The sequence below is a fragment of the Streptomyces sp. STR69 genome (assembly GCF_024519455.1).
GTDB lineage: Bacteria > Actinomycetota > Actinomycetes > Streptomycetales > Streptomycetaceae > Streptomyces.
This window is the reverse complement of record NZ_JALJRY010000039.1, coordinates 1-55880: the sequence shown is the minus strand read 5'-3', so window position 1 is coordinate 55880 and position 55880 is coordinate 1. Positions and strand designations below refer to the sequence as shown.

53 protein-coding genes and 2 pseudogenes (1 of these 55 running past the window's edge) are annotated in these 55880 nt (G+C 70.1%); 26 read left to right on the top strand and 29 right to left on the bottom strand.

All coding sequences use genetic code 11. The features are described from left to right. From OC490_RS43915 to OC490_RS43905, 3 genes are all read left to right on the top strand, one after another. On the top strand, positions 1–972 hold the 3' portion of the coding sequence (locus OC490_RS43915; protein ID WP_262063663.1) for an MGH1-like glycoside hydrolase domain-containing protein. 534 nt of this gene lie to the left of the window's left edge; the window shows 972 of its 1506 coding nt (coding positions 535–1506); its start codon lies beyond the left edge, outside the window; its stop codon occupies positions 970–972. Then, the gene (locus OC490_RS43910; RefSeq protein WP_262063662.1) at positions 969–2906 is read left to right on the top strand and encodes a glycogen debranching N-terminal domain-containing protein; all 1938 of its coding nucleotides are present in this window, start codon (positions 969–971) and stop codon (positions 2904–2906) included. Before OC490_RS43915 ends, OC490_RS43910 begins: the two co-directional genes overlap by 4 nt. A 793-nt stretch (positions 2907–3699) precedes the next feature. After that, a complete protein-coding gene (locus tag OC490_RS43905) occupies positions 3700–5268 on the top strand; it encodes a sulfatase-like hydrolase/transferase (protein ID WP_410099255.1) in 1569 nt (522 codons plus the stop codon). Here the strand turns inward: OC490_RS43905 and dusB are convergent. Then, positions 5265–6455 carry a tRNA dihydrouridine synthase DusB gene (gene dusB / locus OC490_RS43900; RefSeq protein ID WP_262063661.1) on the bottom strand — a complete coding sequence of 397 codons (1191 nt, stop codon included), beginning with the start codon at positions 6453–6455 and terminating at the stop codon, positions 5265–5267. The two genes, OC490_RS43905 and dusB, sit on opposite strands and share 4 nt — an antisense overlap. Positions 6456–6553: 98 nt before the next feature. Here dusB and OC490_RS43895 point away from each other — a divergent pair, with 98 nt between their 5' ends. Beyond that, a complete protein-coding gene (locus OC490_RS43895; protein WP_262063660.1) occupies positions 6554–7999 on the top strand; it encodes an MFS transporter in 1446 nt (481 codons plus the stop codon). Between the two features lie 27 nt (positions 8000–8026). Here OC490_RS43895 and OC490_RS43890 read toward each other — a convergent pair whose 3' ends face one another. Beyond that, positions 8027–8923 carry a helix-turn-helix transcriptional regulator gene (locus tag OC490_RS43890; RefSeq protein ID WP_262063659.1) on the bottom strand — a complete coding sequence of 299 codons (897 nt, stop codon included), beginning with the start codon at positions 8921–8923 and terminating at the stop codon, positions 8027–8029. Positions 8924–9024: 101 nt separating this feature from the next. On the opposite strand from OC490_RS43890, the gene OC490_RS43885 reads away from it, so the two are divergent. The 4 genes from OC490_RS43885 to OC490_RS43870 all read left to right on the top strand — a co-directional run bounded on the left by OC490_RS43885 (position 9025) and on the right by OC490_RS43870 (position 12353). Continuing rightward, complete coding sequence (locus OC490_RS43885) at positions 9025–10452, top strand: MFS transporter (RefSeq protein ID WP_262063658.1); 1428 nt, start codon at positions 9025–9027, stop codon at positions 10450–10452. A gap of 122 nt (positions 10453–10574) precedes the next feature. Beyond that, on the top strand, positions 10575–10781 hold the full coding sequence (locus OC490_RS43880; protein WP_262063657.1) for a hypothetical protein: 207 nt from the start codon (positions 10575–10577) through the stop codon (positions 10779–10781). An 81-nt stretch (positions 10782–10862) separates the two neighbouring features. Continuing rightward, positions 10863–11996, top strand: a complete 1134-nt coding sequence (locus OC490_RS43875) for a serine hydrolase domain-containing protein (protein ID WP_262063656.1) — start codon at positions 10863–10865, stop codon at positions 11994–11996. A gap of 75 nt (positions 11997–12071) precedes the next feature. After that, positions 12072–12353: a hypothetical protein gene (locus OC490_RS43870; protein WP_262063655.1), complete on the top strand. Its 282-nt coding sequence runs from the start codon at positions 12072–12074 to the stop codon at positions 12351–12353. A gap of 13 nt (positions 12354–12366) precedes the next feature. On the opposite strand, the gene OC490_RS43865 is transcribed toward OC490_RS43870, so the two are convergent. Continuing rightward, positions 12367–12951: a TetR family transcriptional regulator gene (locus tag OC490_RS43865; RefSeq protein WP_262063654.1), complete on the bottom strand. Its 585-nt coding sequence runs from the start codon at positions 12949–12951 to the stop codon at positions 12367–12369. 26 nt (positions 12952–12977) lie between these two features. Then, positions 12978–13996, bottom strand: a pseudogene (locus OC490_RS43860) (aldo/keto reductase). Between the two features lie 155 nt (positions 13997–14151). Here OC490_RS43860 and OC490_RS43855 point away from each other — a divergent pair. Then, a complete protein-coding gene (locus tag OC490_RS43855) occupies positions 14152–15198 on the top strand; it encodes a chitinase (RefSeq protein WP_262063653.1) in 1047 nt (348 codons plus the stop codon). 3 nt (positions 15199–15201) lie between these two features. Here OC490_RS43855 and OC490_RS43850 read toward each other — a convergent pair whose 3' ends face one another. Next, the gene (locus OC490_RS43850; RefSeq protein ID WP_262063652.1) at positions 15202–15813 is read right to left on the bottom strand and encodes a LysE family translocator; all 612 of its coding nucleotides are present in this window, start codon (positions 15811–15813) and stop codon (positions 15202–15204) included. 74 nt (positions 15814–15887) lie between these two features. Then, positions 15888–17270, bottom strand: a complete 1383-nt coding sequence (locus tag OC490_RS43845) for a glycine--tRNA ligase (protein ID WP_262063651.1) — start codon at positions 17268–17270, stop codon at positions 15888–15890. Positions 17271–17455: 185 nt separating this feature from the next. Between OC490_RS43845 and OC490_RS43840 the strand changes: the two genes are divergently transcribed. The 4 genes from OC490_RS43840 to OC490_RS43825 are packed head-to-tail and all read left to right on the top strand — an operon-like array spanning position 17456 to position 20584. After that, entirely contained in the window at positions 17456–18412 is a 957-nt protein-coding gene (locus OC490_RS43840) for a metal ABC transporter substrate-binding protein (RefSeq protein ID WP_262063650.1), read from the top strand. Between the two features lie 17 nt (positions 18413–18429). Beyond that, on the top strand, positions 18430–19197 hold the full coding sequence (locus OC490_RS43835; RefSeq protein ID WP_262063649.1) for a metal ABC transporter ATP-binding protein: 768 nt from the start codon (positions 18430–18432) through the stop codon (positions 19195–19197). Next, entirely contained in the window at positions 19197–20099 is a 903-nt protein-coding gene (locus tag OC490_RS43830; RefSeq protein WP_262063648.1) for a metal ABC transporter permease, read from the top strand. The genes OC490_RS43835 and OC490_RS43830 overlap by 1 nt, the downstream gene beginning before the upstream one ends. Positions 20100–20158: 59 nt before the next feature. Next, the gene (locus OC490_RS43825) at positions 20159–20584 is read left to right on the top strand and encodes a Fur family transcriptional regulator (protein ID WP_262063647.1); all 426 of its coding nucleotides are present in this window, start codon (positions 20159–20161) and stop codon (positions 20582–20584) included. A 3-nt stretch (positions 20585–20587) separates the two neighbouring features. Here the strand turns inward: OC490_RS43825 and OC490_RS43820 are convergent, their stop codons facing one another. The 6 genes from OC490_RS43820 to OC490_RS43795 all read right to left on the bottom strand — a co-directional run bounded on the left by OC490_RS43820 (position 20588) and on the right by OC490_RS43795 (position 25200). Next, positions 20588–21121: a YcxB family protein gene (locus OC490_RS43820; RefSeq protein ID WP_262063646.1), complete on the bottom strand. Its 534-nt coding sequence runs from the start codon at positions 21119–21121 to the stop codon at positions 20588–20590. A gap of 24 nt (positions 21122–21145) precedes the next feature. After that, positions 21146–21997, bottom strand: a complete 852-nt coding sequence (locus OC490_RS43815; RefSeq protein WP_200710769.1) for an isoprenyl transferase — start codon at positions 21995–21997, stop codon at positions 21146–21148. A 53-nt stretch (positions 21998–22050) separates the two neighbouring features. Beyond that, positions 22051–22800 (bottom strand): DNA repair protein RecO, encoded by a 750-nt coding sequence (gene recO, locus OC490_RS43810; protein WP_262063645.1) that lies wholly within the window; start codon positions 22798–22800, stop codon positions 22051–22053. A gap of 57 nt (positions 22801–22857) precedes the next feature. Next, on the bottom strand, positions 22858–23073 hold the full coding sequence (locus tag OC490_RS43805; RefSeq protein WP_262063644.1) for a hypothetical protein: 216 nt from the start codon (positions 23071–23073) through the stop codon (positions 22858–22860). Between the two features lie 250 nt (positions 23074–23323). Then, positions 23324–23998 carry a response regulator gene (locus tag OC490_RS43800; RefSeq protein ID WP_262063643.1) on the bottom strand — a complete coding sequence of 225 codons (675 nt, stop codon included), beginning with the start codon at positions 23996–23998 and terminating at the stop codon, positions 23324–23326. Continuing rightward, positions 23995–25200, bottom strand: a complete 1206-nt coding sequence (locus OC490_RS43795; protein WP_262063642.1) for a sensor histidine kinase — start codon at positions 25198–25200, stop codon at positions 23995–23997. Before OC490_RS43795 ends, OC490_RS43800 begins: the two co-directional genes overlap by 4 nt. A gap of 133 nt (positions 25201–25333) precedes the next feature. Here OC490_RS43795 and OC490_RS43790 point away from each other — a divergent pair, with 133 nt between their 5' ends. Beyond that, positions 25334–26248, top strand: coding sequence for an ABC transporter ATP-binding protein (locus tag OC490_RS43790; protein WP_262063641.1), 915 nt, complete (start codon positions 25334–25336; stop codon positions 26246–26248). Continuing rightward, positions 26245–27081: an ABC transporter permease gene (locus tag OC490_RS43785; RefSeq protein WP_262063640.1), complete on the top strand. Its 837-nt coding sequence runs from the start codon at positions 26245–26247 to the stop codon at positions 27079–27081. Before OC490_RS43790 ends, OC490_RS43785 begins: the two co-directional genes overlap by 4 nt. Here the strand turns inward: OC490_RS43785 and OC490_RS43780 are convergent. The 6 genes from OC490_RS43780 to OC490_RS43755 all read right to left on the bottom strand — a co-directional run bounded on the left by OC490_RS43780 (position 27047) and on the right by OC490_RS43755 (position 33747). After that, entirely contained in the window at positions 27047–28120 is a 1074-nt protein-coding gene (locus tag OC490_RS43780) for a hypothetical protein (protein WP_262063639.1), read from the bottom strand. The genes OC490_RS43785 and OC490_RS43780 overlap by 35 nt on opposite strands. A 41-nt stretch (positions 28121–28161) precedes the next feature. After that, the gene (locus OC490_RS43775) at positions 28162–29130 is read right to left on the bottom strand and encodes an SCO2521 family protein (protein WP_262063638.1); all 969 of its coding nucleotides are present in this window, start codon (positions 29128–29130) and stop codon (positions 28162–28164) included. A gap of 1 nt (position 29131) precedes the next feature. Then, a complete protein-coding gene (locus tag OC490_RS43770; RefSeq protein ID WP_262063637.1) occupies positions 29132–30115 on the bottom strand; it encodes an SCO2522 family protein in 984 nt (327 codons plus the stop codon). Continuing rightward, positions 30112–31029 (bottom strand): SCO2523 family variant P-loop protein, encoded by a 918-nt coding sequence (locus OC490_RS43765; protein ID WP_262063636.1) that lies wholly within the window; start codon positions 31027–31029, stop codon positions 30112–30114. The genes OC490_RS43770 and OC490_RS43765 overlap by 4 nt, the downstream gene beginning before the upstream one ends. A gap of 3 nt (positions 31030–31032) precedes the next feature. Beyond that, positions 31033–32871, bottom strand: coding sequence for an SCO2524 family protein (locus tag OC490_RS43760; RefSeq protein ID WP_262063635.1), 1839 nt, complete (start codon positions 32869–32871; stop codon positions 31033–31035). Positions 32872–32943: 72 nt separating this feature from the next. After that, the gene (locus OC490_RS43755; RefSeq protein ID WP_262063634.1) at positions 32944–33747 is read right to left on the bottom strand and encodes an SCO2525 family SAM-dependent methyltransferase; all 804 of its coding nucleotides are present in this window, start codon (positions 33745–33747) and stop codon (positions 32944–32946) included. A gap of 275 nt (positions 33748–34022) precedes the next feature. Between OC490_RS43755 and OC490_RS43750 the strand changes: the two genes are divergently transcribed. Then, positions 34023–34550 carry a GNAT family N-acetyltransferase gene (locus tag OC490_RS43750; protein WP_262063633.1) on the top strand — a complete coding sequence of 176 codons (528 nt, stop codon included), beginning with the start codon at positions 34023–34025 and terminating at the stop codon, positions 34548–34550. 59 nt (positions 34551–34609) lie between these two features. On the opposite strand, the gene OC490_RS43745 is transcribed toward OC490_RS43750, so the two are convergent. Then, entirely contained in the window at positions 34610–35371 is a 762-nt protein-coding gene (locus tag OC490_RS43745; protein WP_262063632.1) for an AraC family transcriptional regulator, read from the bottom strand. Positions 35372–35426: 55 nt separating this feature from the next. Here OC490_RS43745 and OC490_RS43740 point away from each other — a divergent pair, with 55 nt between their 5' ends. Then, on the top strand, positions 35427–35999 hold the full coding sequence (locus tag OC490_RS43740; protein ID WP_262063631.1) for a class I SAM-dependent methyltransferase: 573 nt from the start codon (positions 35427–35429) through the stop codon (positions 35997–35999). Here OC490_RS43740 and OC490_RS43735 read toward each other — a convergent pair. Then, positions 35973–36434: a protein phosphatase gene (locus OC490_RS43735; RefSeq protein ID WP_262063630.1), complete on the bottom strand. Its 462-nt coding sequence runs from the start codon at positions 36432–36434 to the stop codon at positions 35973–35975. The two genes, OC490_RS43740 and OC490_RS43735, sit on opposite strands and share 27 nt — an antisense overlap. A gap of 11 nt (positions 36435–36445) precedes the next feature. Beyond that, positions 36446–37060 carry a TetR/AcrR family transcriptional regulator gene (locus OC490_RS43730; RefSeq protein WP_262063629.1) on the bottom strand — a complete coding sequence of 205 codons (615 nt, stop codon included), beginning with the start codon at positions 37058–37060 and terminating at the stop codon, positions 36446–36448. Positions 37061–37167: 107 nt separating this feature from the next. Here OC490_RS43730 and OC490_RS43725 point away from each other — a divergent pair, with 107 nt between their 5' ends. Next, the gene (locus OC490_RS43725) at positions 37168–37590 is read left to right on the top strand and encodes an ester cyclase (protein ID WP_262063628.1); all 423 of its coding nucleotides are present in this window, start codon (positions 37168–37170) and stop codon (positions 37588–37590) included. Between the two features lie 7 nt (positions 37591–37597). On the opposite strand, the gene OC490_RS43720 is transcribed toward OC490_RS43725, so the two are convergent. Further along, the gene (locus OC490_RS43720) at positions 37598–38329 is read right to left on the bottom strand and encodes a FadR/GntR family transcriptional regulator (RefSeq protein ID WP_262063627.1); all 732 of its coding nucleotides are present in this window, start codon (positions 38327–38329) and stop codon (positions 37598–37600) included. A 201-nt stretch (positions 38330–38530) separates the two neighbouring features. Between OC490_RS43720 and OC490_RS43715 the strand changes: the two genes are divergently transcribed. The 6 genes from OC490_RS43715 (at position 38531) to OC490_RS43690 (ending at position 45704) form a co-directional block, all read left to right on the top strand. Beyond that, on the top strand, positions 38531–40165 hold the full coding sequence (locus tag OC490_RS43715) for an ABC transporter substrate-binding protein (RefSeq protein ID WP_262063626.1): 1635 nt from the start codon (positions 38531–38533) through the stop codon (positions 40163–40165). Between the two features lie 18 nt (positions 40166–40183). Beyond that, entirely contained in the window at positions 40184–41143 is a 960-nt protein-coding gene (locus OC490_RS43710) for an ABC transporter permease (protein ID WP_262063625.1), read from the top strand. Beyond that, positions 41143–43140, top strand: a complete 1998-nt coding sequence (locus OC490_RS43705; protein WP_262063624.1) for a dipeptide/oligopeptide/nickel ABC transporter permease/ATP-binding protein — start codon at positions 41143–41145, stop codon at positions 43138–43140. Before OC490_RS43710 ends, OC490_RS43705 begins: the two co-directional genes overlap by 1 nt. Beyond that, positions 43137–44156, top strand: a complete 1020-nt coding sequence (locus OC490_RS43700; protein WP_262063623.1) for an ABC transporter ATP-binding protein — start codon at positions 43137–43139, stop codon at positions 44154–44156. The genes OC490_RS43705 and OC490_RS43700 overlap by 4 nt, the downstream gene beginning before the upstream one ends. Then, positions 44153–45088 (top strand): dihydrodipicolinate synthase family protein, encoded by a 936-nt coding sequence (locus OC490_RS43695; protein WP_262063622.1) that lies wholly within the window; start codon positions 44153–44155, stop codon positions 45086–45088. The genes OC490_RS43700 and OC490_RS43695 overlap by 4 nt, the downstream gene beginning before the upstream one ends. 196 nt (positions 45089–45284) lie before the next feature. Beyond that, positions 45285–45704 (top strand): NUDIX domain-containing protein, encoded by a 420-nt coding sequence (locus OC490_RS43690; protein WP_262063699.1) that lies wholly within the window; start codon positions 45285–45287, stop codon positions 45702–45704. A gap of 59 nt (positions 45705–45763) precedes the next feature. Here the strand turns inward: OC490_RS43690 and OC490_RS43685 are convergent, their stop codons facing one another. Next, the gene (locus tag OC490_RS43685) at positions 45764–46684 is read right to left on the bottom strand and encodes an alpha/beta hydrolase (RefSeq protein WP_262063621.1); all 921 of its coding nucleotides are present in this window, start codon (positions 46682–46684) and stop codon (positions 45764–45766) included. Positions 46685–46752: 68 nt separating this feature from the next. Here OC490_RS43685 and OC490_RS43680 point away from each other — a divergent pair, with 68 nt between their 5' ends. Continuing rightward, positions 46753–47229 carry a MarR family winged helix-turn-helix transcriptional regulator gene (locus OC490_RS43680; RefSeq protein ID WP_262063620.1) on the top strand — a complete coding sequence of 159 codons (477 nt, stop codon included), beginning with the start codon at positions 46753–46755 and terminating at the stop codon, positions 47227–47229. Between the two features lie 94 nt (positions 47230–47323). On the opposite strand, the gene OC490_RS43675 is transcribed toward OC490_RS43680, so the two are convergent. The 6 genes from OC490_RS43675 to leuA all read right to left on the bottom strand — a co-directional run bounded on the left by OC490_RS43675 (position 47324) and on the right by leuA (position 55296). Further along, positions 47324–48517, bottom strand: coding sequence for a sialidase family protein (locus tag OC490_RS43675; RefSeq protein ID WP_262063619.1), 1194 nt, complete (start codon positions 48515–48517; stop codon positions 47324–47326). A gap of 53 nt (positions 48518–48570) precedes the next feature. After that, positions 48571–49236 carry a response regulator transcription factor gene (locus OC490_RS43670; protein ID WP_262063618.1) on the bottom strand — a complete coding sequence of 222 codons (666 nt, stop codon included), beginning with the start codon at positions 49234–49236 and terminating at the stop codon, positions 48571–48573. Continuing rightward, positions 49233–50405 carry a sensor histidine kinase gene (locus OC490_RS43665; protein ID WP_410099253.1) on the bottom strand — a complete coding sequence of 391 codons (1173 nt, stop codon included), beginning with the start codon at positions 50403–50405 and terminating at the stop codon, positions 49233–49235. Before OC490_RS43665 ends, OC490_RS43670 begins: the two co-directional genes overlap by 4 nt. A gap of 25 nt (positions 50406–50430) precedes the next feature. Further along, positions 50431–52503, bottom strand: a complete 2073-nt coding sequence (locus tag OC490_RS43660) for an MMPL family transporter (RefSeq protein ID WP_262063617.1) — start codon at positions 52501–52503, stop codon at positions 50431–50433. A 161-nt stretch (positions 52504–52664) separates the two neighbouring features. Further along, a complete protein-coding gene (locus tag OC490_RS43655) occupies positions 52665–53369 on the bottom strand; it encodes a TerB family tellurite resistance protein (RefSeq protein ID WP_200712876.1) in 705 nt (234 codons plus the stop codon). Positions 53370–53565: 196 nt separating this feature from the next. Further along, positions 53566–55296: a 2-isopropylmalate synthase gene (gene leuA, locus OC490_RS43650; protein WP_262063616.1), complete on the bottom strand. Its 1731-nt coding sequence runs from the start codon at positions 55294–55296 to the stop codon at positions 53566–53568. Positions 55297–55597: 301 nt separating this feature from the next. Here leuA and OC490_RS43645 point away from each other — a divergent pair. Beyond that, positions 55598–55880 (top strand): annotated as a pseudogene (locus tag OC490_RS43645) (peptidase M4 family protein); the annotation flags it as partial.

Genomic DNA, 55880 nt, shown 5'->3' with positions numbered 1-55880 from the left:
CTGGGCGGGGGCGGACTCGCGTCCGTCGTGCACCCCTGGGAACAGGGTATGGACAACAGCCCCTGCTGGGACGCCCCGTTGAGCCGGATCACACCCGCCCCGGCCCGCTCCTTCCGGCGCGCCGACCTCGACCACGGGGCGGCCGAGGACCGGCCGACGGACCTCGACTACGGCCGGTACGTGCGGCTCGCGACGGACTACCGGGACGGCCAATACGCCGACGGGGCAAGCGAGTTCGCGGTGGAGGACCCCTCCTTCAACGCCCTCCTCATCGCCTCCGAGCACGCACTCGCCCGTATCGCACGGGAGTTGGGCGCGACCGGCACGGCCCGGCACGCCCGCGCGGAACGCCTCACCGGGGTCCTGATCGAGCGGCTGTGGGACCCGGCGGAGGGCATGTTCTTCTGCCGTGACGTGCGCGGCGAGACGCCGGACGCGGGGCGCGGGTCCCTCACCGGCGCCCTCATCCCCGAGCGCAGCGTCTCCGGCCTGATCCCGCTCCTCCTCCCCGACCTGCCCCGGGACATCGTCACGGCCCTCGTCCGTACGGCGTCCGGCCCGCACTTCGGGCTCGGCGACACCACTCGACTCCCGCCCAGCTACGACCTGTTGGGCGAGGCCTTCGATCCGCACCGGTACTGGCGCGGCCCGGCCTGGTTCAACACGAGCTGGCTGCTGGAGCGCGGTCTGCGGCTGCACGGCGAGCAGACGCGGGCGGAGGCACTGCGCGACGCCGCCCTGGAGACGGCCGCCGCCACCGACTTCGCCGAGTACGTCGACCCGTACGACGGCGAGGCGTGCGGCGCGACCGGCTTCAGCTGGACCGCCGCACTGACCCTCGATCTGCTTCACGAGCCCCCCGGGCACGGCGTGTCCGGCACGAGCCTCGGCACGTTCGGCATGAGTGACACAGAAGTCAACGACAAGGCAGTCAAGGCCGCCAGGAGAGTCAAGGGAGGGGACCGGGGATGACGGACCGGCATCATCTGCTCGTGCACGGCGGGACGTTCGCAGCCGTGGGCGACGGCGGGGACATCAGCGGCGTACGGGGCGGCAGTTCCCCGGACGGGTTATTCGTACGGGACGCCCGGCACCTGAGCCGCTGGCAGTTGACGGTCGACGGCGCGGTGCCGGAGGCACTGACACCGGTGGCCGACGGGGACATGGCGCGCTGTGTCCTGGTCCCGCGCGGTGGCCGCCAGGAGCCGCCCGCGCACACGCTCTTCCGTGAACAGGCCGTCGGTGACGGCTCGTTCGTCGAGTCGCTGAAGGTGACCAGCAACCGGCCGGTGCCGACCACGGTCCGGCTCGCGGTCACCGCGGACGCCGACTTCACCGACCAGTTCGAACTGCGCTCCGACTACCGCACCTACGCGAAGACCGGCGCCACCCGCTCCCGCCAAGTCCTCGACGACGGCGTGGAGTTCGCCTACCAGCGCGGCGAATGGCGCTCCTGTACGACGGTCACGGCCGAGCCCGCCCCCGACGGCGTCGAGGAGACCGGCACCGGCGCCCGCCGCATGGTGTGGACCCTGGACCTCGAACCGCACGGCACCGCCGAGCTGGCCCTGCGGGTGATGGCCCGCCCGCACGGCGACAAGCGGGCCCTGCGAGTACCGCGCTCCCCGTCCGCCCTGAACGAGCAACTCCTCGCGCTGGAGGGCGAGTACGTCCAGGGCGTCTCCTTCCCCACCGGCTGGCCGGAGTTGGCCGCCGCCTGCGCGCGGGGCCTGTCGGACCTGGCCTCGCTCCAGGTCCCGGCGACGGGCCTCGACGGCGAGGAACTGCGCGTACCGGCGGCGGGGGCACCGTGGTTCCTGACCCTGCTGGGCAGGGACGCGCTGCTGACATCCCTGTTCGCGCTCCCCTACCGCCCCCAACTCGCCGCCGCCACACTGCCGGCGCTCGCCGCGACCCAGGCCACGGCGGTCGGCCCCGAGTCGGTGTCGCAGCCCGGCAAGATCGTGCACGAGGTGCGGCACGGCGAGTTGGCGCACTTCGGGCAGGTGCCGTACGGGCGTTACTACGGCTCGGTCGACGCGACCCCGCTGTTCCTGGTGCTGCTCGGCGCGTATGTCGAGCAGACCGGCGACACGGCACTCGCCCGCCGTCTGGAGCCCAACGCCCGCGCGGCGATCGGCTGGATGCTCGACCACGGCGGCCTGACCTCGCGCGGCTATCTGGTCTACCGCGCCGACCAGGGCGGCCTGGCCAACCAGAACTGGAAGGACTCCCCCGGCGCCATCTGCGGGGCCGACGGCACCCGCGCAAGCGGTCCCGTGATGGCGGCGGGGGCCCAGGGGTACGCGTACGACGCGCTGCGCCGTACCGCGTGGGTGGCGCGGACGGTGTGGGAGGACGAGACGTACGCGGCCCTCCTGGAGCAGGCGGCGTCCGACCTGCGGGACCGTTTCCAGCAGGACTTCTGGATGCGGGACCACTCCTTCCCGGCGCTGGCGCTGGACGGGGAGGGCCGCCAGGTCGACGCGCTGGCGTCCGACGCGGGGCATCTGCTGTGGTCCGGTCTCCTCGACAAGGAGTACGGCGAACTGGTCGGCCGCAGGCTCCTGGAACCGGACTTCTTCTCCGGCTGGGGCGTCCGCACGCTCGCCTCCGGCCAGGCGGCGTACCATCCGCTCTCCTACCACCGGGGTTCGGTCTGGCCGCACGACAACGCACTGATCACGCTGGGCCTTTCGCGCTACGGCCTGCACGACGAGGCCCGCACGGTCGCGCACGCGCTGGTCGACGCGGCGACGGCAGCCGGCCACCGCCTCCCGGAGGTCCTCGCGGGCTACGGCCGCGACACCCACCCGGAGCCGGTCCCGTACCCGCACGCGTGCGTACGGGAGTCCAGGTCGGCGGCGGCTCCGCTGGCACTGCTCACGGCGGTAGGGGGCGCGTGACGCAACGGTGATAAGCCGTTTGCCGGGTGTTTGCCCAGTTCCGTGAACAGGGGCATGAGGCAACTCGTACGGAATGACGGCGGCCCTGCCTCCCCAGTTCGGGCCGCCACTCCGACTACGGGCTCCTCATGGAAGGACCTTCGGGTTGCCTCAGCACACGAGCACGCGCAAGTCACCGAACACGGCCGGGGCAGCCGATGGCGAGGTACGGCCGCCGGACATCGACAGCGACGTCACCAACGACGTCAACGCCGACACGGAACCGGCACCGGGCGACGCGACAGCGATACCGACCGACGCCGGGGACGAGACCGAGAGCGGGGCCGAGACACTCGTAGAAACTCCGGACGAGGCCCCGGCGGAGGCCACGTCCGAAACCGGGTCCGAGGCGGCGGAGCCCGAGTCGGCCGAGAACACGGATGCCGCCGACGCCGACGCGGGCACCGACGCCGACGGCTCCGAGGACCCCGACTCCGAAGCCGTGGTCGCCGAAGCCGCCGAGGAGGCCACCGCGGACTCCGGCGCCGAGGCCGACGCCAGCGGCTCGCCCGTCGGCTCGCCCGTCACGGATGCCGAGGCCGACGCCGACGCCCCCGGAGTCACCCCCGACCCCGAAACCCCCGCTTCGGACAGCACCCCCCGCCCCACCCGACCGGGCCCCCGCACCTGGAGCAGTCGGCTGGGCCTGCGGCGGCGGCTGCGGAGCTGGCGGGAGAAGCACCCCGTCGCCGCTCGCGTCGCCTCCTGGACCGTCACCGTGCTCGCCGCCGCCGTCGTCTACGTGTGTCTGCTGATGCCGACGACGCTGAACAGCCTGAAGCCCACCGAGTTCATGCGGCTGCCGGCCGAGGCGATCATGGGGGCCGCCGTCCTGATGAGCCTGCCGCGCCGGCCGCGGATCGTGCTGGCGGCGTTCTCCGGTGCGCTGACCGCCGTCGTGGCGATCCTGAACATGCTCGACATGGGCTTCAACGAATACCTGGGCCGGGGCTTCAACGTCGTCCTGGACTGGAGCCTGTTCGCCGACGCCCGCGGCTATCTCGTGGACACGCTCGGCGGGACGGTCACCTCCGCCGTCACGGTCGGTGTCATCCTCTTCGTCCTGCTGCTGATCGTCCTGGTCGCGCTGGCCACGGTCCGGCTCAGCAACCTGCTGGCCGCCCACAAGGCAGGGGCGTCCCGGGGCGCGCTGATCGCGGGCACCGTGTGGATCACCTGCACGGCCTTCGGCCTCCAGGTCGCCGACGTGCCGCTCGCCGCCGACCACACCGCCGCGATCCTCAAGCTCCGCACCGTGGCGATCCGCAACACCCTGCGCGACGAGGCGGAGTTCAAGAAGGTCGCCAAGGTCGACGCCTTCGGCAACACCCCGGGCAGCCAGCTCGTCCCGGACCTGCGCGGCAAGGACATGATCTTCACCTTCATCGAGAGCTACGGCCGTAGCGCGATCGAGGACCCGATCATGGCGCCCGGTGTCGACGAGACCCTGGCCGCCGACACCAAGGCCCTGTCGAAGGCGGGCTTCGCCGCGAAGAGCGGCTGGCTGACCTCGGCGACCTACGGCGGCAGCAGCTGGCTCGGCCACTCCACCACCATGTCCGGGCTGTGGGTCAACAACCAGCAGCGCTACCGCACGGTGATGGCCAGCGACCACCTGAGCCTGACCGACGCCTTCAAGAAGACCGGCGACTTCGACACGGTCGGCGTGATGCCGGGCGTGCAGAAGGGCTGGCCCGAGCAGAGCTTCTACGGCCTCGACAAGGTCTACAACGCCTTCCAACTGGGCTACAAGGGACCGAAGTTCAGCTGGTCGACGATGCCCGACCAGTACGCCCTGGAGCAGTTCCAGAAGCAGGTGCACAGCAAGCCGCGGACCGACGGCAAGTCGCTGATGTCGATGATCATCCTGACGTCGAGCCACCAGCCGTGGGCGCCGATCCCGAAGCTCGTCCCGTGGGACCAGCTGGGCAACGGTTCGATCTTCGACGCGATCGAGAAGGCCGGCAACAAGGCCTCCGACGTCATCGCCGACACCACCAAGTCCCGCCAGGAGTACGGCAAGTCGATCCAGTACTCGGTGAACTCCCTCACCCAGTGGCTGGAGCGCTACGGCAACGACAACACCGTGCTGGTCTTCCTCGGCGACCACCAGCCGATCGCCCGCGTCAGCGGCAACCACGCCAGCCGTGACGTGCCGATCTCGATCGTCGCCAAGGACCCCAAGGTCCTTGCGAAGATCGACAGTTGGAACTGGACGGACGGCCTGCGCCCCGCGCACGACGCCCCGGTGTGGAAGATGAGCGCCTTCCGCGACAAGTTCCTCACGGCATACGGCTCGACGCCCCACCCGAAGACCAACTAGCCGCCGGAGGTGTCGAGTTCGGCATCCTCACCGATCCCCGCGCAGTCGTACGGGTCCTTCAGCCAACCGTCGGGCAGCACCACCCTGTTGTTGCCCGACGTACGGCCGCGGGGCCCGTCCGCGCCTGTGGGCCAGGGCTGGTCGAGGTCCAACTCGTCGAGGCCGGACCGGAGTTCGTCCAGCGAGGACGTGATGGCGAGGCGCTTGCGCATCTCGCTGCCGACCGCGAAGCCCTTCAGGTACCAGGCGACGTGCTTGCGGAAGTCGATGACTCCGCGCGCCTCGTCCCCGATCCACTCCCCCAGCAGTGTCGCGTGCCGCACCATGATGTCGGCGACCTCGCGCAACGACGGCTTCAGACTGCATCCATCAGTGCCTCCGGCACGGGCCTGTTCACGCCCCTCGAAGGCCGCCACGAGGTCCGCGAACAGCCACGGCCGCCCCAGGCAGCCGCGGCCGACCACGACCCCGTCGCACCCGGTCTCCCGCACCATCCGCACCGCGTCCTGCGCGGACCAGATGTCGCCGTTGCCGAGCACGGGGATCTCCGGCACATGCTCCTTCAGCCGGGCAATGGCGTCCCAGTCGGCGGTGCCGCCGTAGTGCTGGGCGGCGGTGCGGCCGTGCAGGGCGATGGAGGTGACGCCCTCCTCGACGGCGATGCGGCCGGCGTCGAGGAAGGTGATGTGGTCGTCGTCGATGCCCTTGCGCATCTTCATGGTGACGGGCAGGTCCCCGGCCCCGCTGACGGCCTCCTTGAGGATCGCCCGCAGCAGGTTCCGCTTGTACGGCAGCGCGGAGCCGCCGCCCTTGCGGGTGACCTTCGGCACCGGGCAGCCGAAGTTGAGGTCGATGTGGTCGGCGAGGTCCTCCTCCGCGATCATGCGGACGGCCTTGCCGACGGTCACCGGGTCCACGCCGTACAGCTGGATCGAGCGCGGCTTCTCGGTCGCGTCGAAGTGGACCAGCTGCATGGTCTTCTCGTTGCGCTCGACCAGCGCCCGGGTCGTGATCATCTCGCTGACGAACAGGCCTTTGCCTCCGCTGAACTCCCTGCACAGGGTGCGGAAGGGCGCGTTGGTGATCCCGGCCATGGGGGCCAGGACGACGGGCGGCGAGACGGTGTGCGGGCCGATCTGCAAGGGCGACACGGCCGGGGGCGCGGGCAGGGACACGGGCGTGGACATTGCTCCATTGTGGCGCACGGCTTCCGGTGCCCGTGGCCGGAGATCATGTAGCGGTCATTAGTTAGACGCACTATCGAGTTTCGCGTACGATGGTTCGCATGCCCGAGCTCAGCCACCGCCGCCGCATGCTGGTGCTCGCGATCTGCTGCATGAGTCTGCTGATCGTGAGCCTGGACGTCACCATCCTGAACGTCGCCCTGCCCGCGATGCAGACCGATCTGCACGCGTCGACCTCCGGGCTGCAGTGGACGATCGACGCCTACACCCTGGTCCTCGCCTCCCTGTTGATGCTGGCGGGCTCCACCGCCGACCGGATCGGCCGCAAGCGGGTCTTCATCGTCGGCCTGGTGGTCTTCAGCCTCGGCTCGCTGCTCTGCTCGCTCGCGCCCGACCTGAACGCGCTGATCTGGTTCCGCATGATCCAGGCGGTCGGCGGCTCGATGCTCAACCCGGTCGCCATGTCGATCATCACCAACACCTTCACCGAGCCGCGCGAGCGCGCCCGGGCGATCGGCGTGTGGGGTGCGGTCGTCGGTATATCGATGGCCGCAGGACCGCTGATCGGCGGGCTGCTCGTGGACTCGGTCGGCTGGCGCTCGATCTTCTGGATCAACCTGCCGGTGGGCGTCGCCGCGCTGCTGCTCACCCTGCGGTTCATCCCCGAGTCACGCGCACCCAAGGCCCGCCGTCCCGACCCGGTCGGCCAGCTCCTGGTGATCGCCCTGTTCGGCTCGCTGACGTACGCGATCATCGAGGCGCCCAGCTCCGGGTTCACCTCGATCCTGCCCTTCGCGATCCTCGCGCTGGTCGCCCTCGCCGGGCTCCTCTGGTACGAGCCGCGCCGCGACGAACCCCTCATCGACCTGCGCTTCTTCCGCTCCGCGCCGTTCAGCGGGGCCACGGTGATCGCGATCAGCGCGTTCTCGGCGCTGGGCGGCTTCCTGTTCCTGTCCACGCTGTATCTGCAGAACGTGGTCGGTCTGGACGCGCTGCACGCCGGACTGTGGATGCTGCCGATGGCGGTGCCGACGTTCCTGTGCGCGCCGATCTCCGGGCGACTGGTGGGCAGTCGGGGGCCGCGAATACCCCTCCTGATCGCGGGTTCCGCGATGACCGTGAGCGCGCTGCTGTTCGCCGGGTTCGAGGCGGAGACGTCCAACGTCACCCGGTTCATCGGGTACTTGCTGTTCGGCATCGGCTTCGGGTTCGTGAACGCGCCGATCACGAATACGGCGGTGTCCGGGATGCCGCGGGCCCAGGCGGGGGTCGCGGCGGCCGTCGCCTCCACAAGCCGGCAGCTGGGTCAGACCCTCGGGGTCGCGGTGGTCGGCGCGGTGCTGGCCTCCGGGGTGGGATCGTCGTCGTACAAGGACACGTTCGTGTCGGCGGCGCGGCCCGGGTGGTGGATTCTCGTGGCGTGCGGGCTGGCCGTGCTGGTGCTGGGGGCTGTGACCAGCGGGGCTTGGGCTCGGCGGACCGCTGAGCGTACGGCTGACAAGTTGTCGTCTGTCGAAGTGCGCGAAGCGGCGGGGATCAGCGCGTAGTTGAGCGGGTGCGGGTGCCTGGGTGACTCACCTTGCCTGAGCTATTGCGTGCAGGCGCTCCAGTCTCGCCCTCGACTCCTCGTCCGCCGGTGCGTACGTCACCATCCGCGGCCCCCTCGAAGGACCGAGCCACAGGTCGGTGTGGTCGACCGTGAGACGGCCGACGTGGGAGTTGCGGAACTCCTTGCGGCGGGGGCTGGCGCCCAGCACCTCGTGGCGGTCCCAGACCTCGCAGAACTCGGGGGACGTGTGCAGCCGCTTGAGCAGGGTCTTCCAGGTGGGGTCGGCGAGATGGTCGGCCATCGAGCCCCGGAAGCGGGCGGCCATGAGCCGCTGGCTCTTCTCCAGGTGCACGATCGAGGACCGCCACTCCTCGTGCGTGTAGGAGAGGATCATGCAGTTGCGGTCCTCGGGCGGCACCGCGTCCATGTCGCACAGCAGCATCCCGTAGGTGCGGTTGTAGGCGAGGATGTCGTACCGGGCGTTCTGGAGGCAGGCCGGGATGGGGTCGAGCTGGTCCAGCATCGACTGGAGGGCGGGGGTCACCACCGGGCAGTCTGCGGCCGGCTGCGGATCGATCGCGTCGGCCAGCTGGAACAGGTGGCTGCGCTCGCTGCGGTCGAGCAGCAGGGTGCGGGCCAGCGCGTCGAGGACCTGCACGGAGACCTGGATGTCCCGGGCCTGTTCGAGCCACGTGTACCAGGTGACGCCGACCGCGGCGAGCTGCGCGACCTCCTCGCGGCGCAGCCCTGGCGTACGGCGGCGGGTGCCGCGCGGCAGGCCGACCTGCTCGGGGGCGATGTGCTCGCGGCGGTGGCGCAGGAACGCGGCGAGTTCATGGCGCCGGACCGTCGACGCGGTCTGCGGAGCCGCCGTGCGCGCCGCCCCTGTCGCTGTCACCGTCTCCTGTGCCATGGTCGTCATCACCCCAGTCTGCCGCCGCGCGGACCCTGTTTCCAGGTAGTCCTGCTACCAGGATAAGGACACTCTGGTACCAGTCTGCCGAGAGGCGCAGGCTCGTCGGCGTGACCGAAACCATCACTTCCCGCACCGTCCGATCCCCGGCGGCGCCACCCGTGCTCGGCGGCCTCGGACTGTTCACGGTGCTGCTGGCCGCGGCGCTGCCCCTCATCGACTTCTTCATCGTCAACGTGGCCCTGCCGACCATCGGCAGGGACCTCTCGGCGAGCGAGGCGGTCCTCGAACTCGTCGTCGCCGGCTACGGAGTCTCGTACGCCGTGCTGCTCGTCCTCGGCGGCCGGCTCGGCGACCTGTTCGGCCGCCGCCGGCTCTTCCTCGGCGGCATGGCCGCGTTCGGCGTGACCTCGCTGGCCTGCGGGCTCGCGCCCACCGCCTGGACGCTGGTCGCCGCGCGGATCGCGCAGGGCGCCGCCTCCGCCGCGATGCTCCCGCAGGTCCTCGCCACCATCCAGTCCGCCACCCAGGGCCCGCGCCGCGCCAAGGCGATGGGCCTGTACGGGGCGACGGCCGGGCTCGCCATGGTGGCGGGCCAGATCCTCGGCGGGGTCCTGGTCGCCGCCGACATAGCCGGTACCGGCTGGCGCGCGGTGTTCCTGGTGAACGTGCCGGTGGTCGTCGTCGGTCTGGTGCTGGCCGCCAAGGTCGTACCGGAGACGCGTTCCCAGCACCCGGAGCCGGTGGACGTGCCCGGCACCTTCCTGCTCGCCGCGTCCCTGCTGGCGCTGCTGGTGCCGCTGACCGAGGGCCGGGCGGCGGGCTGGCCGCTGTGGACGTGGCTGTCGCTGGCCGCGTTCCCGGGGATCGTGTCCGCGTTCTACGCCGTGGAGCGCAGGGCGGACCGGCAGGGCCGTACGCCGCTGGTGCCGCCGAGTCTGCTGGCGCTGACCTCGCTGCGGCGCGGATTGACGATCATCCTGCCGCTGTCGATCGGCTTCTCCGGGTTCATGTTCGTGATCGCGGTGGGGCTGCAGCGCGGCGCCGACCTGGGCCCGGTCGCGGCGGGCCTGGCGCTCGCCCCGATGGCCGTGGCCTTCTTCCTCGTCTCGCTGGCCGGGCCGCGCCTGGTGACCCGGTACGGCACCCGGGTCGTGGCGGTGGGGTCGGTCGTGCAGGGGGTGGGCGTGGGGCTGATCGTGCTGGCCGCGTGGCGCTCCTGGCCGGACCTCGGCTTCGTCGAACTGCTCCCGGGGATGGCGGTCGCCGGTGCCGGTCAGGCGCTCCAACTGCCCATCATCTTCCGGATCGTGCTGTCCGAGGTGCCGCCGGCCAGGGCCGGTGTGGGCGCCGGCGTGATGGTGACCACCCAGCAGTCGGCGCTGGCGCTGGGCGTGGCCACGCTCGGCACGCTCTTCCTGTCGCTGATCCCGGGCATGGGCATGCGGGACGCCCTGGTGACCACGCTGTTGGTGCAGCTGGCGGGTGTGGTGCTGACCGGGCTGCTCAGCCTGCGGCTGCCGCGCACGATCGGCTGACGGCCGGACCAGTCGCCGGATGGCATGTTCACAGCTTGGACAACTCGACGTGAATTGCGCCCCGTTGATGTTGGTCTTGCTGCACACTCCTTGCCGGACACTCCTGAGCGGAGGCGAGGCGCATGTTGCAGATCAACACGAGCAAGGTGAGCCGCTGGGACCAGCACGGGCGGGAACATGTCGTCCGCGTGCAGCGCAAGGGCGCGCAGCGCACGATCGTGTGCGACACCTGCGGCTGGAAGAAGAGCGCGCAGTTCCTGCCCTGGCTGAAGGCGGAGGAACATCTGGCCGAGGAGCACCAGGCGACGGTGGATCCGTCCGGCGGCTGACCGGGGAGCGATGAGTTCGTGAGGCGGGGAGAGTCGTATCCGACGTATTCGATACGACTCCCCGGACCGGAAGGCCGACCGATGAGCTCTCTCCACGACACCCTGCGGCAACGCGTCGACGACGGCACCGTGCCGGGGGCGGTGGGCCTGGTGGCCCGCGGCGACGACGTCGAGGTGGTGGCCGTCGGCTCCGTCGACGCCGAGGGCACCGCCCCGATGGCCCGGGACTCGATCTTCCGGATCGCGTCGATCACCAAGCCGATCACGGCGGCGGCGCTGCTGACGCTGGTGGACGAGGGCCGGATCGGGCTCGACGACCCGGTGGCCGAGTGGCTCCCGGAGCTCGCGAAGCCCGTGGTGGTCCGCACCCCCACGAGCCCCGTCGACGACGTCGTGCCGGCCGACCGCCAGGTCACCGTCGAGGACCTGCTCAGCTTCCGCACCGGCTGGGGTCTCCCGTCCGACTTCGCGCTGCCCGCCGCGCGGTCCCTGTTCGCGATCCAGGACCACAGCCGCCCCTTCGGCGACTGGCCGGACCCGGACACCTGGCTGGGCCAACTCGCCCAGGTGCCGATGCTGCACCAGCCGGGCGAGGCCTGGCTCTACGGCACCTCGTCCGCCCTCCAGGGCATCCTGGCCGCCCGGGTGTCGGGCCGCGCTCTCCCCGACTTCCTGGCGGAGCGGATCTTCGAACCGCTGGGCATGCGGGACACCGGCTTCGAGGTACCGGCGTCGAAACAAGACCGCTTCACCTCGTCCTACGCCCCGGCCGAGGACGGCACCCTGCGTATGACGGACACCCCGGACGGCGACTACAGCAGCCTGCCGCGCTTCCCCTCGGGCGGCGGGGGCCTGGTCTCCACGGCCGACGACTGGCTGGCCTTCGCCCGCATGCTGCTGGCCGACGGGCAGGGACTCCTCACCCCCACCTCGGTGAGCCGCATGACCACGAACCACCTCACCGCCGCCCAGCGCGAGGCCGCGACCCTCTTCCTGGAGGGCCAGGGCTGGGGCTACGGCGGCCAGGTCGACGTCGCCCCGATCGACCCGTGGAACGTCCCCGGCCGCTACGGCTGGATCGGCGGCACCGGCACCACGGCCCACATCGTCCCGCCCATGGGCACGGTCACCGTCCTGCTGACCCAGGTGGCGATGACGGGCCCGACACCGATGGGGCTGATGCGGGAGTTCTGGGAGTGCGCGGCGGGGCACTGACCGTCCCGACTCGCCGCCGCGGCCGACCGGCGTGAGCATGGACGGGCGTGATCAGCCGGACGAGAGGAGTCCCCCGTGCGCGTCACACTCCACGGTCGCGGCACCCGTACGATCGCCGCCGGTGCCCTGAGTCTCGCCCTGCTGTCGGCCGGGACGGCGAGCGCCTTCGCCGCGTCCCCGAGTCCGAAGGCGAGCCCGAGCGCGATGGGCTCGATCACCGTCAAGGCCGACAAGAGCACGGTCAAGAACGGCAGCAGCTACTCGCTCACCGCGAAGCTCAACACCAAGGGCCAGGAACACCTGCGGATCGCGGCCGGCACGACCTACTCCCCGACCGTCACCGTCAAGGTGACGTGACCGGAGCCCGCCGTCAGCCGCGCAGCCCGCGCAGCAACAGCTCCACCATCGCCTCGAACTCGGTCTCCACGCCCGGCTTCCGCCACTCCCTGGAGTAGGACGGGTCGTGGAAGCGGCCGGTGGCCTGGAAGACCGCGCGGGCGGCGACGGCCGGGTCGGGCACGGTGAAGACGCCGGTGGCGACGCCCGCCCGGATGATCTCGGTGAGCTGGCCGGTCAGCTCGTCGATGTGGGCGCCGACCACCTCGCCCGCTTCCTCCACGAGCACGGAGTACGTGGCGAAGAGTTCCGGATCGCCGCCCGCCTTCTGCCGCTTGGCCTCGAACAGCCCCGCCAGCCAGTCCCGCACCCGCTCCTCCGGGTCGCGGTCCTCCGTCACGAAACGGGACAGCGTCTGCGAGGTACGGTCCAGCCAGCGCTGGGTGACCGCCTCCCGCAGCGCCGCCTTCGTCCGGAAGTGCCGGTAGACGGTGCCATGGCTGACGCCGAGCGCGCGGGCCACGTCCACCACGGTCGCCTTCGCGGGGCCGTGGCGGCGCAGCACCTCCTCGGTCGCTTCGAGGATGCGCTCGGCGGTCAGGGTCTCGCTCGCTGCCATGACGAAGACCGTACCCGCAGGCCGGATCAGCGCTCGCTGTCGAGGTGGACCATCGCCTCGGCGGGGTAGCGCTCACCGAGCGCCGAGTCCGCCGGTACGGCCGTCTCGATCGCGGCCAGGTCCGCCGCGTCCAGTACGACGTCCAGCGCGCCCAGCGACTCCGTCAGCCGCTCCCGGGTGCGGGCGCCGATGAGCGGCACGATGTCCTCGCCCCGGGACAGCACCCAGGCGATGGCGAGCTGCGCGACGGTGACGCCCTTCTGCTCGGCGAGCTTCCGCAACTGCTCGACCAGGCCGAGGTTGTGCTGGAGGTTGTCGCCCTGGAAGCGCGGCGTGTGCGCCCGGTAGTCGCTCGCGCCGAGCTGCCGGTCGGCCGCGAAGTGCCCGGAGATCAGCCCCCGGGACAGCACGCCGTACGCCGTGACGGAGATGCCCAGTTCACGGGTGGTCGGCAGGATGCGGTCCTCGATGCCCCGGGTGATCAGGGCGTACTCCAGCTGCACGTCCGCGATGGGCGCGACGGCGGCGGCCCGGCGGATGGTGTCGGCGCCCGCCTCGCTGAGGCCGATGTGCCGGACGTAGCCCTGCTCGACCAGTTCGGCGATCGCGCCGACCGTCTCCTCGATCGGTACGCCGGGGTCGACCCGGGCGATCCGGTACACGTCGATGTGGTCGACGCCGAGGCGCTGGAGGGAGTACGCGGCGAAGTTCTTCACGGCGGCGGGGCGGCCGTCGTAACCGCTCCAGCCGCCGTCCGGACCGCGCAGCGCCCCGAACTTCACGCTGGTGAGGGCCTGTTCGCGGAGGGCGGCGGGGCGGCGCGCAGGGCCTCGCCGATCAGCATCTCGTTGTGGCCCATGGCGTAGAAGTCGCCGGTGTCGAGGAGCGTCACGCCCGCTTCGAGGGCCGCGTGGATGGTGGCGATGGACTCGGTGCGGTCCGCGTCGCCGTACAGCGCGGACATGCCCATGCAGCCGAGACCGAGGGCGGAGACCTGGGGGCCGGTGGTACCGAGTGAGCGCGTGGGGATCGTGGGGATCGTCATGCGGACCACCTTGACATGACAGCTGACAGATTTCAATATCTGTCAGCTGTCATTCCAACATCCGCCAGAATGGTCCATACCTATTGACGAGAGGTCTGGACCACGAGCACTGTCATGCCTACGACACCTCACCGCACCCCCACCGGGAGGCCCGTATGCTCCGCCATGCCCTGCGCCTGCTCGCCGCCGCCCTCACGACGGCATGCCTCGCCCAACTCCCCGTCGCCGGGGCCGCGTCCGCCGCCGACACCTGCGCCGTCAAGTCCCGCCCGGCCGGCAAGGTCCTCCAGGGCTACTGGGAGAACTGGGACGGCTCCGCCAACGGCGTCCACCCACCCTTCGGCTGGACCCCGATCACCAACTCCGCTATCGCCGCGCACGGTTACAACGTGATCAACGCGGCCTTCCCGGTCATCCGCTCCGACGGCACCGCGCTGTGGGAGGACGGCATGGACGCGGGAGTGAAGGTGGCCACACCCGCCGAGATGTGCGCGGCGAAGGCGTCGGGCCAGACGATCCTGATGTCGATCGGCGGCGCGGCTGCGGGCATCGACCTCAGCTCGTCCACCGTGGCCGACAAGTTCGTCTCGACGATCGTGCCGATCCTGAAGAAGTACAACTTCGACGGCATCGACATCGACATCGAGACGGGGTTGGTCGGCAGCGGCAGCATCACCCAACTCTCCTCCTCCCAGGCCAACTTGATCCGCATCATCGACGGCATCCTCGCCCGGATGCCGTCCAACTTCGGCCTGACGATGGCACCGGAGACCGCGTACGTCACCGGCGGCAGCATCGCGTACGGCTCGATCTGGGGCGCGTATCTGCCGATCGTCAAGAAGTACGCGGACAACGGCCGCCTGTGGTGGCTCAACATGCAGTACTACAACGGCAGCATGTACGGCTGCTCCGGCGACTCGTACTCGGCGGGCACGGTCGCGGGCTTCACCGCCCAGACCGACTGCCTCAACAAGGGCCTGGTCGTCCAGGGCACGACGATCAAGGTCCCGTACGACAAGCAGGTCCCGGGCCTGCCCGCCCAAGCGGGCGCGGGCGGCGGCTACATGACCCCGTCCCTGGTCTCCCAGGCCTGGCGGCACTACGGCACGTCCCTCAAGGGTCTGATGACCTGGTCGATCAACTGGGACGGCTCGAAGAACTGGACGTTCGGCGACAACGTGAAGGCGCTGCAAGGGCGTTGAGCTCTAGCGGACCGTGAACGCCAGCTTCGCGCCCAGTGCCACGAACGACCCCGCGAAGCTCCGCCGCAGCCAGGTCATCACCCTCGGCCGTGAGGTGACGTGGCTGCGGACGGAGGCGGCGAGGACGCCGTACGCGGTGAAGACGACGAACGTCGCCAGCATGAAGACGCCGCTGAGCGCCAACATCCGTACGGCGGAGTGGGGTTCGTCGGGGCTCACGAACTGGGGCAGGAACGCGAAGAAGAAGATCGTCAGCTTCGGGTTGAGGATGTTGATCAGCACGCCCCGGACGATCACGCGACCGGCGGAAAGAGGAGCGCTGTCCTGGTCGACGTCGATCGCCGCCTTGTCCTTCACGGTCGTCCACGCCATGTAGAGGAGATAGGCGACACCGGCGTACTTGAGGATCTGGAAGGCGGCGGCACTGGCGTTCAGCAGCGCGGCCAGCCCGATGACGGTGGCCAGCACGTGCGGCACGATCCCGAGCGTGCAGGCGAAGGCCGCGAGGACGCTAGCGCGGCGCCCCCGGGAGAGACCGGCGGCGAGGGTGTAGACGACGCCGGTGCCGGGGGTGGCGACAACGACAAGGGTGGTCAGCAGGAACGAGATGCTCATGCCGACCACCCTCGCGGTGCCGTGGACCCCGTTACAGGTCCAAAGCGGCACCGCCATCCAGGGCCAGTTGTGCCCTAGGCACCGATCAGGCGACCCGCGAGGTAGCCCTCGATCTGGTCCAGCGAGATGCGCTCCTGCTTCATCGAGTCGCGCTCGCGGACCGTCACCGCGTTGTCCTCAAGGGTGTCGAAGTCGACCGTCACGCAGTACGGCGTGCCGATCTCGTCCTGGCGGCGGTAGCGGCGGCCGATGGCGCCGGCGTCGTCGAACTCGATGTTCCAGTTCTGCCGGAGGGCAGCCGCGAGGCCCTTGGCCTTCGGGGACAGCTCCGGGTTGCGGGAGAGCGGCAGCACCGCGACCTTCACCGGGGCGAGACGGTGGTCGAGGCGCAGCACGGTGCGCTTCTCCAACTTGCCCTTGGCGTTGGGCGCTTCGTCCTCGACGTAAGCGTCGAGCAGGAACGCCAGCATCGCGCGGCCGACACCGGCGGCCGGCTCGATGACGTACGGCGTCCAGCGCTCCTGGGCCTCCTGGTCGAAGAAGAAGAGGTCCTGGCCGGAGGCCTTGGAGTGCGCGGTGAGGTCGTAGTCGGTGCGGTTGGCGACGCCCTCCAGCTCACCCCATTCATTGCCGCCGAACTGGAAGCGGTACTCGATGTCGGCGGTGCGCTTGGAGTAGTGGGAGAGCTTCTCCTTGGGGTGGTCGTACCACCGCATGTTCTCCTCGCGCAGGCCCAGGCCGGTGTACCAGTTCCAGCGCTCCTGCATCCAGTACTCCTGCCACTTCTCGTCCTCGCCCGGCTTGACGAAGAACTCCATCTCCATCTGCTCGAACTCGCGGGTGCGGAAGATGAAGTTGCCGGGCGTGATCTCGTTGCGGAAGGACTTGCCCATCTGCGCGATGCCGAACGGCGGCTTCTTGCGCGAAGTCGTCTGCACCTGGGCGAAGTTGGTGAAGATGCCCTGCGCGGTCTCGGGGCGCAGATAGGCGATTGAGCCGGTGTCCTGCGTCGGGCCGAGGTGGGTGGAGAGCAGGCCGGAGAACTGCTTGGGCTCGGTGAACTGGCCCTTGTTGCCGCAGTTGGGGCAGTTGATGTCGGCGAGGCCGTTCTCGGGAAGGCGGCCGTGCTTGGCCTCGTACGCCTCTTCCAAGTGGTCCGCGCGGAACCGCTTGTGACAGGAGGTGCACTCGGTCAGCGGGTCCGAGAAGGTGGCGACATGGCCGGAGGCGACCCACACCTCGGGGGCCAGGATCACGGACGAGTCGATACCGACCACGTCCTCGCGCGACGTCACCATGTAGCGCCACCACTGGCGCTTCAGGTTCTCCTTGAGCTCGACACCCAGGGGTCCGTAGTCCCAGGCGGCCTTCTGACCGCCGTAGATCTCACTGCACGGGTAAACGAAGCCACGGCGCTTGCTCAGGCTGACGATGGTGTCGATCTTGTCGGCGGCCACGATGCTCTCTTCATGACGAATGGACGGTAAGGAGGGGCGGCGCGAAGCGCCTCGATGAGGGGTGGCGGTCGGGAGACGGGCGGGCGAATGACTTAGGTTACCGGCGCCTCCTACCTCTCTATCAAATCGGTTCCGCACCCGAACCTTGTTGACAACGGTTTCCATCTCAGTTGAAAATGACTGTCATGAACGTACGACGACGCCACATATCCGGGATCGCGATAGCCGCGGCCACCGCCCTCGGCCTCGGGACCCTGTCCGCGTGCTCCGACAGCGCGGCGGCAGCCCAAACCGACAAGTTCGACGTCGTCGCGTCGTTCTATCCGCTCCAGTACCTCGCCGAGCAGATCGGCGGGAGTCACGTCCACGTCACCAGCCTCACCAAGCCCGGCCAGGAACCGCACGACCTGGAGATCAGCGCGCAGCAGATCGTCGCGCTCCAGGAGTCCGACGCGGTGCTCTACCTCAAGAACCTCCAGCCAGCCGTCGACAAGGCGGTCGAGCAGTCCGAACTCAAGACGAAGATCGACGCCGCCTCCCTGACCACGCTGGAGAAGCACGGCAACGAGGTCGGCGGCCACGCGGCCACGCACGACACCTCGAAGAACGAGGAACTGGCCGGCCTCGACCCCCACATCTGGCTCGACCCGGTGCGCTACGCCCAGGTCGCCGAGGGCGTCGGCAAGACCTTCGAGAAGGCCGACCCGAAGAACGCGGCCGACTACCGGACGCGCACCGCGGCCCTGGTCAAGAAACTGGACGCGCTCGACACCGAGTTCAAGACCGGTCTCGCCGATACCAGGACCAAGGTGTTCATCACCACCCACGCCGCCTTCGGCTACCTCGCCGAGCGCTACGGCCTCACCGAGGAGGCCATCAACGGCCTCGACCCCGAGTCGGAGCCCAGTGCCGAGCGCGTGAAGGACCTTGAGAAGATGGCCGCGGCCGACGGCGTCACGACCGTGTTCTACGAGACGCTCGTCAGCGACAAGACCGCTAAGACCATCGCCGCCGACGCCAGTTTGAAGACCGATGTCCTCGACCCCATCGAGGGCATCACCAAGAAGTCCCGCGGCACGGACTACTTCGCGGTCCAGCGGGCCAACCTCAAGGCGCTGCAGACCGCGTTGGGAACCAAGTGACCGTTACGGAGGACGTCATGGGCGAGCCCGTCATATCGCTGCGCGGAGTCCGCGCAGAGCTGGGCTCGCGCCCCGTCCTGCGCGGCATCGACCTCACCGTGCACCGCGGTGAGGTCGTCGCGCTGCTCGGCGCCAACGGCTCCGGCAAGTCGACCGCGATCCGCACGATCATCGGCCAAGTGCCGCTCAGCGAGGGCGAGATCGAGCTCTTCGGCACGGACCGGGCCCGCTTCCGGGACTGGCGGCGCGTGGGGTACGTACCGCAGCGCACCACGGCCGCGGGCGGAGTGCCCGCCACGGTCACCGAGATCGTCGCCTCCGGCCGCCTCTCCCGCACCCGCTTCGGCCTGCTGCGCAAGGCGGACCACGAGGCCGTACGGCACGCCCTGGAGCTGGTCGGCATGGCGGACCGCGCCAAGGACTCGGTCAACGCCCTGTCCGGCGGCCAGCACCAGCGGGTGCTGATCGCCCGCGCGCTCGCCGCCGAACCCGAACTGCTGATCATGGACGAGCCGATGGCGGGCGTCGACCTGGCCAGCCAGGAGGTCCTGGCGGCAACCTTGAGCCGTCAAGTCGCCGAGGGCACAACGGTGTTGCTCGTCCTGCACGAACTCGGCCCGCTGGAGCCCCTGATCGACCGCGCGGTCGTCCTGCGCGACGGCTGCGTCCAGCACGACGGCCCGCCCCTGCACGCCCTCGGCCAGCACGCGCTGCCCGGCCACGACCACGTACACCCGCACTCGGCGGCGGACGCCGAACCGATCCGCACGGGACTGCTGAGCTGATGGACTTCCTGAACTACGCCTTCATGCAGCGGGCCCTGCTCGCCGCCGTCCTGGTCGGCATCACCGCCCCCGCCGTCGGCATCTACCTCGTCATGCGCCGCCAGGCCCTCATGGGCGACGGCATCGGCCACGTCGCCATGACGGGCGTGGGCCTCGGCTTCCTCCTGAACACCTCCCCGGTCTGGATGGCGACCGCGGTCTCCGTCCTCGGCGCGATCCTCATGGAACTGATCCGCTGGTACGGCAAGACCCGCGGCGACATCGCCCTCGCGATGCTCTTCTACGGCGGTATGGCCGGCGGCGTGATGTTCATCAACCTCGCGCCCACGGGCTCCAACGCGAACCTCACGTCGTACCTCTTCGGATCGCTGTCGACGGTCTCGCAGTCCGACGTGACCGCGATCTGTCTGCTCGCGGCCTTCGTGGTGGTGGTCACGCTGGGGCTGCGCAGGCAGCTGTTCGCGGTGAGCCAGGACGAGGAGTTCGCGCGGGTCACCGGGCTGCCGGTACGCGCGCTGAACCTGCTGACGGCCGTCACGGCGGCCGTCACGGTGACGGTCGCGATGCGGGTCGTCGGGCTGCTGCTGGTGTCGGCGCTGATGGTGGTCCCGGTGGCCGCCGCCCAGCAGCTGAGCCGGAGCTTCGCCGCGACCTTCGTGATCGCGGTGGCGATCGGCGTGAGCGTGACCATCGGCGGCACGGTCACCTCGTACTACCAGAACGTCCCGCCCGGCGCGACGATCGTGCTCCTGACCATCGGCGCGTTCATCGCGCTCACCGCCCTCGCGACCCCGCTCGCCCGCCGCCGGGCCCGGGCGGCAGCCGCCGCGCGACCCGCCGGGGACCCGGTGGAGTGCGTGATTCCAGCCACCCGGGGGACCGCCGACGAGGTCGGCGTCTGACCAAGCACAGTCCGGGCTGGCACAATGGCCCGGCAAAGTGCAGACGTGAGGAGGCAACGGTGACGACGGCCGGCCCGCCCGTGAAGGGACGATCCACCCGCCAGCGTGCCGCCGTGTCGGCGGCGCTCAACGATGTCGACGAGTTCCGCAGCGCCCAGGAACTGCACGACATGCTCAAGCACAAGGGCGACTCGGTCGGCCTGACCACGGTCTACCGCACCCTCCAGTCCCTCGCCGACGCCGGCGAGGTGGACGTCCTGCGCACCGACGACGGCGAGTCCGTCTACCGCCGCTGCTCCAGCGGCGATCACCACCACCACCTCGTCTGCCGCGTCTGCGGCAAGGCGGTCGAGGTCGAGGGCCCGGCCGTGGAGAAGTGGGCGGAGGCGATCGCGGCGGAACACGGCTATGTGAACGTGGCCCACACGGTGGAGATCTTCGGCACGTGCGCGGAGTGCGCGGCGGCGGCGGCCGGTCGGGCCTAAGGCCTAGACCCGGCTCAGATGGGCGTCGAGGATCGCCCGCAGCCGGTCCGCGTCGGCGGGGTCCCGCAGGCCGCGCTTGGGCAGCACCGTGAAGTTGAGGGCGTTCTTCTCGGGACTGAACATGTAGAAGCCGTCCGCCGTCTCCCGGTAGCGGGGCTGCACGGACCACTGGAGCGTGGTGGAGGCGTCGTCGGTGACCACCGACACCCCGGTGTCCGTCACCGTCACCCGGAACTCGCCCCGGCGCTCCGCGAGGCGCTGGAACTGGCGGGCCACGAGCCGGGGTTGGAACACCAGCAGCAGCACGGCGACGACCATACCGACGAGCATCGGGACCGGCAGCGAGTCGCCCGAGGACAGCGCACTCGCGATCACCAAGGCACCGAAGACGAGCACGAAGCCGATCATCCAGTTCTGTCTTCGCGCGGACCGGCTGACCCGCCTACGCGCTCTCAGCGCCGCCCTGAAGTCCTCGACGACCGGCCGGAACTCCAGCTCGACCACTCGCCCCGTCACATCATCCCGCCCCATGTCCATGAGGCGGGATGCTAGCCGTAGTGCCTAACCCTCCTCGGGCCGCCCCCGCATCGCCGCTTCCATCGCGAGCAGCTTCTCGTTCGGTACCGCGCCGCCGAACCGCCGGTCCCGCTGGGCGAATTCGACGCAGGCGCGCCACAGGTCGCGGCGGTCGAAGTCCGGCCACAGCACGTCCTGGAAGACCAGCTCGGCGTAAGCGCTCTGCCAGAGAAGGAAGTTGGAGGTGCGCTGCTCGCCGCTGGGGCGCAGGAACAGGTCCACGTCCGGCATGTCGGGGTAGTAGAGGTACTTCGCGAGGGTCTTCTCGTTGACCTTCGACGGGTCGAGCTTGCCGGCCTTCACGTCCTCCGCCAACGCCCGTGCGGCGTCGCCGATTTCGGCCTGGCCGCCGTAGTTCATGCAGAAGTACAGCGTGAGCGCGTCGTTGTTCTTGGTCTGCTCCTGGGCGATCTGGAGCTCCTTGGCGACCGAGCGCCACAGCTTGGGCATCCGGCCCACCCACCGCACCCGGATGCCGAGTTCGTCGAGGGTGTCGCGGGTCTTGCGGATGAAGTCGCGGTTGAAGTTCATCAGGAAGCGCACCTCGTCGGGCGACCGCTTCCAGTTCTCGGTGGAGAAGGCGTACAGCGAGATCGCGCCGACGCCCATCTCGACGCCGCCCTGCAGCACGTCCAACACCCGCTCGGCACCGACCTTGTGGCCCTCCGTGCGCGGCAGCCCGCGCTGCTTCGCCCACCGCCCGTTCCCGTCCATGACGATCGCCACGTGCTTCGGGATCAGCTCACCCGGCAGCTTCGGCGCGGTGGCCCCCGACGGGTGCGGCTCCGGCGCCCTGTACTCACGCCGCTGGCGCCCCAGGATCCCGCGTACAACCATGACGTTCCCGTCTCCCTCTACGACCTCTATGACTTACGACGACCTACGACGACCTACGACTTTTCCACGTACCGCAGCGAGCGCAGCCCGCGTTCCAGATGCCAGTGCAGATAGGCGGAGACCAGCCCGCTCCCCTCCCGCACATGCCGCGCCTCGCACGCGTCCGCCGTCTCCCAGTCTCCCGTGAGCAGCGCACCGAGCAGTTCGAGGGCCTGCGGCGAGGGTACGACGCTCCCGGCCACCCGGCAGTCGGCGCAGACGACCCCGCCGGACGCCACGGAGAAGAACCGGTTGGGTCCCGCCATCCCGCACTTCGCACAGTCCCCGAAGCTCGGGGCGTACCCGTTGACCGCGAGCGACCGCAGCAGAAACGCGTCAAGAATCAGATGCGGCGCGTGCTCCCCGCCGGCCAGCGTCCGCAGCCCGCCCACCAGCAGCAGATACTGCTGTACGGCGGGTTCGCCCTCGTGGTCGGCGAACCGCTCCGCCGTCTCCAGCATCGCCGTACCGGCGGTGTACCGCGCATAGTCGCTCACGATCCCGCCACCGTACGGAGCGATCGTCTCACTCTGTGTACACAACGGCAGCCCGCGGCCGATCAGTTCGCTCCCCCGCGCGAAGAACTGGACGTCCACATGTGAGAAGGGCTCGAGCCTGGCCCCGAACTTCGACTTGGTCCGCCGCACCCCGCGCGCCACCGCGCGTACCCGCCCGTGACCCCGCGTGAGCAGCGTGATGATCCGGTCCGCCTCACCCAGCTTCTGGGTGCGCAGCACGATGCCGTCGTCGCGGAACAGACTCATGGCGCCCATTGTCCCCTACGGCTCCGCGCCCCCACGACGCCTGGCGGCATCGAGGCGTCAGGGCATCTCGCCCCGGCTGCGGGCGTTCGCGTACGCGGTCGCCGCGCTCAGCCGCTCGGCCGGGGTCGCGTCCCGCACGGCGGCCGGTTCGGCGTCCCACTCCCGTCCGCCGCCGTACGGCCGCAGCTGGACGTAGGGCCCCTCGTGTCCCATGACGATGCCCACTCTCCCGGTCCGGGTGTCCACGGCAACCGATCCGACAGTCGGCTTCATCGCACTCCTCGCACCCGAACAATTCCGGCGGCCAACGGCACCGACCACGATTCCCTCAAGGTGTCCTCCGCCTCCGAACAGTGTGCCCACACCTGGCTCCCCTCCCCTTCCGGGTTTCACGCTTCTCCTCTCCGGGGTGCCCCGCTCCGCCTACACTCGGCAGGAGTCTGTCGACCACCGGCGTGGCCACAAGTGCGGTGCGTACAAAGGGCGTTGGCCATGGCCAACTGTTCGAGCGGGAGGGCGTCGGCTAGCCGACGGACACAAGTCCCGCCTCATAGGCGAGGATCACCAGCTGGACCCGGTCCCTCGCGTCCAACTTGGTGAAGAGCCGGGTCACATAGGTCTTCACCGTGGCGACGCTGATGCACAGCTCGGCCGCGATCTCCGTGTTGGACAGCCCCGAGCCGACCAGGGTCAGCACCTCGCGTTCCCGCTCCGTGATGCCCCTCAACTCACGGCGGGCGGTGGCCGGTTCGGGGCGGGACGAGGCGAAGTGCCGGATCAGCCGCCGGGTCACGCTCGGGGCGATCAACGCGTCCCCGGCGGCCACCACCCGTACCGCGCCGATGATGTCGTCCAGGGCCATGTCCTTGACCAGGAACCCGGACGCGCCCGCGCGCAGCGCGCCGTAGACGTAATCGTCGTCGTCGAAGGTGGTGAGGACGAGGACCCGGGCCGCCGTCGAGCTCTCCGACGGGTCGGTGGTGATCCCGCGGGTGGCCTCGATGCCGTCCATCCCGGGCATGCGGATGTCCATCACCACGACGTCCGGGGCGAGTTCGGCCGTCAGCCGCACCGCCTCGGCGCCGGTGCCCGCCTCCCCGACGACCTCCATGTCGTCGAGGTCGGCCATCACCATCCGCAGTGCCGTGCGGATGAGCTGCTGGTCGTCGGCGAGGAGCACCCGGACGGGGCCGCTCATCGGGCCACCGTCGCCGGTGCCGGTAGGCGAACCGCGACCCGGAAGCCGCCCTCGGGACGCGGTGCCGCCGTGAACTCCCCGTGCAGCAGCGCCACTCGCTCCCGCATACCGGCCAGCCCGAAGCCGGTGCCGGTGCCGATTTCGTGACCTCGTCCGTCGTCCGTGACCTCCAGGGCGAGTTCGTCGTCGCGGTAGTCGAGGGTGACCCGGCAGGCGCGGGTGCCCGCGTGCCGTACGACGTTGGTGACGGACTCCTGGACGATGCGGAACGCCGACAGGTCGATGTCCGGCGGGAGTTGACGCGGTTCGCCGCGGCGGCGCACCTCGACCCGTACCCCGGCCGCCGTGGTCGTGGCGGCGAGCCGGTCGATGTCGCCGAGGCCGGCGGTCACGACAGGCGTCTCGCTGTCGGCCGCCCGCAGCGCGACCAGCATGCGGCGCAGCCCTGCCAGCGTCTCCCGGCCCTCGTGCTCCACCGCGCGCATCGCCTCCCGCGCGGCCTCCGGCTGGGTGGTGGTGACCCGGGCCGCCGCGCCCGCCTGGAGGGCGATGATGCCGATGCTGTGGGCCACGGTGTCGTGCATCTCCCGGGCGATCCGCAGGCGTTCGGCGGTGACGGCCTGGGTCGCGGCCTGGGTGGTGAGCCGTTCGGCGTACGCGCGGTTCTGCCGCACGGAGTTGCCGATCAGCCAGGCGACGACGGCTGAGAGGGCCAGCGCCGACCAACTCTGCCAGTCGCCCCGGCCGTTGTTGTCGTAGAGGGCGAGGAGGGGGCGGCCGACGCCGGTCCGGGTGAGTTGGTAGACGGGCAGGACGGTGATCGCGAGGGCGAGAGCGGTGAGGCTGCGGCGGCGGGCGGTGCTCGCGGCGATCCAGCCCACCGCGACGTCGATCACCATGTAGTGGATCAGGCCCAGGGTCAGCCCGTTCAGGCCCAGCGTCACGGCGTACGTGCCCACCAGCAGCAGCCCGATCCCCGCCAGTGGGCGCCGACGCAGCACCAGGCAGCCGAAGAGGGCGAGGACACTGCCCGACGCGATGAGCACCCAGCCGTCGGTGGTCGGCGGGAAGGGGTCGGTCGGCATGTGGGGCAGGTGGAAGAAGGGGCGGACCGCGAACAGCGTGCCGTAGGTCCAGGGCACGCCCGTCCAGGCGCCCGGCGGCACGCGCTTGAGCAGGGGCAGCGGCGGGGTGGCGGGCATGCACCGATCGTAGGAGCGCGGGGCGGGTGCGGTCATCGGCCCGGAGACGTACAACCAGGGTCGATATCAGGGCCGCAGGAATGTCAGCGCCCGGCCGATGCCGGGGACCGGCCGCCCGCGACACCGTGGTCCCGTGATCGAAGTCGACGAACTCACGAAGCGGTACGGCCCCACCATCGCCGTACGCGAACTGTCCTTCACGGTCCGGTCCGGGCACGTCACCGGCTTCCTGGGCCCGAACGGCGCCGGTAAGACGACAACTCTGCGGATGCTGCTGGGACTTGTCGCGCCGACCGGCGGGAGCGCCACGATCAGTGGCCACACCTTCCGCCGCCATGCGCGCGGCCTGCGTCACGTCGGTGCGCTGCTGGACGCGAACGATGTGCACGGCGGGCGGTCCGCGCGGGCGCATCTGCGCATACTGGCCCGGAGCAACCGCATCGCGGCGAGCCGGGTGGAGGAGGTGCTCGCCGAGGTGGGACTCACCGGGGCGGCGGCCCGACGCCGGGTCGGCGGCTACTCCCTCGGCATGAGGCAGCGGCTCGGCATCGCGACCGCCCTGCTCGGCGACCCGCCCGTCCTCCTCTTCGACGAGCCGCTCAACGGCCTTGACCCAGAAGGGGTGTTGTGGGTCAGGGACCTGTTCCGGAGGCTGGCGGCGGAGGGCCGTACCGTCTTCGTCTCCAGCCATCTGATGTCCGAGATGGAGAACACGGCCGACCAGCTCGTCGTCATCGGCAAGGGTGAACTGATCGCCGCCGAGAGCCTCACCGACTTCGCCGCACGCGGCACGGCGCCGACGGTGACCGTACGGACTCCGGACGCGGGCGCGCTGGCCGCCGTACTGGCGTCGAAGGGTGCCATGGTGGCGCCGTACGACGAGGAGACGCTGAAGGTCACCGGGGTCAGCGCCGGCCGCATCGGTGAACTGGCGCACGAACACGGCTTCCTGTTGCGGGAGTTGGCCACCGAGCACGCCTCTCTGGAGGCGGCCTTCATGGAACTGACGGCCGACAGCGTCGAATACCCGACCGGAGACTCGCGATGACGACCGCTCCCCTGCCCATGCCCGTCTCGCGCTTCACCGATCTCCTGGCCACCGAGTGGCTCAAACTCCGTTCCCTGCGCTCCACTTACTGGGCGCTCGGCGTCAGCACCCTCGTCCTGGTCGCCGTCAACGCGAACGCGGCGCGCGCCGACTACGTCAACTATCCGCACTACAACAACGTGACGCGCTCCCAGTTCGCCGACACCGCGCTGTTCGACGCCTTCACCAACGGCGCCGCGATGATCCTGGTCCTGACGGCGGCGAGCATCGGCGCGGTCACGGTCGTCGGCGAGTACTCGACGGGGCTTGTCCGCACGAGCTTCGCGGCCGTGCCGGACCGCCGGGCCCTGATGTCGGCGAAGGCGGCCGTGGTGACCGCGGTCATGACGGCGTACGGCGCGGTCGTCGCGTCCGTCTCCTTCGCCGCGAGCCAGGCGATCCTGTCCGGGCGCGGCGTGGGCCTGTCGATCAGCTACCCCGGCGCCTGGCGGGTCGTCGTCGCGTCGGCACTGCTCGCCCCGGTGTCCGCGCTGGTGGGCATGGCGATGGGCGCGCTGGTCCGGCACAGCGCCACGACGATGGTCCTCGCGACCGGCCTCCTGCTCCTCCTGCCCATCTTCGTCACCGAGCGCTACCACTGGACGGCCTGCGTCCGCAACGCCCTGCCCTTCAACGCCTGGGACCGACTCGTCCAGGTCAACTACGGCCGCATGCCCTACAGGTTGGCCGAGCGGTATCCGACGACCGCCGCGGGGGCGTGGACCGTGTTCGCGGTGTGGGCCGCGGTCGCGGCGGTGGTCATGGTCGTCGCAGTGGATCGGCGGGACGTGTGACCGTCCCGCCCCCGTCCGGCTCCGGATCCGGGGCGCTGTCGGGGGTCGGTTCCGTCGCCTCCCACAGCACGTCGAAGCGGTTGACGCGTTCCTCCACGTGCTCGCGGGTCATCTTCAGCGTCGTCTTGGCCGGCATGACGTGGATGTCGGGCTCGGTCTCGTAGGAGAGTTCGCCGTCGAAGATGATGAAGTCGTTCAGCGAGTTCATCTGGGCGGTGGGTTCCAGCAGGGTCCGGACCGCGATACGCGCGTCGATCCCGAACTTGCGGTGCCTCTCGCAGAGTTGACGGAGACTGCCGGTGACCTCCGACTGCTCGTCGACGAGGAACACGCGCCGGATCTGCACCCGGCGTGACTTGATGGCCGTCTCCTGGGCGGCCAGATAGCGCCGCGCGGGCTCGCTCGACCAGAAGTCGCGGTCCACGGACGTGCTGGTGGCGTAGAGCGTCCGTTTGACGCACCTGGTGAGATCGATCAGCCACTCGTGGTTCTCACCGGGGCAGTCCGCCGTACGGTTGCCGAGGTTCTCCATCAGCAGCGCGAGGCGGGCCAACTCCTCCTCGGCGAAGGCCTTCACGATGTCCGCGCCCTGCTCACCGACCTTCGTGTAGCCCAGCACCAGCCGGGTCACCTCGTCCGAGCGCAGCACGGAGCCGTCGACCTTGCTGTACAGCTCCGTCGCGGCGTTGATCTTCGCGAAGCTCTCGTCGACCGCAGCCCGCATCTCCACATGGTGGGCGGACAGGCTGTCCCGCATGTCGCGGATGCGGCGCTTCTGGCTCTCCTGGACGGCCTCCAGCCGTTCACCGAAGTCCACCAGCAGTTGCACGATCAGCGTCGCGCTGCCGAGGACGATGGACATCGTCCACTGCCACAGGGCGCCGTTGTTCTCGTTCAGGACGTTGGTCACGAAGAAGGCGGCGCCGCCCGCTAATATCGCGAACAGTGTCTTGAGGAACAGCTTTGATCTGCGCTGGTCCTGGCCCTGTTGCGGTACGGACCGCAGGCCGCCTGCCCCTGTTGTCGTCGCTCCGTTCATGTCGAGCCTCCCCCGTCGGAAATGCGGTACGTGCCGCCCCGTCAGCTTGTGCTCAGTGCCTGGTGCAGCAACGGAATGGCCTGTATGGCCAGTTGGTCCCGGATACGCTGGCGAAGGTTCTCCCACTGGCGGCTGAAGCCCGGTTCCCGCTCCAGTACGTCCCACAGGTGACCCAGCGTGCGGTCCACGTGCGCGCGCGGCATCCACAGATGCAGCAGATGATCGACGGCCGGGCGCAGTGCCAGAACCGCCGCGGGCCCGTCCGCCGCTCCGAGCCTGCTGTTCTCCAGCATGTGGACGACGGTCGTCAAAAGCCAGTCGTGCAGCGCGAGGTCTTCGCACAGCCCGGCGACCGCGGCGGCCGGTACGCCGTCCGGCACGCGCAGTTCGACGGTCCGCAGCCCGTCCTCGGCGAGCGTGAAGCGGTCCAGTGACGGGCCGCCGCTCCCGGGCGCCTGCCGCGCGGCCCAACGCAGGTGCGTACGGCGGGACTTGAAGGGTGCCTTGTGGTCGAGGAGCGGATGCCGCACGAGCTGAGCCAGCAGTCCCTCGGCGATCGTCCCCAGGTCCAGTTCGCCGCGTCCGGCACCCCGCAGCACACCGTCCGCGGTGGCCTGTACGGGCAGTTTCCCGAACGGCTCGACCACCCCGGGCCGCACCAGGTAGTGCCCCCAGGGGCGGCGTGCGTCGGGGCCCTCGGCGGGGGCGCCGAAGTAGGCGGTGGACTGCAGGACGCGGCCCTCGGTGAGCGCCGCCCGGGCGGTGACCGTGCCGACGGCCCGGACCTTGGCACCGTTCGCGGTGGGCAGCCGGCAGTCCACTCCGGTCAGGACCTCGGGCGAGAGGGCGTACAGGTTGGGCCGCTCGGAGACCCGGACGTGTTCGTCGGCGCGCAGCCGCAGCAGTTGGGCGGCGGCCCGGCCGTCGAGGGACTGGAAGGACGGCAGCAGACAGGTGCGCACCTCACCGCAGGCGAGGACCGGACGCGCCGGCCCGCCGAGTGCCGTCATGTCAAGTCCCTTCGGGTAAGGGGGAGTTGGTGGGCTCCTCGTAGAAGACGTAGGTCGCGCGCTGTGCCACCGCCGCCGGCACCGCGATCCCTTCGCTCCTGGACCGCTCGGCGACCTGGTCGAGTGCGCCGGAGTCGACGTCCACCTGATCGAGGATGAGCCGTACGGCGTCCTCCACGGCGAGGAACCGGTTCGGCATCAGCGTGCAGGTGCGGTAGGCGCTGAACGCGACCCGGGAGTCGCTGAGTTTGAGCAGCGGCGGCAGTCGGTCCCAGTCGCGCGGGAAGTCCCCGCCGGTCCAGGGCCGCGGGGTCAGCACGGGCTCGCCCAGGTGCCGTAGCAGACCCAGCCGGGCCAACTGCCATACGGCGGCCAGGAACGGGCAGGACCACAGGCGGCCCTTGTCCGTCTCGGACCACAGCTCGACGTCCATGAAGACCGAGTGGTTGCGGGCCGCGGTCTCCTGCGGCGGCTGCCAGGCGGTGATCTCGGCGAGGGCGCTGCGGGTGGGGGCGGTGCGTCGGCCGTTGGCGAGCCAGCCGGTCTGGCCGACGGGTGGCCGGGAGCCGTGGCTGCCCGGCGGCGGCGACTCCACCAGGCGGTGCATCACGGACTCGGCCGGCTCGATCCGGTCGGCGACCGCACACCCCGACTCGCGGGCGAGATAGTCGATGACCAGCCCGGCCCTCGCGGCCTCTTCGAGGACCAGCGGAATGAGTTCGGCGGGGGTGGAGAAGCGGGTGAAGTAGTCGTCGATCAGGAAACAGGTGCTGACGCGGGGGCGTTTGCCGCCGATCCGGCGGGCCGCGGAGGCGTGGGCTGCGTCCACCCAGATCCGTACCTCGGCGAAGTGCTCGCGCAGCCGCTGGGGGCCCGCCTCGAAGTCCTCCATGTAGAGATGGCCCAGCTCCAGTGAGAGATGGGCCAGGGGCACGGACTGGGTACGCGGGTCCGCGGTGGTCTCCCGGAACACGGCCTCGGTCACGCCTGCTCCCAGTACTTGTCGTCGGTCAGCCGCCCGGCGAGATCGCTCAGCGCCTGCCAGGTCTCCATGGTGGCGATCTGGCTGTCCAGCACGTCCTCGTCGGTGATCAGCTGCTCGCGCCACTGCAGGACCGGTTCCAGCGGAATGGAGCCGAGGACCTGGCTGTAGCCGATGCCGTGGTGCGAGGCCAGCTGCTTCAGTTCGAGGTCGCACTGCTCCATCCACGCCGACTGGGTGGGTGTGGCCTGCGACCACAGCGCCGACTCGGGATCGGGTACGGCGGCCCGGACGAAGCGGATGGCACCGCGCAGCGTGTCCTCGTCGTGCCCGCGGGCGACCCCGCCGGCGACGATGCCGCGCTTGCCGAAGACCAGGCTCGCCGCGGCCTCCACATGCTGGCGGGTCCAGCGGTGGAAAACCAGCCAGCGGGCCTCGACACCGCTCAACTCCCGCTGTGCGGTGGCCGCCAGCGCCATGTCGACGGCGTAGCTGCGGCCGGCGCTGAGGTCGACGACGATCAGGTCGAACTCGCCGTTGAGGCGCAGCAGCAGGTCCACGCAGCGGCGCAGGTTGTCCCCGCTGGTGGCGAACTCGCCGCCGCTGAGGTCACCGGGCATCAGGATCAGCCGGCCCGCTCCGGGCGGCTGGTTGCGCAGCACCCGGTGTTCGGTGTCCGCCCAGACGTCGATCCTGACCGGTTCGCTGATCTCGCCTATCAGATACGAGTGCAGCCCGCGGTCCTCGGCCGCCTGGCGGGCGTCGGGCACATCGAAGACCGCCGAGGCGGTGGGCGAGCCGAAGTCGAAGTCCAGGTAGCAGACGTCGTCGCCGGTCAGCGCCCGCTGATAGGCGAGGTTGGCGCTGGTCACGGAGCGGCCCGTGCCTCCCTTGTCGGAGGCCGCGAAGATCAGCACGGTTCACACTCCCTGGACCGCGGCGGCGCGGGCCCGGGCGAGTGCGTCGAGCTGGCCCAGCACATCGAGCGTCAACGCGTAGGCGGTACCCGGCTGTTCGTCGATCAGGTCGCGGGCGCGGCGCAGCTTGACCTCGATTCCCCTGAGTTGCATACCGCGTTTTCCGTCGGAGTTCGGTGCGGGCGCCATCTGCTCGTTGCCGAGGAGGTGGGTGGACTCGGAGAGCAACGCCCTTGCCAGTTCGCTCAGTTCGAGGCTGCGGATCGGGGGCTGCGCGTACATGTTGTGGACCTGGACCATCACCTCGGTGACCCGCTCGGTGATGCTCCAGGACACCGGCCCCTCGGTGAGGGAGGTGCCCGGGTAGGCGGCGTGCACGTTGTCCCACAGTCCGGAGCCCTCGCCCTCGCCCATACGGCGCCGCCACACATGGCCGAAGATGTCCTCGGCCAGCCTCAGCAGCCGGTCGTGCGCGGAGAGGTTGCGGGAGAGCGTGCACAACTGGACGGTCCGCTTGAGGAGTTGGGCCGAGAAGTCGCTCATCGTCCAGTTCATGGGCGGGCCGATGGTGCCGCCGCCCTGCAGCGGCAGGGTGACTCCCGGGCTGTGCAGGTGGATCATGGGGTCGTCGCGCGTCATCCGGCTGGTGATACGGCCGCGTTCGGCGAGGCGCTCCATCACGGTGACCGTGCGGGTCAGGTCGTCGTCGGTGGCCCGGCGGCGCATCAGGTCGTGCACGAGGATGGCCGCGACGGAGAGGGAGAAGTACTCGGACTCCAGCCGCTGTCCCGTCGTACGCCAGGGGATGTCCTCCAGCGGCCAGCGCTCGCCGTCGAAGCGGGCGATGCGCGACCAGTACTGCTGGGTGATCTCCCAGCGCAGCCGCAGCGCCTCGGCAAGCTTCTGCTGTTCGGCGTTGAGGAGGCCGAGCGTCAGGGTGCGGTCGGAGAACAGGTCCTGGATGCCGTCGAGGGCGACCACGGTGAAGTACAGGTACGGCACCGGGTTGGCGACGCCGACGGGCTGCGTCCCGATGTCCTCGTCGGTCTCCACCTCGGGCGCGTCCCGCACCAGGCTCCAGGCCCAGCCGCACTCGAAGAGCTGGCTCTCGTCCTTGAGTGCCTCCTGCACGTCGACGCCGAGGATGAAGCTCTCGATGATGGCGGCGCGCAGCGGCCTGAACCGCTTCTGGAACATCTCCAGCACCTGACGCTGCGACAGCCGCCCCTGGCCGAGGAGTTCGCACAGCGTCTGGCCCTGGGAGGACTCGGTGTCGTAGATGTTGACCGTGAACGAGCGCAGCAGGCTCACCATGGCGGCGGTGAGCCGGTTGCTGGTCGCGGCCTTCAGTTCCTTGATCGTCTCCTGCAGGTCGCCGCGGCGGGTCTTGGACTCGTAGACCTTGAGGAAGCCGAGCAGCGCCAGACAGAGCGTGATGGACATGGAGAACGAGTCCGTGACGCCGAGTTGGCGCTGCTCCTCGGTGAGGTCCTTCTCCGTGTCCCGGGACTGGAAGTAGTAACCGCCCGCGAACGTGGGCCGCTTGTCGTCCGTGTGGGTGTGCATGAACTCGGCGGCGGCCGTCACGAGGTTGGCCGGGATGTCCAGCCGTCCGCCCGCCTTCTTCAGCGACTGCTGGACATCGCTCTGTGTGGTGTCGGGGTCGTCCAGCCGGAACGACGGCAGCTCGGTCGCCGGGTACAGCAGACAGAGCAGGCGCTCGGCGTCGGCGACGCTGCTCTCCCCGCCCCATTTGCCCCACGCCCACGCGCCGTCCTCGAAGGAGTGGCGGGCGACCGCCTGCCAGATGTCCAGCAGATGCTGGCGCGGCTTGATCTGCATTCCATGCCCCTCACACAGACCGCACTGCCATCAGTCGAGGAATATCCCTCTTCTGTTGTGAAGACTCACCGATCAGTCCGGTCGGCCGACCGGAACTTGTGCGTCCGAATTCCCGCGCCAGCCATAGGAGAGGATCATTCCGGAATATCCGTCACGCACCCGGTCCTTGGCTTCGAGCCGGTGCACCTCAAAGCGATCAGCGAATGGTTCGAGACTCGCACGCACCTGCGATTCTCCCACGTCGCACGCCGGAAAGAACTTCTTTCCCGTGTAATAACCCTTTGAATGTTCCATGAAAGCTGCGGCGAAGGGTGCTCCTGGGGCCAGTGCGCGCATGAAGCAGGCGACACCCAGGGTGAACTCCTCGTAGGAGGTGGTCATCGACTCGGCGACGAAGAACATCGTCCCCGCGGACCGCGGGGGGCCGAACCGCCCAAGATCGAAGATGTTGCCCTGCTCGACCTTGACGACCTTGCGGAATTGCTGACGTGGGTCGATGGAGAAGTCGCCGTACGCCTCGTGCTCGCCCAGGACGTCCCAGAACTGGTCCCAGTTCGGGCGGTAGTTGTCGAGCTGGCCCCGGAGGTACTTCACGTTCGCGGGTGAGCGCTCGACAAGCGTGACCTCGTCGCACCACGGCATCAGGGCGAGCGCGGGGTAGAGGTTGGCACCCGCACCCACGTCGATACCCGAAACCGGGCCGACGTCCGGCTTCCGGAAATGACCGCCGAAATGATCCCGGATGATGTGCAGGATCTCCGCGTCCTCCGGCTGTAAGTAGCGATAGTTGTGCTCGACGTAGGCCGTCGAGTCGAATGCCTCCCAGGAGACGTCCGCATTCATCACCTGGGCGTCCCCCGAAGATCTCGCGCTCATTTACTCACGGTACCAACATCCAAGGCACGCCGGATCCTTCTCGTCAATGTTGCGGCGATATCCCGCCACCACAGATCGGCCACCGGGGCGCACAGGGGGCGCATCGTCGCGAAAGCATTCATGCGACCTGAATCGGCCTTGAACTGCCGGATTGCCCCGCCCAAGATGTTCGGAAACCAATCGAACATACCGGAAATACAGAGAGATCACACACCGTCCGCACCACCCGTACGAGTGCCGCGGCACCCACGCGGCCCGCTCCCCCAGGAGGCAGCATGGCGGCTTTTCCGGAGGAACGTTCCTCTTCCCTGGGCCGCCGCGCTGACCGGGCGTTCCTGGCCGACCGCGGCGACCGGCACCTGACCCTGAGAGGCATCACCGAGGCCGATCTCCCCGAGCTCCTCCGCGTCGACAGGGAGGCCTTCCCCGGGGAGCCGTACCCCGTCTTCGTGGTCCGTCAGCTCTACGACATCCACGGCGACCGCATCCTCGTCCTCGACGACGGCGAGGAGCTGCTCGGCTACATCCTGTTCGTGAACACCTCGGACGGCTATGTGAGTTGGATCATGAGCCTGGCCGTCACACCCCACCAGCAGGGCCACGGGCTGGGCCGGCGCCTGATGGTCGAGGCCCTGCGCCGACTGCGCGCGGAACGTGTCCACCAGGTGCGTCTGACGGTGGAGCCGACCAACGCGGCGGCGATCATGCTGTACCGCTCACTCGGGTTCTCCTCCGAGGAGGGCGTACAGCGGGACTACTTCGGGCCGGACGAGCACCGCCTCCTCATGACACTCGCCCTGTGACCGCGGTACGACAACCAACTGGTGGCAGTGACGGCCGAGTTGGTGCCGGCGGCTGTCGGCTAACGCGGAAAGTACTGCCTCGGTGTCACCCCGACGACCCGGTGGAACGCTGCCGTGAAGGAGCTCGCCGACGCGTACCCCACCCGCCGCGCCACGGACTCCACCGGCAGCCCCTCGACCAGATACGGCAACGCGGCCTGCATCCGCAGCCGTTCCCGCCACTGCCCGAAGCCGAGGCCCGTCTCCGCGACGAAGAGCCGCGCCAATGTCCGTGCGCTGGCGCCGACTTGAGCGCCGTACTCCGCCAGGGCCCGCCCGTCCGCCAGGTGGGCCCGCAGCGCCTCGGCCACCGCCCGCGCCCGTGGATCGCGCGGCTCGGGCACGGCCACACTGGTCACCGGCACCGGACGAAGCTCGTCGAGCAGCACCAGCTCGGCACGTGAACGGGCCTCGGGCGTCAGGTCCGTGCGGTCCAAGTGGCCTACGAGCGCCCGCAGCAGCGGGGTGACGGCGACGACCGTGGGGTCCCGCCAGCCGATGTGCGGGCAGCTCACCGGGGCGACGAACACGCCGCGGATGACGGCGTCACCCTCGGAGGCTGTGGCGTGCGGGACGTGCGCGGGGATCCACAGGGCCAGCGACGGCGGCAGCAGCCATGTCCCGTGCTCGCTGCGGATGCGCAGCAATCCCCGCTCGGAACAGAGGAGTTGATGGTCGGGATGCCAGTGCTCGGCGAAGGCGGTGCCGCGCGGCATGACGAACTGGCCGACGAGAATGGCCGTGCCGAACCGGCGCCCCCGCTCCTGTCCGTTCCGCGACATGACACGGCAGCCTAGCCCGTGGCGGACAACCACTCGCCCCGCCTAGCGTCGACGTATGCCGATGAACCGAGCCCATCGCAAAATTTGCAGCTCACAGGAGTGGGCGCAGACGACGAAGGACCGCATCCTGCCCTGGGCCCTCGAACACGTCGAACTCGGCGCGGACGTACTGGAGATCGGGCCCGGCTACGGCGCGAACCTCCGCGTTCTCGTCGAGCGGGTCGACCACCTCACCGCAGCCGAGATCGACGCCGACTCCGCCCGCCTGCTCCAGTCCAAGTGGGGCGACCGGGCCACCGTGCTCCACGCGGACGGCGCCGAACTGCCGTTGCCCGACGGGTCGTTCGACTCCGTCGTCTGCTTCACGATGCTGCACCACGTGCCCACCGCCGCCCACCAGGACCGGATCTTCGCCGAGGCGTTCCGCGTACTGCGCCCCGGCGGCACCTTCGCGGGCAGCGACAGTCAACCGAGCTTCCGTTTCCGGGTGTTGCACTTCCGGGACACCATGAACACCCTCGACCCGGCGACGCTCCCGGCCCGGCTGGAGCGGGCCGGATTCACGGACGTGGCGGTCGACCTGCACCCGGAGAGCGGCGGCCTACGCTTCCGGGCCCGCCGCACCTGACGGCGCCCCGAACCGCAGTACGTACCGCCGCTGCCACGGTGTCTCCACCGCGTGCCGGTCGTAGTGGGCGCGGACGTAGGAGACCGCCTCTCCGGGCGGTACCCCGTCGAGGACCGCGAGGCAGGCGAGTGCCGTGCCGGTGCGGCCCCGGCCGCCGCCGCAGGCGAGCTCGACGCGCTCGGTGAGCGAGCGGTGCCAGGCCTCGGTGAGGACCGCGTGCGCCTCGGCGCGGTCGACGGGCAGCCGGAAGTCCGGCCAGCGCAACCACCGTGTCTCCCAAGGGACTTGGGGCGGCTTCCGGCCGAGCAGATAGATGCCGTACGACGGGTTCGGCGCCCCCGGTGCGAGGGGTCGCCGTAGGCCGCGGCCCCTGACCAGGCGGCCGGACGGAAGCCGTAGGACACCCGTGTGCCGCTCGTCCCATGCCTCTGTCATCTCGTCACCTCTCACGCGTCCGGTGCTTCGCGTACCGCCTTCTCCAGCAGTGCGCCGGCCGCCCATCGCATCACGTCCCGCGCCTCCTCGGGGTCGAGTCCGCAGGCGTCGCGGGTCGCGATCAGCGCCTCCACGCCGTACACGAGGGTGACGGCCATGGTCAGGCGGCGGTGGAGTTCGGGCGGGAGGGTGTCGGCGAGGGGTTCGAGGGCGGTGCGGGTGTGGCCGAGGCGGGTCTGGTTGCGGGTGGGAATCTCCGGCTCGCCGCCCTCGTGCCCGTGCTTGTGCTGGGTGAACCAGCGTTCGAGGCTGGCGCGCACCAGTGCCCGCCACACGGCCTCGTCGCCGAGCTGGAGCTCGGCGACACGCGAGACCAGCGTGTCGAGGCGCTCGGCCGGGTCGGCGGGCAGATCGGCGGTGACATCGGGGGTACGGATGAGGAGTTGCGTCTCCTGGAGCAGCTCCGCCGGGCTGGAGAAGTAACGATACGCCGTGGCCAGGGACACCTCGGCCGCCTCCGCCGCCTCCGCGATCGTGACCGTTCGGCCCGCGCGGATCAGGGCGACCGCAGCCTCGATCAGCGCGCGGCGCGTGCGCAACTTCTGTCTGCTGCGGCCTTCCGGCATGCGAATACCTTCTTGTCGTGAGAAAATCTTCTCATTACAGTATATCCGTCTCACCAAACGGGGGTCGCGGCCCGACCGGCACGCGGCACGACGAGAGGAGGAGCTCAATGGGCTCCATCACACCGGCGGAAATGGAAGTACTGATCGGCACGCACATGCTCGCCGAGGAGCACGGGGACCCGGCGGCGGCCGTGTCCGTCTACACCGAGGACATCGAGCACGACGCCGTCGGCTGGCCGGGCGGCCCGGCGGTCGGCATTCCGGCCGCGCAGGAGCGGTACGAGCAGTTGGTGCAGGACATCCGCACCGAGAAGTCCGAGCGCACGCACACCTACTACTCGGAGAACGCGGCGACCGTCGAGGACCTCATCACCTGCACGGTCCAGGGCTCACTGCTGGGCGTCCCCGGCAACAACCGCCGGATCACCTTCCGGATGCTGCACGTCTTCGAGTTCACGGACGGCAAGATCTCCCGTGAGAACGTGTGGCTGGACGGCGCGTCGATCGTGGCCCAACTGACCGCCCCCTGAGCACAGTTCAGCGACCGCCTGATCGTCGGCCCACTCCCCGCGACTCCTGCGCCGCGCGCGCCTCGATGCCGCGGAAGTGGCCCGCCATCGCGCGCTGCGCGCCCGCGACATCGTGGGCGCGCAGCGCCGTGACGATGTCGCGGTGGCGGCGGACCGTGACGCCGGGGGTCGGGTCGTCGGGCCGGCCACGGGCTCCGGCGACCCGGTGGAACACCGTCCAGAAGGCACCGAGGAGTTGCGGGACGAGTTCGTTGCCGAGCGAGGCGTAGAGCAACTCGTGGAACTCGCGGTCGAGTTCGGGGAAGGGCCGGCCGGCGCGGCCCGCCTCCTCCATCCGGTTCACCACCGCTTCCAGGCGGTCCAGCTCCGGTTCGGTGAGGATGGCGGAGACCCGATGAATCAGGCCTTCCTCCAGCACCTCGCGCACCTGGAGGATCTCGGCCAGCGCGTCCGCGTCGTCCTCGTGGCGGGCGAGGGTGCGGAAGGTGAGGCCGTCGGCGAGCGGGGTCAGCGAGGCCCGGCCGACGTAGGTGCCGTAGCCGTGTCGGATCTCCACGATGTCGAGGGCCTGGAGCGCCTTGAGGGCCTCGCGGACGGAGTTTCTGCTGATCCCGAGGTCTTCCATCAACTCGGCCTCGGTGGGCAGGGGTGCACCGGGCTGGAGCTTGCGGTCGAGGATCAGCTGGACGACCTCGCGCTGTATCCGACTGTTCCTCGGCTCCCCGGACATGCGCCGCATCGTAGCCCCACCGGATGTCCCACGTCCCATGTCCGGCCCCGGCCCCTCCTGAAGAGGGGTCAACTCGCGCCATTTCAGACCGCCATTGGTCCGACCTCTGGTGGCTACGCCATTCGTGTGTGATGCCTTGACCGCCCCCACGGGCGCTCTTATGGTCGCGCTGACCGCAGGACGTAGGACGTCGTACCTCCTGGAGGAACCGTGCGCGAAGACGTGACCTGGAACGTGCCCGCGCTGCACCGCCGGGCGTTCCTGAAGTACTCCGGCGCGCTGGGCGCGGCGGCGGCGATCTCCTCGTCCCTGACGGCCTGTTCGTCGGGGCCGCAGTCGACGAACGACACCGGCGGCGGGGGCACCGGCAAGAACCGCACCCTGACGGCGGTGATCGGCTACGGCAACGACGGCAGCTGGGACCCGACGCAGACGGCGTCCGCGTTCGCGATGGCCGGCAACAACCACATCTACGAGGGTCTGATCGACACCGATCCGATCACCCGCGCGCCCTATCCGGCGCTGGCGACCGCCGTGCCGAAGGACACCGGCGGCACCTCGTGGAAGTTCACCCTCCGTGCGGGCGCGAAGTTCCACGACGGGCAGCCGGTCACCGCCGACGACGTCGTGTTCGTCTTCGACCGCATCCTCGACCCGAAGACGGCGACGCTCGCGCAGGGCTTCTTCGTGAGCTGGCTGAAGGAGGCCCGGAAGATCGACGCGCAGAACGTCGAGCTGGTCCTCAAGTTCCCCTTCCCCGAAGGGATTTCACGCCTCACTCTCGCGAAGATCATGCCGCGGCACATCTTCTCGCAGCCGGGTGCCTGGGACGACGCGATCAAGGGCAAGGCGGTCGGCTCGGGGCCGTACCGGCAGACCGCGCACCACCCGAAGTCCAACACCACCTTCGCCGCCTTCACCGGCTACAACGGCCCGCGCCCGCCCGCCTTCAAGACGATGAACTGGCTGACGATCGTCGACGCGGCACCCCGGGTCGCCAAGATCTCCGGGTCGAGTGCGGGCGCGCAGATCGCCGACAACATCCCCTACGCCAACATCCAGCGGCTGCAGAGCGGCGGGCTGACGGTCGCGGGCGGGGCCGGGATGAACAACCTGTTCCTGATGTTCAACACCCGGCACAAGCCCTTCGACGACGTACGCGTACGCCAGGCACTCCACTACGCCATCGACACCGGCAAGATGGTCCAAGTGGCCCTGCGCGGACACGGGAAGCCGTCCTCGTCCTTCCTCAACGAGGGCAACCCGGCCTACCGGCGGGCGAAGACGGTCTACGCCTACGACCCCGACAAGGCGAAGGCGCTGCTGAAGGCGGCCGGGGTCAGCGGGCTCAGCGTCAACCTCATGTCGGTGAACGTGAGTTGGATCGTCGACTGCCTGCCCACCATCAAGGCGTCCTGGGACGCGATCGGTGTGCGGACGACCCTCTCCCCGCAGGAGACCACGGCCGTCTTCACCAAGATGGACCAGAAGCAGGACTACCAGATCGTGGCCGCCGCCTCGAACCCCAACCAGTTCGGCCTCGACGCCGACCTGATCATGCACTACAACTACGGCCCGCAGAACCTCTGGATGGGCTACGCCCGTTGGGCCGGGAACTCCGTCGCCAAACAGCTTTTCAAGGACATGGACCGGGCGACACAGGAGCCGGACGCGGCGAAGAAGAAGACGATGATCCAGGACTACATCGACATCGTCGCCGAACAGGCCGTGCTCTACCCGGTCGTCCACAACGAACTGATGACCGCCTGGGACCCCGGGAAGCTGGCCGGGATAAGGGCACAGCCCTACCCCGGCATAAACGTCCTCCAGGCCAAGTGGGTCTAGCCGTACAGGAGTTGGCCCATGGTCACCGTCGTCAGGATTCTGGCCCGCCGTGTCGTCCTGCTCGTGCCGTTGATGCTCGGCATCGTGCTGTTCGTGTTCGTGGTGATGCGCTTCTCGGACGTCGACCCGGCGTCCGCGTTCTTCCAGGGCGCCAACCCGACCGCGCGGCAACTGCACGACTTCCGCGAGCGGAACGGGTTGTTGGATCCCCTCCCCCTCCGCTACGTCCATTTCGTGGGCGCACTCCTGCACGGTGACCTGGGCACCAGCGCGCTGACCCGGGCGCCGGTCGTCCAGCAGGTCACCACCGCGCTGCCGCTCACCCTCCAACTCACCTTCCTGGGGCTGGCGATCGCGGTGGTGCTGTCGCTGCTCGGCGGGGTGACGGCGGCCATCTACCGGGACCGGCTGCCCGACCAGATCATCCGGGTCGTGTCGCTCACCGGGGTCGCGGCGCCCGGCTTCTGGCTGGCGCTGCTGATGATCCAGTACCTGGCCGTCGACCGGGGCTGGTTCCCGACCGGCGGCTACATCAACCCGGCGGACTCCCTCACCGGCTGGCTCAAGACGATGGCCCTCCCGGCACTCGCGCTGTCGCTGCCGGTGGCGGCCCAACTCACGCGCATCGTACGGACGTCGGTGGTCGAGGAGCTGGACAAGGACTACGTCCGGACGGCGATCGGCAGCGGACTGCCACCGAGGGTCGTGGTCGGCCGCAACGTGCTCCGCAACGCGCTCATGAACCCACTCACCGTGCTGGGTCTGCGCGTCGGATACCTGCTCGGCGGTGCGGTCGTCATCGAGACCATCTTCTCCCTCCCCGGGATGGGCAAGCTGATGATCGACGCCGTGCAGAACGGCGACCCGGCCGTCGTCCAGGGCGTGGTGCTCACGACGGCGACCGGGTTCGTCGTGGTGAACCTGGTCATCGACATCCTCTATCTGCTGGTCAACCCGCGCCTGAGGGATGCCTCCTGATGTTCACTCAGTTCCCCCGGTTCTCCCGCAAGGGCCTCGCCGAGACCCTGTCCCGGCCCGGCATCAGGCTGCGCGGCTGGCGCCGGCTGCCGCTGCCGTCGAAGATCGCGGTCTGCTTCCTGACGGTCGTCGTACTGGTGGCACTGCTCGCACCACTCCTCGCCCCGCACGACCCGCTCGACCAGCAACTGCCCGTAGACGGCACCGGGCACCCCTCCGCCGACCACTGGATGGGCCAGGACAGCCTGGGCCGGGACATCCTCAGCAGGCTGATGTACGGCGCCCGTTGGTCCCTCGCGATCGGGCTCGGGGCGACCGCGCTGGCCCTCGTGGTCGGCGCGGTGATCGGTGCGGTCGCGGCGACCGCCCGCAAGGGTGTCGACGAGACGCTGATGCGCTGCCTGGACGTGGTGATGGCGTTCCCCGGCATCGCGCTCGCGGCCGTCCTGGTCGCGGTCTTCGGCGGCGGGATCACCGTACTGATCTGCGCGATCGCGTTCCTGTTCACCCCGCCGGTGGCAAGGGTCGTACGGGCCAACGTACTTGACCAGTACGGCGAGGACTATGTGACCGCCGAGCGGGTGATCGGCGCCCGCACCCCGCACATCGTCATCAGGCACGTGGCGGTCAACTGCGCTGCCCCGATCCTGGTGTTCTGCACCGTGCAGGTCGCCGAGGCGATCGTCTTCGAGGCGTCGCTGTCGTTCATCGGCGCGGGCGTACGGCCCCCGGACCCGTCATGGGGCAGTGTCATCGCGGACGGCAAGAACATGGTGCTGACCGGGGGTTGGTGGGCGACGGTCTTCCCCGGCCTGCTGACGCTGATCACCGTACTGTCCCTGAACATACTGTCCGAGGGAGTCTCGGACGCCTGGGCGGCTCCGGCGCCCCGCGAGGTGGACGTACGACCCGACGAGGACCCGCTCGACGCGCCCGCGCCAGGCAGCGGTGAGGTGCTCCAGCTCCCCGGCCTGACGGAGGCGGCACTACGACTCCGGTCGCGCGCAAGGCCGTTGCCCGACCCCGACGGCATGCCGGTACTCGCGGTCGAGAACCTCGCCATCGGCTTCGAGGGCCGCCACCACGGCGTCGACATCGTCGACGGCATCAGCTTCGAGGTGCAGGCGGGCGAAGTCCTGGGCCTGGTGGGCGAGTCGGGCTGCGGCAAGTCGCTGACGGCGCTCGCGGTGATGGGCCTGGAACCGAAGGGCGCGCGGGTGCGCGGCCATGTCCGTTTCAACCAGCGCCAGTTGGTGGGCGAACCGATGCGGGTGCGCCGCAAGCTGCTGGGCCACGAGATGGCCATGGTCTACCAGGACGCGCTGTCGTCCCTCAACCCGGCGATGACGATCCGGGCCCAGCTCAAGCAGGTGATAAGGCGCGGAGGCCGCCGTGGCGCGGGCGAGTTGCTGACGATGGTCGGCCTCGATCCCGAACGCACCCTGCGCAGCTACCCGCACGAACTCTCCGGCGGCCAGCGCCAACGCGTCCTGATCGCCATGGCGTTGTCCCGCGACCCCAAGCTGATCGTCGCCGACGAACCGACCACCGCCCTCGACGTCACCGTGCAGGCGCAGGTCATAGAGCTACTGCTGCGGCTGCGCGAGGAGTTGGGCTTCGCGCTCGTCCTCGTCTCGCACGACCTCGCGCTGATCGCCGATGTCACCGACCGGGTGGTGGTGATGTACGGCGGACAGATCGTGGAGACGGGCGTGACCGCCGACCTGGTGGAGTCACCGGCGCACCACTACACGCGCGGCCTGCTCGGCAGTGTGCTGTCCCTCGAATCGGCGGCCGAGCGGATGACCCAGATCAAGGGTGTCGTCCCCTCCCCCGCCGACTTCCCGGCCGGCTGTCGCTTCGCCGACCGCTGCCCGCTGGCGAGCGACCTCTGCCGTACGACCGCGCCGGACCTGGTCGGCCCGCGCACGCACACGGCGGCCTGCCACCACCCGGCGATCGACCTGGTGACGACGGAGAGCGAGACGGTGTCATGAGTGCGCTCGTGGATTTGTCCGACGCTCATGTCGTGCACAAGGCGCGCAGCGGCGGTCTGTTCAGCCGCGATCACGTCTACGCCCTGACCGGCGCCGATCTCACCATCGCGCCCGGCGAGACGGTCGGCGTGGTCGGCGAGTCCGGCTGCGGCAAGTCCACGCTGGCAAAGGTGTTGGTGGGCGTACAGCGGCCGACGTCCGGCACGGTGTCCTTCCGGGGCCGCGACCTGTGGTCGATGCCGGACGGCGAACGCCGGGCCGCGGTGGGCACCGGCATCGGCATGATCTTCCAGGACCCGTCGACCGCGCTGAACCGCCGTCTGACGATCCGCCGGATACTGCGCGACCCGCTGGACGTGCACGGCCGCGGAGACCGGAGCCAACGGGAGGACCGGGTAAGGGAGTTGATGTCGCTGGTCGGCCTTCCGCGCGCGCTCGCGGACGGCCTTCCCGGTCAGCTGTCGGGTGGGCAGCGCCAACGAGTGGCGATCGCGAGGGCGTTGGCGCTGGACCCCGACCTGGTGGTGGCCGACGAACCGACCAGCGCGTTGGACGTGTCGGTCCGGGCCCAGATCCTCAACCTGTTGTTGGACCTGAAGGAACGCCTGGGCCTGGCCCTGGTGTTCGTGTCCCACGACATCCAGACGGTACGGCGGATGAGCGACCGCGTGATCACCATGTACCTGGGCCGGATCGTCGAGGAGACCCCGGCCGACCAGGTCACCGACCGGGCGAGGCACCCATACACCCGGGCGCTGTTCTCGGCGACACCGGGCCTCCTCCACCCCATCGACCCGATCCCGCTGATCGGACCGGTGCCGTCGGCGACCCGGCCGCCGAGCGGCTGCCCGTTCCGTACCCGCTGCTGGAAGTCCGACGAGGTGTGCGCATCGGCCATGCCGGACTTTTCACCCGCGTCGACGCCGGGGCATCGGTACCGCTGCCACCATCCTGTGGAGGAGGACCTGACCACCCGCGACCTCGTTCGCCAAAGCCGCCCCATGGAGCCTTCATGACCTTCCCCGCCCCGCTCACCGGTGTCGTACCGCCCGTCTGCACGCCCCTGACACCGGACCGCGAGGTGGACGTCCGTTCACTGCTCAGGCTCGTCGACCATCTGGTCGGGGCCGGGGTGCACGGGCTGTTCCTGCTCGGCTCGACCTCGGAGGCGGCGTATCTGACGGACCGGCAGCGCCGGTATGTCGTCGAGACGGTCGTGGCTCATGTGGGAGGTCAACTCCCGGTGCTGGCGGGGGCGATCGACATGACGACGCCTCGGGTGCTGGACCATGTGGCCGCGGTGACGGACGCCGGGGCGGACGCGGTGGTGGTGACCGCGCCGTTCTACACGCGCACCCATCCCGCCGAGATCGCCCGCCACTACCGTCTGATCGCCGCCGCGTCACCGGTCCCGGTCGTCGCCTACGACCTCCCGGCCTCCGTCCACACCAAGCTGCCCGCCGACCTCGTCCTCGAACTCGCCGCCGAGGGCGTCCTGGCCGGCCTCAAGGACTCCAGCGGCGACCTCGGCGGCTTCCGTACGGTCGTGATGGGCACCCGTACCCGCCCCGACATCACCGGTTTCAGCGTGCTGACCGGTTCCGAGCTCTTCGTCGACTCCGCGCTGGCGTTGGGGGCGGACGGGGCGGTGCCTGGTCTCGCCAACGTCGATCCGCACGGGTACGTCCGCCTCGACGCGCTGTGCCGGGCCGGGGACTGGTCGCGTGCGCGGGCCGAACAGGAACGGCTGTGCGGGTTGTTCGGGCTGGTGGGTGCCGGTGACCCGGCGCGGATGGGCGGCAGTTCGTCGGCCCTCGGGGCGTTCAAGGCGGCACTGCATCTGCGGGGCGTGATCGAGTGCGCGGCGACTGCGGAGCCACAGGTGGGGTTGTCTGCCGACGAGGTGGAGCAGGTGGGGAAGTTCCTGGCGGCGGCGGGGTTGCTGTAACCACATTTCCCACCCACCCACCCGTCTCGGTCAGTTGAATGGTTCACGTTTCAACCCACCGAATCGGGTGGTCGGTGGGCACAGGCCGGAGGTCTGGGAGGCGGAGCCCCCAGCAACACAGTCCGAGCCCAGTTGACCCGCGCGAACTACTCCGTGGTGACGCCTCTGTGATCGATCGGCACCAGAACCGAACAGCCTGGTGGTCGCCGCGTCCGCCGTGGTCACCGACGACGAAGGGCGCGTGCTCCTTCAGCGCCGTAGGGACAACGATCTCTGGGCACTCCCGGGTGGCGGCATGGAGATGACGGACTCGCTCCCAGGGACGGCGGTCCGCGAGGTGAGGGAGGAGACGGGGCTGGACGTGGAGATCACCGGGCTCGTGGGCACGTACACCGACCCCCGTCACGTCATCGCCTACTCGGACGGCGAGGTCCGCAGACAGTTCAACGTCTGCTTCACCGCCCGCACGGTCGGCGGCCGGCTCGCGATCTCGGACGAATCCACGGAACTGCGGTTCGTCCAGCCGGAAGAGATCGGTCAACTGCCGATGCACCACACACAGCGGCTCCGGATCCGGCATTTCCTGGAGCACCGTGATCGGCCCTATCTCGGCTGAGCTCGTGGGTCGCGGTGACGGCAACTCTGGTGGGGGCGTCCTGGCGGCGCGAGTTGAGGTCAGCGGCCGGCGCCCGCCGCGTCGGGAATGTGGACGTGCTGCGTGAGGAACAGGGCTGCGCGGTCCAGTGCCTGGTCCGCCTCGTCCAGGGCGCCGGCGAAAGCCTGGAACACGTGCGGCACATCGGCGGTGATGTCCAGGATGACGTCCACTCCGGCCGCCCTCGCGCGCGTGGCCAGGCGGGTGGAGTCGTCCAGCATGATCTCGTTGGTGCCCACCTGGACGAGCATCGGGGGGAAGCCGGTCAGGTCGGCGAGGACGGCCGGGCTGAGCATGGGCTGGTGCGGATCCTGCCCGGCGAGGTACATGGCTCCGGTGTGCTCAACGGACTTGCGGGTGAGGATCGGGTCGATGCCTTCCTTGGTGTCCATGCTCTCGCCCGTGCGGGTGGCGTCCAAGCCCGGCGAGAACATCACAACGGCGGCGGGCAGCGGGAGGCCCGCGTCGCGGACGGCCAGACAGGTCGTGACGGTGAGGCCGCCGCCGGCCGAGTCCCCGGCGAACACGATGGCCGAAGGGTCCTGACCGCTGTCGAGGAGGGCGCGGTAGGCACTCAGCGTGTCTTCGATCGCGGCCGGGAACGGGTGCTCGGGCGCGAGCCGGTAGTCCACCGAGTACGCCCCGAAGCCGGTCTTGGCAACGAGGTGTCCCGTCACCGACAGCGCGGTTTCCGGGGAGCCGTACACCCAGCCGCCGCCGTGGAAGTACAGGATCGTCCCGGCGCGCGGCCCGCTGTCCGGCTCGACACGCAGTGCGGGTCGGTCACCGAGAGCCGTCCGCTCGGTGCGGATGCCGCCGGGCACGATCATCCGGGCCATCAGCGCCTCGAATCCGACTCGGATCGCCTCGACCGACCGGGGGCCCTCTGGTCGCGGCTGCCGCAGCATTGCATCGATCCGCGCGCGCTGTTCCTTGCTCATCGTCCTTCTCCCGCCCAGGTGCCTGCCATGGAACTATATTCCACGGCATCTAAAGTAGACTATATGCCGTGGCATCCAAAGCGAGCAGTGAGACAGTCGACCTCCCGGGCTTCTTCTCCGACCTGGTCCGCTGCGAGACGCGTCTGTACAACGCCCTCAACGACCGGCTCCGCGAGCGGCACGGGATCGTCACCTCGCAGTTCGAGGCCCTGCGTTACCTGCGCAACCACCCCGAGTCCCGTGTGGCGGACCTCGCCGCCGAATTCGCCATCGGCATCGGGGCGACCAGCAAGACCATCGACCGTCTGGAGAAGCAGGGCTGGGTCGTCCGGCAGCCGAATCCGTCCGATCGCCGGTCCTCCCTGCTGGCCCTGACCGACGACGGTCTGCGGTTGGCCGACGCGGCGGAAGAGACCTTTGCCGAGCGACTGGCCGAGCTGACCGCGGACGCCCTCAAGGCGTCTTCCATGACGGCCGCCGCGCAGGCCCTCTCGGAGCTGCGTTCCGTCCTGGAGCGCGACCGGATCGGTACGCCCACCGGCTGACGCGTCTCCACCACCCGGCCGAAACGTCAACGGCCGGGCATGGTCGGCCCCGGCGCACCCCCGGGGTCGGCCCATCCGCCGACCTCACACACCGTCACCCGCCGCTCAGTGCTGCCACACCCACCCGCCGGAACTCGATCGTGTCGTACGTCCCCGTCACCCCCGTCTCGTACAGCACCCCCACCGTGTCCGCCCCCACCCGCACCAGATCCGAATACCCCGCCCGCTGCTGCGACAGCACGACCGCCCTCACGAAGGTCGCCCCGGCATCCCCGCTCCGCCAGATCGCCATCCCCTGGCGGACGTTGGGCACGGACGGCGCCGAGAACAGCAACGCCCCACCCGCGCCGGGGAGTTGGAGCACGCTCCCCTCCACCACCGAGACGTCGTCCAAGGTGTGCTGTACCGCGTACGGCCGGTCAAGCGTCTCGCCCCCGTCGCCGGAGTACGTGTCGAGCCGGTTGCCCGGGCTCGTGCCCAACTGGTCCCGTGAGCTGAAGTACAGGCGCCCGTCGGGGAGTTCGGCCGCCGACGACTCGTTCGCGTTGTCGACCCCGGTGTACGTGGAATCCACGAACCCCAGCCGCCAGGTCTCACCGCCGTCGTCGCTGTACAGGTCGTGGCCGCCGTAGTACCTGGCCTCCTGCCCGGTGTCGGTCGACCCGGCGGGCGGCGCGGCGGAGTGGTTCGCCGGGATCACCAGCCGCCCGGCATGCACCCCCCGTGTCAGCGCGACCGCGTGTCCGGGCCCCGTCGCGTACCAGCGCCAGGTCGGGAGCTTCACCTCGCCCGTGATGTCCCGAGGAGCCGTGAAGGTGCGGCCGTCGTCCCAGCTGCGCTGTACGAACACCCGGCGGCTCTGCTCGGCCGTGACCTCGCCGCGCATGATCCGCCCCTCGGTCACGGTCCCGCTGTTGTAGGAGGTGACCAGCACGATCGCGCCGCTGCGGGGGTCGATCACGGGTGCCGGGTTGCCCCGGGTGTCCCCGTCCCCGGCGGCCACCACGGACAGCGGTCCCCAGGTGCAGCCGCCGTCGGTGGAGCGCCGTAGGACGACGTCGATGTTGCCGGTGTCGCCCGCGCTGTTGTGGCGCCCCTCGGCGAAGGCGAGGACGGTGCCCTGGTCGGTGGTGACGGTCGCGGGGATGCGGTAGGTGTCGTAGCCGCCGTCCCCGGAGACGTAGGGCACCGAGGATGTACAGCCGGAACGCGCGGACGCGTGGCCGGCGAGCGTGATGGGGGCGGCCAGTACTGCTGCTACGAGAAGCGTGCGGCTCAGGATGGTCATCGCTCTCCCTCACGGAGTCGCCCCTCGCGGAACGACGCTGACCTGTCTGTCCGTCACAGCCTCCCCGGTGTCACCATCCCGGACTCGTACGCCACGATCACCAGCTGGGCCCGGTCCCGCGCCCCGAGTTTGCCCATGATGCGGCTGACGTGCGTCTTCGCGGTCAGCGGACTCAGGCCCAACGCTTCGGCCACCTCGGTGTTGTTGAGGCCGCGGGCGACCAGGGCGAGCACTCCGCGTTCCCGTGCGGAGAGGCATTCGGGGCCGCCGGTGGCGGGCACGACGGGGCTGCACAGGAAGCGGGAGATGAGCCGGGCCGTCGGACCCGGCGACAGAAGCGCCTCTCCGGCCGCCACCGTGCGGATCGCGTCGAGGAGTTCGGCCGGACGGGTGTCCTTGACCAGGAATCCGGAGGCGCCGGCGCGCAGCGCGTCGATCACGTTCTCGTCGGTGTCGTAGGTGGTGAGGACGAGGACCTTGACCCCGGCGAGGTCCTCGTCGGCGGCGATGAGGCGGGTGGCCTCGATGCCGTCGAGGTCGGGCATGCGGATGTCCATGAGGACGAGGTCGGCGCGCGAGGTGCGGGCGAGCGCCACGGCCTCACGGCCGGTGGCGGCCTGTCCTACGACCTCCATGTCCCGCGCCGATTCGACGAGCATCGCGAACGCGGCCCGTACGAGGGTCTGGTCGTCGGCGAGGAGCACCCGGATGGCGGTCATCGTCCTCCTTCGACGAGCGAGTGCAGGGGCAGTACGGCGTTCACGGCGAAGCCCTCCCTGTCCCGTGGCCCGGCGGTCAGTGTGCCGCCGACGCTGCGGACCCGTTCGCGCATGCCGACAAGACCGAAGCCGGGCGGGGCTACGCCGCTGCCGAGTCCGTCGTCGGTGACGTCCACGTGCAGGGCGCCGTCGCACTCGTGGACGCCGACCCGCACGGTGAGGTCGGCGCGCCCGCCGTGCCGTACCGCGTTGGTGAGCGCCTCCTGGACTATCCGGTAGGCGGCGGCGCCGACGGCGGCCGGGACGGCGTCGGCCAGCACCGCGAGTTCGACCTTCGCGCCCGCGTCCCGGGCCGTGGCGGCGAGGTCGGGCAGTGCGCCGAGGCCGGGGAGCGGGCCGCGTTCGTCGGGCGGGCCGTCGTCCCGGAGCACCTCCAGGGTGGTGCGGAGTTCGCCGCGTGCGCTGCGGCAGGTGTCCGCGATGTCGTCGAGGGCCTTGGCGACGGCGGCCCGGTCGAGGCGGTCGGGGTCCTCGCTGAGCACATGCGCGGCCACCGAGGTCCGCACGCCGATGAGGGTGATGCTGTGCGCGAGCAGGTCGTGCAGGTCGCGGGCGATGCGCAGGCGTTCCTCGGCGACGCGGCGGCGGGCCTCCTCCTCGCGGGTGCGTTCGGCACGTTCAGCGCGTTCGAGGGCGGTCGCGGTGAGTTGGCGGTGGACGCGGAGGTAGCCGCCGAGGACGAGCATGGAGACGACCCAGCCGGCGATCTGGAAGCTCTCGGCGACCCCGGCCATGCCGTGCCCGGCCTTCAGCACGAGCATCAGCCCGACCACCGAACAGCCGACGGACACCGTACGCCGGGTGCTGCCGGTGACGGCCACCGTGTAGAGGAGGACCATGGAGGCGGCGGTCGGCGCCGAGTGGTTGTAGTCCTGCCGGTGGTAGAACCCGATCAGCGGGATCATCACGCACAGCACCGTCAGCGGGGCGCGCCGCCGCCACACCAGCGGGACGTGCAGGGCGAGCAGCAGGGTCCAGCCGAGCGCGTCCGGCCGCCGTCCGCTGCCGAAGCTGACGGCGACGACCGACGCGAGCACGGCGAGACCGGCGGCGAGGAGCGCGTCCTGCCGCCGGACGCTCGTCATGATTGCCCGCTTCACGGGGTTCATCCTCCGCCAGGCGTACGCGAGGCCCTCACACCGGCTCCCGCTGCCGCTCCGGCCGTACGGCCTCGGGTGCCCGGGACAGCCGCCCCGGCCACCACACCTTCCGCCCCAGCAGCACACTCGCGCTGGTCACCAGGTAGGTCCGCACGAGGAAGGTGTCCAGCAGCACGCCCACCGCGATCACGAAGCCCAGCTCGACGAGTTGCACCAGCCCCATGTTGGTCAGCACCGCGAAGGTCGCGGCGAGGACCAGCCCGGCGGAGGCGATGACCCCGCCCGTCGTCCGCAGGGCGGTCAGCGCGGCGGCGACCGGCTCCGCGCCCCCGATCGACTCCTCGCGCATCCGGTGCATGAGGAAGATGCCGTAGTCGACGCCGAGGGCGACCAGGAAGACGAAGGAGAGCAGTCCCAGCCCCGGGTCGGTCCCCTGGAATCCGAACAGTGGCCCGAACACCAGCCCGCCGATGCCGAGCGCAGCGCCCCACACCGCGATCACGGCGGCCACCAGCATCAGCGGCGCGACCAGCGACCGCAGCAGGACGATCAGGATCAGCAGCACGGACGCGAGGACGATCGGCACGACGACCAGCCGGTCCCGCGCGTTGGTGTCCCGCAGGTCGATCTGCTGGGCGCTGGGTCCGCCGACGTAGGAGCCCTTGAGCGTGTGCCGCAGGTCGGTGATGGTGCGCGTCTCGGCCGCCGATTGGGGGGCGCCTACGGCGGTCACGGAGATCTCCGTCCAGCCGTGTCCGCTACGGCCCTGCTGGGCGCCGGCGACGCCCCGGGTGGCCCGGATCGTGGCGAGGGTGGCGTCGGCGCGGTCGGCCGGGGTGACGACGTCTATGGGCTGCGCGGAACGTTCGGGGTAGGCCTCGGCGAGGGTGCGCATCGCGGTGACGGAGTCGGGGCGGTCGACGAAGGTGTCGTCCTGTTTGAGGGAGCCGGGCAGGTTCAGGGTGCCCAGGGCGAGTGCGCCGAGCAGGACGGCACCGCCGGTGAGGACGAGCAGGGGCCGGCGTCCGGCGGAGCTGCCCATCGCGGTGAACAGCGAGCGGCGGGCCTTGGGTGCGGAGCCGAACGCGGGGACCAGGGGCCAGAACACGCGGCGGCCGAGCAGGACGAGGAGCGCGGGCAGCAGGGTGAGCATCGCGACGAGTGCGGACAGGACGCCGACCGTGCCCAACGGGCCCATTCCGCGGCTGGAGTTGAGGTCGGCGGCGAGCAGGCACAGCAGTCCGGCGGCGACCGTGCCGGAGGAGGCGAGCACGGCGGGCCCGCAGCCGCGCAGGGCGGCGCGCATCGCGTCGTAGGGGCGCTCCACGCGTCGTAGCTCCTCGCGGTAGCGGGAGACGAGCAGCAGGGCGTAGTCGGTGCCCGCGCCGAAGGCGAGGATCGTCATGATGCCCGTGCTCTGGCCCGAAATGGTCGTCCCGAAGGCCTGGTTGAGGCCGTAGGCGACCCCTGTGGACAGGAAGTCGCCGACTCCGGCGACCGCGAGGGGGACGAGCCAGAGGACCGGGCTGCGGTAGATCAGGATCAGCAGTGCGGCGACCACCGCGACGGTCGTGTAGAGCAGGGGGCCGCCCAGCGAGTCGAAAACCTTGCCCGCGTCGGTGGCCAGCGCACCGGGGCCGCCGACCTCGACCGTCAACCCGCCCTTGTCCTGGGTGACTTGGCGGATGTCGTCGACGAGGGCGGTGCGCTTCTTCTCGTCGGTGCCGGGCCAGTTGCTGGTGACCGGGTACATGAGGGTGGTGCCGTCGGCGGACGGGACGCCGTGCGGTGTGGCGGAGAGTGGGTGCAATGTGCGGATCCGCGCGAGCTGTTGGGCCGCCGTGGATTTGTCGGCGGCGGTGAGTCCGCCGGTGCGGTGGTAGACGAGGACCAGCTCGGTGGTCTGGCCGCCGGGCAACTGCTCCTGGATCTTGGCGACTTGCGTGGAGTCGGCGCTCGCGGGCAGATAGTCGGTCACCCGGTCGTGTGTGACGTCGCCGAGCTTCGACGCGAACGGCGAGGCCAGCGCGAGCACTCCGATCCAGAGCGCGAGCACCACCCAGGGGATGGCTCGTCGCCTTGTGCTGTTCCTCTGTTCGGCCCCCATGGAACGGGTCCCCTCCCGGCGCGGCGCGGATGTCTGGTTGCACTGTCCAGACTTCCGGCGCGGGAGGGCCGGGTCGTCGCACGGGAGGGCGAGTTCCGGCGTACTGCCGGGGGCGGCCGAGGCGGCCGTACTACTCCCCGGGGAGTAGTGGAGGGTCAGGGTTACGACGGCGTCCGCGCCGCCGCCAGCAGCCTGGTCACGTCGTCCGAGCAGATGGTGAGGGCCGCGCCCACCGTCGCGAGGGCGTCGCGTTCGGCCGGGGTGTAGGGGCCGTCGGCGAGGGCGATGCGGGCGCCCTGGAGCAGGATCGATTCGCGGCCGGCGGGGGCGAGGTGGGGGGCGAGCGGGTCGAGGGCCTCGTGCAGCTCTATGGCGAGGCCGGCGCCGCTGGGTTCGCCGAAGACGCGGCCGGTGTCGGCCGCCAGGGCCTCCACGAGCGCGCCGAGCTGGTCCTCGGTGCAGTCCTGGAAGCCGGCGGCCCTGACGGTGCCCGCGGCGGCCTCCAGGGACGTACGGGCGCAGGTGCCGCCGGCCGCGAGGACCGCGAGGGCGACCGTGTGGACGGCGTCGCGGAGCATCGCGGAGAAGCGGCTCGTGGTGGGGTGGTCGAGGACATCGGTGCCGTAGTGGCCCTGACAGGCGGCGCACTCGACGACCGGGCCGGTGTCGCCGCGCGGCAGCACCGGCATGCCGAGCAGGGTGAAGCGGCGGCGCCCGGTGAGCCGCTGGTAGTTGCGGTCGCCCCCGCAGCCGGGGCAGAAGAACTCGCCGTCTCCGACGCTGGTCCACGCGGTACGGATGCCCAGCACGCGCGCTGCACGGCCCTCATGGACAACTCGGCCGTTTCGTCCCCGTTCTGGCAGCACGTCGCACCTCCGTAACGCCGCGGCAACATCGCCGCGCTGGCGTGATGTTAGCCACATTGTTGAGCTGGAGTCAGTACCCAGGACGAGACCTTCCCGTGACCTGCACATCGAATGGCCGGGAAACGACGGGGCCCCGCCCGCCGGAGAGCGGCGTGCGGGGCCTTTGAGCGACGGGTAAACCGCCGGTCAGGATGGTTCAGCGGGTAGCGCGGTTGACGGCGGAGACGACTGCCTTCAGTGAGGCACGTGTCGTATTCGCGTCGATCCCGATTCCCCAGAGGATCTTGTCGTCGATCGCGCATTCGATGTACGAGGCGGCCTGCGCGGAGGCGCCCTCGCTCATCGTGTGCTCCTGGTAGTCCAGCAGGCGTACGTCGATGCCGACGGACTGCAGGGCGTCGAAGAAGGCGGAGATCGGGCCGTTGCCGGCGCCGGTCAGGACGGTGTCGACGCCGTCGACGGTGGCCTCCACCTTGAGCGTGTCCACGCCGTCGGTGTCGGTGGTCGACTGGCCGGTCTTGACCTGGATGCGGCCCCAGGGGTTGTCCGGGTTCGGCAGGTACTCGTCCTCGAAGGTCGCCCAGATCTCCTTCGGGGTGACCTCGCCGCCCTCGGCGTCCGTCTTGGCCTGGATCAGCTTCGAGAACTCGATCTGCATCCGGCGCGGCAGGTCCAGCTTGTGGTCGTTCTTCAGGACGTACGCGATACCGCCCTTGCCCGACTGCGAGTTGACCCGGATGACGGCCTCGTAGGAGCGGCCGACGTCCTTCGGGTCGATCGGCAGGTACGGGACGGCCCACTCGATGTCGTCGACCGTGACGCCCTTGGCGGCGGCGTCGGCCTCCATCGCGTCGAAGCCCTTCTTGATGGCGTCCTGGTGGGAGCCGGAGAAGGACGTGTAGACCAGGTCGCCCACGTACGGGTGGCGCGGGTGGACCTCCATCTGGTTGCAGTACTCCCACGTACGACGGATCTCGTCGATGTCGGAGAAGTCGATCTGCGGGTCGACGCCCTGGGAGAACAGGTTCATGCCCAGGGTGACCAGGTCGACGTTGCCGGTGCGCTCGCCCTGGCCGAACAGGCAGCCCTCGACGCGGTCGGCGCCGGCCATCAGCGCCAGCTCGGCGGCGGCGACGGCCGTACCGCGGTCGTTGTGCGGGTGGATGGAGAGGACGACGTGCTCGCGGCGGGACAGGTGGCGGCCCATCCACTCGAAGCGGTCGGCGTGCGTGGACGGGGTCGAACGCTCAACGGTGGCAGGCAGGTTGAGGATGATCTCGCGGCCCGGGCCGGGCTGCCAGACGTCCATGACCGCCTCGCAGACCTCCAGCGCGAAGTCCAGCTCGGTGTCCGTGAAGATCTCGGGGCTGTACTGGTAGCCGAACTCGGTCTCGGGGCCCAGCAGTACGTCGGCGTACTTCATCACCAGGCGGGTGCCGTCGACGGCGATCTGCTTGATGTCGTCCTTGGAGCCGCGGAAGACCACGCGGCGGAAGACGGGCGCGGTCGCGTTGTAGAGGTGCAGGGTGGCCCGCTTGGCGCCCTTCAGGGACTCCACGGTCCGCTCGATCAGGTCCTCGCGGGCCTGGGTCAGCACGGAGATCGTGACGTCGTCCGGGATCGCGCCCTCTTCCTCGATGATCGAGCGGACGAAATCGAAGTCGGTCTGACCCGAGGCCGGGAAGCCGACCTCGATCTCCTTGTAGCCCATCTTGACCAGCAGGTCGAACATCGCGCGCTTGCGCACGGGCGACATGGGGTCGATCAGGGCCTGGTTGCCGTCCCGCAGATCGGTGGAGAGCCAGCGGGGGGCGACGGTGATCCGCTGCTGGGGCCAGGTGCGGTCGGGGATGTCGACCTGCTCGTACTGGCCGTACTTGTGGATCGGCATGGAACTGGGCTGCTGGCGATTGGCGCTCTTGGCCATGATGCGTGGGCTCCTCGTGGTGTCCTGAAGGACGGCCGACGACGCAACGCGAAGCTCCGCGGGGAGGGAGTCGACCTGGACTACAGGCCCTCGCCGCGGCAGCTAAGGAGAAGCAGCCCGTAACGCATGATGCTCAGCAGAGTAGCCGAGTCGTGCGCCGCGCGGGGGGCCGTATCACTATGCGGGACATCCACGGCCGTATACCACTCTCTGCTACGAGACCGTGATGATTGTCCCCGTATTTCACCAATCATGGTTGCCGGTAGTGACAGCGGCATAACTCAGTGCCAAGGTGCCGGGCATGACGACACACGGGGGCTTCGAGCCCGTCTTCTGCACGATCGTCCCACCGCATGTCCTCGACAAGCTCGCCCAGCACGAGGACCCCGCGCTCGCCGGTCCCGCCCGCGAGACCCTGCAGCGCGACGCCTACGAGCGCACCCACCGCCGGCTGACCACCGTGCTCGGCGCACCGACGCTCGCCGCGCCCACCGAGTCCGACAAGCCGAAGCGCACGATCTACGACGCCAAGCACAAGCAGGACCTGCCCGGCAAGAAGGTCCGCGCCGAGGGCTCCGACCCCG

Bases quoted from the DNA above. Each gene is read 5' to 3' on its own strand.
- OC490_RS43910 (WP_262063662.1), top strand. From the start codon at position 969: ATGACGGACCGGCATCATCTGCTCGTGCACGGCGGGACGTTCGCAGCC.
- OC490_RS43905 (WP_410099255.1), top strand. From the start codon at position 3,700: ATGCCGACGACGCTGAACAGCCTGAAGCCCACCGAGTTCATGCGGCTG.
- dusB (WP_262063661.1), bottom strand. From the start codon at position 6,455: ATGTCCACGCCCGTGTCCCTGCCCGCGCCCCCGGCCGTGTCGCCCTTG.
- OC490_RS43895 (WP_262063660.1), top strand. From the start codon at position 6,554: ATGCCCGAGCTCAGCCACCGCCGCCGCATGCTGGTGCTCGCGATCTGC.
- OC490_RS43890 (WP_262063659.1), bottom strand. From the start codon at position 8,923: ATGACGACCATGGCACAGGAGACGGTGACAGCGACAGGGGCGGCGCGC.
- OC490_RS43880 (WP_262063657.1), top strand. From the start codon at position 10,575: ATGTTGCAGATCAACACGAGCAAGGTGAGCCGCTGGGACCAGCACGGG.
- OC490_RS43875 (WP_262063656.1), top strand. From the start codon at position 10,863: ATGAGCTCTCTCCACGACACCCTGCGGCAACGCGTCGACGACGGCACC.
- OC490_RS43865 (WP_262063654.1), bottom strand. From the start codon at position 12,951: ATGGCAGCGAGCGAGACCCTGACCGCCGAGCGCATCCTCGAAGCGACC.
- OC490_RS43855 (WP_262063653.1), top strand. From the start codon at position 14,152: ATGCTCCGCCATGCCCTGCGCCTGCTCGCCGCCGCCCTCACGACGGCA.
- OC490_RS43850 (WP_262063652.1), bottom strand. From the start codon at position 15,813: ATGAGCATCTCGTTCCTGCTGACCACCCTTGTCGTTGTCGCCACCCCC.
- OC490_RS43840 (WP_262063650.1), top strand. From the start codon at position 17,456: ATGAACGTACGACGACGCCACATATCCGGGATCGCGATAGCCGCGGCC.
- OC490_RS43835 (WP_262063649.1), top strand. From the start codon at position 18,430: ATGGGCGAGCCCGTCATATCGCTGCGCGGAGTCCGCGCAGAGCTGGGC.
- OC490_RS43830 (WP_262063648.1), top strand. From the start codon at position 19,197: ATGGACTTCCTGAACTACGCCTTCATGCAGCGGGCCCTGCTCGCCGCC.
- OC490_RS43820 (WP_262063646.1), bottom strand. From the start codon at position 21,121: ATGGACATGGGGCGGGATGATGTGACGGGGCGAGTGGTCGAGCTGGAG.
- OC490_RS43815 (WP_200710769.1), bottom strand. From the start codon at position 21,997: ATGGTTGTACGCGGGATCCTGGGGCGCCAGCGGCGTGAGTACAGGGCG.
- recO (WP_262063645.1), bottom strand. From the start codon at position 22,800: ATGAGTCTGTTCCGCGACGACGGCATCGTGCTGCGCACCCAGAAGCTG.
- OC490_RS43805 (WP_262063644.1), bottom strand. From the start codon at position 23,073: ATGAAGCCGACTGTCGGATCGGTTGCCGTGGACACCCGGACCGGGAGA.
- OC490_RS43800 (WP_262063643.1), bottom strand. From the start codon at position 23,998: ATGAGCGGCCCCGTCCGGGTGCTCCTCGCCGACGACCAGCAGCTCATC.
- OC490_RS43795 (WP_262063642.1), bottom strand. From the start codon at position 25,200: ATGCCCGCCACCCCGCCGCTGCCCCTGCTCAAGCGCGTGCCGCCGGGC.
- OC490_RS43785 (WP_262063640.1), top strand. From the start codon at position 26,245: ATGACGACCGCTCCCCTGCCCATGCCCGTCTCGCGCTTCACCGATCTC.
- OC490_RS43780 (WP_262063639.1), bottom strand. From the start codon at position 28,120: ATGAACGGAGCGACGACAACAGGGGCAGGCGGCCTGCGGTCCGTACCG.
- OC490_RS43775 (WP_262063638.1), bottom strand. From the start codon at position 29,130: ATGACGGCACTCGGCGGGCCGGCGCGTCCGGTCCTCGCCTGCGGTGAG.
- OC490_RS43760 (WP_262063635.1), bottom strand. From the start codon at position 32,871: ATGCAGATCAAGCCGCGCCAGCATCTGCTGGACATCTGGCAGGCGGTC.
- OC490_RS43755 (WP_262063634.1), bottom strand. From the start codon at position 33,747: ATGAGCGCGAGATCTTCGGGGGACGCCCAGGTGATGAATGCGGACGTC.
- OC490_RS43750 (WP_262063633.1), top strand. From the start codon at position 34,023: ATGGCGGCTTTTCCGGAGGAACGTTCCTCTTCCCTGGGCCGCCGCGCT.
- OC490_RS43745 (WP_262063632.1), bottom strand. From the start codon at position 35,371: ATGTCGCGGAACGGACAGGAGCGGGGGCGCCGGTTCGGCACGGCCATT.
- OC490_RS43740 (WP_262063631.1), top strand. From the start codon at position 35,427: ATGCCGATGAACCGAGCCCATCGCAAAATTTGCAGCTCACAGGAGTGG.
- OC490_RS43735 (WP_262063630.1), bottom strand. From the start codon at position 36,434: ATGACAGAGGCATGGGACGAGCGGCACACGGGTGTCCTACGGCTTCCG.
- OC490_RS43730 (WP_262063629.1), bottom strand. From the start codon at position 37,060: ATGCCGGAAGGCCGCAGCAGACAGAAGTTGCGCACGCGCCGCGCGCTG.
- OC490_RS43725 (WP_262063628.1), top strand. From the start codon at position 37,168: ATGGGCTCCATCACACCGGCGGAAATGGAAGTACTGATCGGCACGCAC.
- OC490_RS43720 (WP_262063627.1), bottom strand. From the start codon at position 38,329: ATGCGGCGCATGTCCGGGGAGCCGAGGAACAGTCGGATACAGCGCGAG.
- OC490_RS43710 (WP_262063625.1), top strand. From the start codon at position 40,184: ATGGTCACCGTCGTCAGGATTCTGGCCCGCCGTGTCGTCCTGCTCGTG.
- OC490_RS43705 (WP_262063624.1), top strand. From the start codon at position 41,143: ATGTTCACTCAGTTCCCCCGGTTCTCCCGCAAGGGCCTCGCCGAGACC.
- OC490_RS43700 (WP_262063623.1), top strand. From the start codon at position 43,137: ATGAGTGCGCTCGTGGATTTGTCCGACGCTCATGTCGTGCACAAGGCG.
- OC490_RS43695 (WP_262063622.1), top strand. From the start codon at position 44,153: ATGACCTTCCCCGCCCCGCTCACCGGTGTCGTACCGCCCGTCTGCACG.
- OC490_RS43685 (WP_262063621.1), bottom strand. From the start codon at position 46,684: ATGAGCAAGGAACAGCGCGCGCGGATCGATGCAATGCTGCGGCAGCCG.
- OC490_RS43675 (WP_262063619.1), bottom strand. From the start codon at position 48,517: ATGACCATCCTGAGCCGCACGCTTCTCGTAGCAGCAGTACTGGCCGCC.
- OC490_RS43670 (WP_262063618.1), bottom strand. From the start codon at position 49,236: ATGACCGCCATCCGGGTGCTCCTCGCCGACGACCAGACCCTCGTACGG.
- OC490_RS43665 (WP_410099253.1), bottom strand. From the start codon at position 50,405: ATGAACCCCGTGAAGCGGGCAATCATGACGAGCGTCCGGCGGCAGGAC.
- OC490_RS43660 (WP_262063617.1), bottom strand. From the start codon at position 52,503: ATGGGGGCCGAACAGAGGAACAGCACAAGGCGACGAGCCATCCCCTGG.
- leuA (WP_262063616.1), bottom strand. From the start codon at position 55,296: ATGGCCAAGAGCGCCAATCGCCAGCAGCCCAGTTCCATGCCGATCCAC.